Source organism: Arthrobacter sp. ES3-54, assembly GCF_029504395.1.
Taxonomy (GTDB): Bacteria; Actinomycetota; Actinomycetes; order Actinomycetales; family Micrococcaceae; genus Arthrobacter.
The window spans coordinates 1-56321 of record NZ_JAQFIF010000012.1 but is presented as its reverse complement, the minus strand read 5'-3'; the positions used below and the strand labels follow the sequence as shown (position 1 = coordinate 56321).

The window sequence follows — 56321 nt, the reverse complement described above, 5'->3', positions numbered from 1 at the left end:
TCTTCGGTGACGTCCTCCGCGACCAGCAGGTGGGCGGCGGCCAGATCGTGGGCAGCCAGCCAGTCGGCACGCTCGACGGCGGTGCCCAGGTGTGGCCCCACTGGCTGTTCGATCGGGTACGTGATTTCCTCGAAGCGGGAAAGCACCCGCCCGGCGCCGTCGGCGGGCCGCCGCAGCCAGATCATGCCAAAGCCGATTCCGGCCACTTTGCGGGAGGCGAAGTCGTCGAGGTAGGCAGCGTACGAGTCCTGGTACAGCCTGCGGTCGCGGTTTTCCGAGGCGTCCTGCAGCCAGGTCTCGGCATACTGCTCCGGGCCCACCTGCTCGCGCTGGATGAACCAGACGTCGGCGGCCGGACTGGCCCAGCTCTGCGGCCGTTCGGCCCAGTTGGCACCCGCCGTGATCTCCCAGTTGCCCAAGAGCTGGGCCGTTCCGCCCGGGGCAAGGGCAGAGGGCAGCGCGCGGACCAGCGATGACACGATCTGGTCCCCCGGCAGGCCGCCGTCGCGATAGGTGAACTGGTCCGTGGCGGTCTCACCGAGGCTGCGGGGCGTGATGACGAACGGCGGGTTGGACACCACCAGCTCGAATTCCTCCCCCGCGACCGGCTCCAGCAGGGACCCGAGCCTGAGGCTGACGCGGGCGTCGAGGTCGGCCGGGTCCAGGTGCAGCTCGTCGGCGTTGAGCAGAAGGTTGAACCGGGTGAACGCCAGTGCGCGTGCGGAAATGTCCGTGGCGGTCACGTGCTCGGCATGGTGCAGCAGGTGAAAGGTCTGGATGCCGCAGCCGGTGCCGAGATCGAGCGCCCTGGCAACGTGGCGGCGGGCGGTGACCTGGACCAGGGTGGTGGAGGCCTGCCCGATCCCCAGGACGTGGTCGTGGCGGAGGACGCCTGCGCGTTGGTGCGCCGCGAGGTCGCTGGCCACCCAGAGGTCCGCTCCGCCCTCACCGACACCGTCCTCGCCCACGGTCGGGTCCCAGGCGTAGGGCCTCAGGTCCACCTTGGCCTGGATCAGGTCCCCGCCGGACGGCTCCACCAGCCCTAGTTCCAGCAGCCCCGCCGTGCGGATGCTGGGGAGGGCGGCGTCGAGGGTCTGCGCGCGCTGCGGCTCGGAGAGGAGCCAGAGACGCACGACGCCGGCGAGCGCCGCCGTCGCCGGCTCCCCGAGGGAGCGCCCGGTGACGATCAGTGCAGGGATGAGCTGGTCCCGGCCTAGGGCGGAGTGCGCGGCCTCGCCGAGCATCTCCGCAACCCCGTCCACGGTGTAGCCAACGGCTCGCAGGTCCGCGGCCAGGGCCTCGAGGAGGCCGGGAAGGTCGCTCCGCGGGGCGTCCGGAGTGTTGCCTGCTGTGAACGGGGCTGAGGGCGCCCGGTCTGAGGGGGCCTGGGTTGAGCGGTGCTGGGTTGAATGGGAGGTTGCGGCGGGGCCCTGCGCTGAGGAAGTCACCGGACAAGTTTAGTCCCGGGGTTTAGTCCGATGGTTTGGCCTTGGCTTGCCCCCGGCGGTTTGGCGGTCGTTTGTCCCCGGCGGCTTGGCCCCGGGTTTGGTCCCAGGCCGTGCAGGTCCGGCTAGAGCTCGGTCTCCGCGTAGATTTTCAGGGCGTCCCGAACGAAGGCCGCGCCGTCGGCACCGCCGTAGTTCGCAGCGAAACGGGGGTCGGCCACATACATCTCCCCGAGTCCCGTCACGTACCCCTTGATGTCCGGAGCTCCGGCGTCGTTGCCGGCCGCGGGGCCGCCTGCGGCGGGTGACGCCGCCGGGGTGCCGGGGATACCCCGGAGCCATTCGACGTGGCGCCGGGCCAGGTCCTGCGCCTCCGCGCTGTCCGCCGGAACCCCCGACTCCGCAGCGGCCGTCCAGTCGGCGCCGAGCTGCCGGGACTGTTCCGTCCAGGCAGCCTTCTCCTCCGCCCCCATGCCGCGCCACCAAGTGTCCGACTTCGCGTAGGCATCCTTGCCCCACCGCTGCTGAACTTCCTCCTGGTACTTGGTGTGGTCGAAACCGTCGAACATTTCCTCCGCCATGATCTTTCCTCCCGTTTGCAATGCCTCAATGGTGTGCCGGACCGAAGCAATCTGCCGGCCCAGCCTGTCCTCTTCCTGCAGCAGCCACGCCAAGTGCCGGCCCAGTGCATGCTCCGCGTCCGCCTCGTTGCCGAGCACCTCCGCGATCGCCGGCAGCCCGAGCCCCAGATCGCGCAGGAGCAAGATCCGCTGCAGACGGACCAGCGACTCTTGGCCGTAGTACCGGTAGCCGTTGTTGCCCGTGCGGCTTGGCTTGAGCAGGCCGATGTCGTCGTAGTGACGCAACGTCCGGCCGGTAGTGCCGGCCAGTTTCGCGATCTGCTGAACGGACCAGTCCACGCCTCCACCTTTCTGTTCCTTCAGGCCTGTTCCCTCGGGCCTGTTCCCTCGGGCCCGTTCCCTCGGGCGGCCCGTTCCCTCTGGCGGCCCGTTCCCTCTGCCTGCGGGGTGCGTTGCTCCCCCGCCGGCCAGCCGCTGCCCGCCCGTCCCTTGGACTCTAAACTTTGACGCAACGTCAAAGTCAAGGGTCCGCGGGGGAGTGCGCCGGGAAAGTTCCATGCGGCCGGACGGGAGCCCGGGAGACGGTAAGTTTGAGGCATGGTTTTCCCTTCCTCCCACGCCCCGGCCGCCCGGCTGGTCCGGCGGGCGCTCACAGGTGCGGCCGCCGTCGTCGTCGTACTGGCCGCAACGGCATGTTCCCCGGCCGGTTCGATTGAGAGCGCCGACGTCCCGGCGTGGAAGGCGACCGCCCTGCCCTCGGCCCCCGGGACGGTGCTGGAGGATGCCGGTAAGATCCTGAACCGGGATCCGATCGTCAGAACCGCGTCCGGCGTGCCCGCCGGCACCTACACCCTGACGATGACTTGCGAAGGCGGCGGCAAGGCGTTCTTCGCCGTCAGCCTGGACGGCAGCCAACTGGCCGAAGCGGGAGCCGCCTGCAACGGCAGCCGCGAAACCGCCCACATCAAGGTGCCTGTCGCTGGCGAGGTCACGCTCAGCACGTCCAGTGTGGATGCGCCCCTCCTCTACGCCTACCACCTGGCAGCGTCGGAGTAAGACCAGCCGGCAGTCAGGCCACCGGGGTCCAGCCCGGTGCCATCTGATGGGCTTGCCCGAACCGGTCCTTTCGCCTCTGGCGCTTGATCCCGGGCAACCCTAATCTCAGAGTATGCCAACTGTGCCGGCGAGCAGGGCGCCGCGACAGCGCACCCCGGCCGCCGCCGTGGTGCTCTCAGTTGCGGTATTTCTCGGGACGGCTCTGTCTGGCTGCGAGTATGAATACAGCGCCGACCACTGGGACGATGAATCGACCTCCGCTGCCGCCGCGCCGACCACTGACGCCGCCTTGCCCCGGGACCCCCACCTCAACGAGCCGGTGTCCGGCAAGGAGCTGGACGCTTGGGTCCACGAGGTACTGCCCGACGCCGAGGGTCAGGTTTTCCACACGGGTTTTGGGACGCTGGAGGCCGACGAGGAACGGGAAGAGACCACAACCAAGCTGCCCAAGGGTACCTACGCCCTGACCCTGGCCTGCCGGAGCGCCCGCCGGGTGTCCTTTTCCATCGAAAACGGTGAGAACGAACTCGTGGACCTGAGTCTCCGGTGCGGGACGTCCAGGGTGAACGTGGTGCAGTTGGTCTCAGATGCGGCGCTCATGATCAAAGTGGATGCGAACGGACCGGCGAACTATGCATACCGGGTGAGCCGCATCTGAGGGTTTCCGGCCGGCAGAGAAGTCCGGAGAGGGTCCTAGGCAGCACAGCCGTCGGGGCACCGCAGGGTTTCGGGGCTCGCGGCGCACCCGGTGCAGTAGAGCGTGAGCGTCCGGCAGCTCGGATTCGAGCAGTTTTCGAACTTGCTCGTGGGCGCCGCGCAGCGAACGCATTCGCCGATGGTCTTGGCATCCCCGCTGAACTCGAGGTGCATGCGCTTGTCGAACACGTACAGGGAGCCCTCCCACAGGCCCTGGTCCTTGAAGGCCTCGCCATAGCGAACAATGCCGCCGTCGAGCTGGTAGACCTCCTTGAACCCGCGGTTCACCATCAGGCTCGAAAGCACCTCGCAGCGGATGCCTCCCGTGCAGTAGGTGACAACCGGCTTGTCCTTGAGGGCGTCGTATTTGCCCGAGTCGAGTTCCTTGATGAAGTCATGGGTCGTGGCAACGTCGGGGACCACAGCGTCTTTGAACTTGCCGATCTGGGCCTCGAAGCCGTTGCGGCCGTCGAAGAACACGACCTCGTCGCCCTGCTGCTTTTTGGCTTCAATGAGTTCGTGGAGCTCCTCGGGTTTGAGGTGGGTTCCGCCGCCCACCACCCCGCCGGCGTCGACTTTAAGCTCGCCCGGGGCGCCGAAGGATACGATTTCGTCCCGCACCTTCACGCTGAGCCGGGGGAAGTCTGCCGCGCCTCCGTCGGACCACTTCACGTCGATGTCGTGGAATCCCTTGTACTCCCGGGTGGCCTTGACGTATTGCTTCACGGCGTTCAGTTCCCCGCCGACCGTGGCGTTGATGCCGTCCTTGGAGAGGATGATGCGGCCGGTGAGTCCGAGTTTTTCGCAGAGGGCGCGCTGCCAGAGCCGGACGGCGTCCGGGTCAGAGAGCGGCGTAAAGCCGTAAAAGAGCACAATCTTGTTCAAAGCCACGTATTTAAGGGTACTTGCTGGGAAGGAGGGCCGGTCAACAGTCACAATTGGGTACGCACGCGGCCTTCCCCGACCCGGCCACTGTTGCTTGTGGCACTGCTGGAATACGCTCATCACATGAGTCTTGACGCCATGGTTGAAGACACCGCTCACCTGCTGGAAGTCTGGGTTGCCGGATGGGCCGGTTGTCGCGGATATGAGACACGCAGGGAGGGACGGTTCCCTGCGGCCTTTCGCGCGGACACAACCCACGAATGGGAATACTTCGCCTACGATCCCTCCGATTCAGAGTTCGCTGAGCTGGCGGCGAAGACGGCCGAAGTGCCGGCCAGAGTCCTCACGATTCTCACCAACGACGTTGCCAGGTATTCGGTCCTGGGACCGCGGCACGGCCTCCATGTCACCTCGGCTTCCCAGACCATGATGATTGTGGACATGGAGACCCAGGACTCGGAGGACCCCTGGCTTTCGGACGACGACCTCAAGCTGGAGACGTCCCGGACGGACGGCGTCCACCATGCGGTGGTCCGCGGTGGCGAAGAGGTCGCCGCGAGCGGACGCGTGTTTGTGGTGGGACACACCGCCATCTTCGACAACATCGTGACGTCGCCGAGCTACCAGCGGCGGGGGCTGGGCAGCTTCATCATGAAGGCGCTGGCGGCCCAGGCGTTCGAACACGACGTCGATTCCGGACTGCTGCTCGCCTCGCTGGACGGGCAAAAACTCTATTCGCACCTCGGCTGGCGCATGGTGTCCCACGTACTGCTGTTGTCGACGTCGGACGAAGGGTCGGACCTGTCCGTCGGTTGAAGCGCGGCGCGCGGTTACCCCGCCCGGGAGCTGGCGCCCGGGGCAACCTGCCGACCTCTTGGCCGCCCTGGGGGGACCCCCTTTTGCCGTTTGCCGCGCTGACGCCGCAGGCCTGCCGTGCGGGCGATTTGAGGCCGGATGAAAGAATATGTGAGTGAACCCGCATGAGTCCCTGATTCCGTTGCTGGGCCGAGGCCCGGACCCGGAACAGCTGCGCCATGTGCGGACGATCCCGGCCCGCCAGGCCGTCAATTCGCCGTGGCCGGAGTGGTCCCACCCGGATCTCGTGAGCGCCTACGGTTCCCTGGGCATCCACGAGCCCTACCTCCACCAGGTCCAGGCCGCCGAACTGGCCCACGCCGGAGAGCACGTGGTCATTGCCACCGGCACGGCGTCCGGGAAGTCCCTGGCGTATCAGCTGCCGGCCCTGGACGCGATCCACCGTTCCGAGCTCAGGGTCCTGTCCGATCCCGGCAAAATCCACGACGACGGCGCCGTGACCCTCTATCTGTCCCCCACTAAGGCACTGGCCGCCGACCAGCTGGCCGCGATCCGGGCCCTCAAGCTCCCCACCGTCCGGGCCGAAACCTACGATGGCGACACCGATCCCGCTTCCCGGCGTTGGATCCGGGACCACGCGAATTTCATCCTCGCCAACCCTGACATGCTGCACTTCGGTATCCTCCCGAACCATTCGTGGTGGGCCAGGTTCTTCCGGCGCCTCCGCTATGTGATCGTGGATGAGGCCCACAGCTACCGCGGGGTCTTCGGCTCCCATGTGGCAAACCTCATGCGCCGGCTGCGTCGGATCTGCGCCTACTACAGCCCCGGCGGCTCGCATCCCGGACCTGTGTTCATCGCGGCGTCCGCCACGGCGTCTGACCCCGAGCAGTCCTTCGGCCGGCTGATCGGCGCACCCGTGCGTGCCGTATCCGAAGACAGCTCGCCCCACGGGTCCACCACCGTGGCGTTTTGGGAGCCGGCCCTGACGGAGCTCCGGGGCGAAAACGGTGCCAAGGAGCGCCGGACCGCCGTCGCCGAGACCGCCGACCTGCTGGCCAACCTGGTGTCCTCCCGCACCCGGACCATTGCGTTTATCAAGTCCAGGCGTGGGGCAGAGACGATTTCCTCCATCGCCAAGCGCCTCCTCGACGAGGTGGACCCCAGCCTGCCGCAGCGTGTGGCCGCCTACCGCTCGGGCTATCTGCCGGAGGAGCGACGGGCCCTGGAAAAATCGCTGCGCTCAGGTGAACTGCTGGGCGTCTCGAGCACGTCCGCGCTGGAACTGGGTATCGACATTTCCGGTCTCGACGCCGTGCTGGTCGCCGGCTGGCCCGGCACGCGAGCTTCGTTGTTCCAACAGATCGGCCGGGCGGGACGCGCCGGCCAGGACGCGATCGCGGCCTTCGTGGCGAGCGACGACCCGCTGGACACGTACTTGGTAAACCACCCCGAGGCGATTTTCGACGTCTCGGTGGAGGCCACGGTCTTCGATCCCTCCAATCCCTATGTCCTGGGCCCGCACCTGTGCGCCGCCGCTGCGGAACTTCCCCTCGGATTCGCCGAACTGGAGCTCTTCGGAGCGACGTCGGAGAAGCTGCTGGACCGGCTGGTTCTGCAGGGCTACCTGCGCAAACGGCCGGCCGGATGGTTCTGGACCCATCCGCAAAGTGCCGCCGCCATGGTGAACCTCCGCGCAGATGGCGGGGGGCCGGTGAGCATTGTGGATGCCGAGACCGGCTCCCTGCTCGGCACCATGGATTCGCCCCAGACCCATTACCAGGCCCACACCGGCGCCATCTATGTCCACCAGGGCGACAGCTATGTGGTGGAGGACCTGAACGAGGACGATCACTGTGTGATGGTGCGCCGGGCGAACCCCGACTACTACACGACCGCCCGGGACGTGACCCAGATCGAGGTCCTCGAAACGGAACGCACCACCCAGTGGGGCGATGTGGCCGTGCATTTCGGCGACGTGAAAGTGACAACCCAGGTGGTCTCCTTCCAGCGCAAGGCGCTGATTTCGAATGAGATCCTCGGCGAAGAACCCCTGGAACTGGACGCCAGGGACCTGTTTACCAAGGCGGTCTGGTTTGTCGTGGACAACCGCTCGCTGACCGGCGCCGGGCTGATCGAGGCACAGTTCCCCGGAGCCCTGCACGCGGCCGAGCACGCGGCCATCGGCCTCCTGCCGCTCGTGGCTTCCAGTGACCGTTGGGACATCGGCGGAGTGTCCACGGCCATCCACGCCGACACTGGAGTGCCCACCATCTTTGTCTACGACGGCCATCCCGGCGGGGCCGGCTTCGCCGAACGCGGCTATGACAAGGCCAGATTGTGGCTAACCGCCACGCGCGACGCCATCAAGGCCTGCGAATGCGAGTCCGGCTGCCCGTCCTGCGTCCAGTCACCCAAGTGCGGCAACAAGAACAACCCGCTCGACAAGGACGCTGCCGTCACACTGATCGACGTGCTGCTCAAAGACGCCAGCGAACTGATGCAGAGCGGCAACTCCGGCACACTGGCGGCCGCGGCTGTGGCAACGGGAGAGAAGCCTGCCCAGCCGCTCCGAGCCTGAACCGCGTCTCAGCGGCATTCCGGTGGTGCACGGCCGCGGGACGTCGGCGCGCGGCCGTGGGCAGATTCGCGGCTCCCGGCCCTCCGCGCCTGGTCCTCCGCCGTGAAGCGGGCGTCATTCACGGCGGGGACCCGCTCCCGGGCGCAGGGGGCGGTCCCGCTCGGGCCAGCCCTGTGGCCGCCCCGAGGAACGGTCCGGCGCCGAGCTCGGTGCGGACCTGAACTGTGGCGTCCTGCCCTTCAGAACAGGCAACCATCGCGGCGTCGTTCTTCCGCGCGACCTCCCGGGCCACGGCACAGGGCTCGCCGGACGTGATTCCCCGTGCGGCATCCGCGGCAGCCAGCGCCGCGAGGTCGGCAGCTGCCGCAGCCCTCGACGCCGCGATGGCCGATTGGGCCAGAAGCAGCAGCAAGGCCGCCGCCATGATGATCACCAGCCCGAGCCCCAGGGCCAAGACGGTCCCGGAGCCCCGCTCCGAAGGCCGGCAGCGGTGCGGGGCACGGTCAGGAGCCGGACTTCGGGGCCGCGGCCCGTGGGCCCCGGCACGTGTCGGCGACATCAGGTGCCCTGCCCCGGGGAGCGGGAGGCACCATCTAACCGGGGCTGTCGTGCCGCACCGGGGGCCTCAGCACGCGCCCACACACTGGCGCTCAGGACCCACGGAATGAGAGAACCGACTGCCCCGGGGACGCGGCCGGAAACGGTGACCCTGTGCCATTCGCCGTCGAGCGTCACCTCGGCCGCTGCCGTATCGCCGGCGAGCCGGCGGACAATGTCTCCCACTTCGCCGGCCCCGGCTCCCCTGGCCAGTGCGCGGGCACCGCCGCGGGCCGCTTCCTCGACGCGCAGTTGCGTTACTCCGGCCGCCGAACCCGCCAGCAGGAGGGCGAGCAGGAACACGACCGAGGGCAACGCCACGGCGAACTCCGCAGTGACCGCCCCGCGACACTCCGCCGTGGGCGGCGGCTCCCTCCGGCTGCTACTGCCCCAGCCGTGCCAGCCTGCCTTCATGGCAGCGTGAGCGCTGTCCGAATGAGGTTCAGGAGGAAACCGCGGACCTCATCGCTGCGCATGATGAACACGAGGACCCCGGCGAACCCGACGGCGGCCAGCGTTGCTATGGCATATTCGGCGGTGGCCATTCCCGCCTGCGCGGATGGCGGCCTCCTGCGCCCCTGCGGCTGGACGGGGACAACCGAGCTGGCGCCGGGATAGATCTCGTACACCTCGGCAACGCCGCCCTCCCCTGTGTCCTTCCGACTTGCAGCGGGAGTGTCCTGATTTATTGACATCTGCTTTTCCTTCCACGGGACACCGGCAGGATCGCCGGCTGGTTCCACTCTCCCGGCTGGGCTGGTGCGCCGTAAGCCCCGAGGTCCGCCAAGTGGAAAACGTGCCCCTACGCCCGGGGTGTGGAGGAGAACTGCCGGCATCAGGCCGGGAGCAGCCCCAGGAGCACGGGCACGACGCCGAGGCACACAAACGCCGGCAGGGAGCACAGGCCCAGCGGCACAACGAGCTTCACGCCCAGCGCCGCCGCACGCTGCTCGGCAGCCCTGTTGCGTTCGCGGCGAAGCCGGGCGGCCTGGGCATAGAGCAGCGCTGAGGAGGGGGCGCCGGTGAGCGCGGCGAAGCAAAGCCCGTCGCGCAGGGCGAGGAGCTGGGGCGCCCGGGCACCGGAACTGCGCCATGCTGTGTCCCAGTCGGCGCCGATTGCGAGTGCCGACACAACCGGCCGAAGCTGCCGCCCGAGTTCCGGAGGCACAAGGGCGGCGACGAGTTCGAGGGACCGGCCAAGCCCGGCGCCCGCATCCAGCATTGCGCCGATCAATTCCAGCATCATGGCGGTATCCCGCAGACCTGGGAAGCCGTGACGCCCATGCCGTCCGGCGCCGCGGGGCGCCGGACTTCGGGTGGCCGGGTCAGCCGGGTCAGCCGGATCGGCCGGGGCCGGAAATTGGTGCCGGAGCCGCCGGCGGACACGTCCCGGGCGGGCGAGGACCACGACGGCTGCACCGGCAAGGCTCGTTGCCACCACGAATCCGGTCAGTTCGGGCCTCACGGCGGCCGCGGAGTCACGATGGGGCTTCCGCCGCGGCCTGGACTAGCCGTGAGGACCACAACCGGCCGACGGCGGTCAGCGCCACACCTGCCGCCAGCGCCGCGAGGCCCCAGGGGTTCCCCAGCAGTGTCGCCACCGGGTCCACGCCAAGCAGCAGGCCGAGCGCCAGGCCGGACAGCGGGAGCCAGGTCAGTAAACGGACAGTCGCGCGCGGCCCCGCCAGGGCGGTCTGCCGGGCGGCCTCGGCGTCGTCCTCCGTCTCAAGGTGGGCGGCAAAGCGCGCCAGGACATCGGCCAGCGGGCAACCGCTGGCCTCGGCTGTGTCAAAGCATGCGGCGAGCTCGCCCCACACGCGCACGTCCCGACCGGCCAGGACGCCCACCGCCCCCCTGGCTAAGACGACCGTGCCCGCGCCGGCAGACCCGCCGGAGACCTCGCGACGGATGGCCGCGGCCACGGAGGACCCGCGCAGGGCGGCTGCACGCGCGGCCGCAAGGATCCTGAGGGAGTCCGGGCCGAGGACCGTTCCGGAGCCTTCGCGGGCCTGGTCGCGGCCTGCACCGTGCCCCGCCATCTGGCCCGCGGACCGTTCCCGCGCAGCGTCCCCGCCGTACAGGACCCAGAGTTCGTCCCACAGCCGGGCGGGGATGCGCCCTCCCTTCAGCAGCGCGGCCAACTGTTGGACCACGACAGTCATTGGGACGGGCCCAGCACCTGCGGATCCCCTACCGTGCAAGCCACCGAATCGCCGGACTGCTCTAAGCAGGCGGGATCGCGGCTGCCCTTCGGCGGCGGAACTTCCCGTGCCGATGCCTTGCAATGCCCTGCGAGTGCGCTGACCGGCCGCGCGCGAGGAGGGAAATGCCAGCCACACGGCCAGCACCAAAGCGCTGATCAGGAGGATGGTCATCGCAGCGTCCATGCCCCCGCGGGTTCGTGTCCGGATCCCGGCGGGCGCTCTGCCAGCCGCGCTTCCTGCAGCTCGGAGGGACCCGCTCCGGCCAAGCCGGGATCCAGGCCGAGACGGTCCGCCAGCTGCGGCCAGGCCCGGCCGAAGCGGAGCTGGCCTTGTTGGACGTCCAGTGCGCCGGTGACTGTCAGGCCAATGTCGTCGGCCTCCATGATTCCAATGCTCGCGACCTGGCGCCCGGTTTCGGTCCGTTCGACATGTACGACGGCGTCGATCGCACTGGCGACCTGCAGCCGTACGGCGTCCTGGCCCATGCCGGCGAGCGCGCCAAGGGCCGCCAGCCGGGCGGGCACAGCCGCGGCCTCATTCGCGTGGATGGTCCCGCCGCCTCCCGTATGTCCGGTGTTCATGGCCGAGAGCAGCTCGCGGACCTCCGCGCCGCGGCATTCGCCCACCACCAGCCGGTCCGGCCGCATCCTCAGGGCCTGGCGGACCAGTTCGCCGAGGTCCACGGCACCGCCGCCTTCCAGGTTTCCGTGCCGGGATTCCAGCGAGACGACGTGCGGGTGGACCGGATTCAGTTCCGCGGCGTCCTCAATCAGGACGAGTCTCTCCCCGGGGTGGCACAGTCCCAGCAGCGTAGCCAGTAGCGTCGTTTTCCCCGAGCCGGTGGCACCGCTGATGAGGAAGCTCAGCCTGGACGCCACCATGCGTTCGAGCACGGACTGGACCAGGCTCCCGACAGTCCCGGACCCGAACATGCCGTCTCGCCTGAGCTCGGGCATGGTGAAGACCGTGGCCCGGCGGATGCGCACGCTCAGGAGGGTTCCGGCCGTGGAAATGGGCGGCAGCACCGCGTGCACCCGGTAGCCGCCGTCGAGCCGGACGTCGACGCACGGCGAACCGTCATCCAGGCGGCGCCCGCCGGCTGCCACCAGCCTCGCGGCGAGGGCCCGGATCTGCGGCTCCCCGGAAAAGACGACCGGCGCCTTTTCCAGACCACCGCCGCGGTCCAGCCAGACCGAGTCCGGCCCGTTGACAAAGATGTCCGTCACGGCGGGGTCCCGGGTGAGCGGCTGCAGGGGGCCCAGGCCGTTCAGTTCCGCGCTGATGCTCTCCACCGCGGCCAGGGCGCCGGCCGTGCCGAGCAGCCGTCCGCTCGCCTGGACCGCGGCCGCCACCCGCGACGGGGTCACCGGCGTAGCATCTGCCATGACGGACTCGCGCACGGAATCCAGCAGCGTCTGGTCGAGAAATCCCTGCGAGCGCCTGCGGCCCGGCGCCCGCCCGGTGGGCTGTTCGGGTTCGGCGGGTTCCACGGCCGCATGGGCACTCATGAGTCATCTCCGCCGTTCAGGTCAAGGACTCCGGCGCCGAACCGGCGTACGGCGCGCTGCCGGCCGGCTTCCAGAAGGCGGCCGAGTTCCGTTGCTCCTGCCAGACCCTTGATGTCTGGCATGATGCCCTGAAGGGCGAGCCCCACGGAGTCGGCGATCAGCGGCGCATCCAAGGCGGCGCCGGGACCGGCCCGGACCACGAGCGCGGTGTCCACAAGGGGAAGCTCCTGCAGCAGCCACGCCGTGGCGACGGCGGCCCGCAGCCGGGCGGGCGCGACGACGATGATCCGGTCGCATTCGCCGGCGAAGGCCCGTAAAGCCTCCCGTTCCCGGCCCATATCCAGCACGACCAACTCGCAGCCGCGGCGGGCGGCATCGAGAACCGCGGCCACGGTGACCGCGTCCACACCGGCGGCACGATCCCGGGTTCCCGGCCACGACAGGAAGGCGAATCCGCCGGCGACCGGCAGCGCATCGTGCAGCTGGGCAGGGTCGATGCTGCCGCTCACCCCGGCCAGATCCGGCCACCGGAGCCCGGGGGCGTCCTCGGCGGCCAACGACAGTTCCAGACCGCCGCCACAGGGGTCGCCGTCGATCAGGAGCACGCGGATCCCGGTTTCGGCGGCGGCCTGCGCGATCAAGATGGCGGCCGTCGTGGCCCCGGCACCGCCGCAGCCGCCGGTGAGACCCAGAACCAGTCCGCCGGCTTCCGGCGCGCGGGACCGGCTCAGGTATTCCGCCAGCCAGGCGGCCGCGTCCGGCAGCACCGCGACGCGTTCAGCCCCGACTGCGGCGGCCAGATGCCACAGTCCGTCCCCGTCACCCTTGAGGCCGAGCAGCACGGCAGGAGCCCTCCGCCGGGGCGGCAACTCGCGGATGTCGCTGCCCACCAGCACGGCGGCCGCGGCATCCCAGAACGGTGCAGCCTCGGCAACGTCCTGCACCGTCCGCAACTGGCCGCCGGCCGCAGCGACGATGCGTTCCACTTCGCCGCGCAGCACCTCGACCCCGGTGACGAGCAGGGTTTCCGCCGAATCTCCGGGGATCCAGGGCCCCTGCTCCGGCGGAGGCGGCGAGCCTGGACCACGTTGCTGGTGCCTGTTCATGCTGCCACTGTGCCCGGGCGGCGAGCGCAGCGTAACCGCCATCGTGGGCTATGTGGACAAGCACCGCGGCCTTCCTGCCGCCGCGACCAGGAAATGCGCACGGACCACGCCCCGGAGCAGGGCAGAATTGACCCTATGTACCTGCTGCTCGCTGCCCACGCCGACGGCGCGGCGCTGCAGCAACTCACGGCGGACGGCGCCCCCGAACCGTCCAATCCGGAACCCCGGGTTGTCAGCGCCGGCGACCTCGCCGGAGTGGTGCGCGGGCTTGAGGAGCGGCACCCGCGCTGGATCTGGCACCGGACGCAGGACTGGTATCCGGCGCTTCTGGGCGCCGCGGTGGAACTCGAGCGCTGCTACGACCTCACGTTGTGCGGTTCGATCTTGGCCCACTCGGAGTTCACCGCCCACACCGGCTATGCGCAGGCGGCGGAGAAGCTGACGCAGGACGACGAGCTGCAGCAGCCACCGCGGGGCCTGCAGCCCCCTGCCCCGCCGCCGGAACAGGGGGCCCTGTTCGATGCCCCGGCCCCCGGTCAGCGTCCCGGCCAATCCCTTGAGGCTCTTCGCGCCGAGTACGCCGCGCAGCAGGAGGCACTGAGCCAGGCGGGAACGGACTCCAGCACGGCGATCGTCACCGACGCGAGCCGCCGCCAACGGCTGCAGCTGTTGCTCGCAGCAGAATCGGCCGGGGCCATGATCGCCGCCGAAATGCAGCACACCGGTGTCCCGTGGCGGGAGGAACTGCACGAGCAGATTCTCGCGGATCACCTCGGCCCCCGCCCGGCTCCGGGCCGCCGTCCGGCCAAACTCGAATCGCTCACAGCCGAACTGAGGCTGCTGCTGAAGTCGCCGGCGCTGAACCCGGACTCCCCGCAGGAGCTCATGCGCGCCCTGCACCGCAACGGCATCGAAGTGAAGACCACCCGCCAATGGGAGCTGAAGGAATCCAGCCACCCCGCGATCGTGCCGTTGCTGACCTACAAGAAACTGGCCCGTCTGCACGCGGCCAATGGCTGGGCGTGGCTTGATACTTGGGTGAAGGACGGCCGGTTCCAGCCTGAGTACGTGGTGGGCGGCGTGGTGTCGGGCCGGTGGGCGTCCCGGGGCGGCGGGGCGCTGCAAATCCCGCGCCAGGTCCGCGGCGCGGTCCACGCCGATCCAGGCCACAAACTGATCGTTGCCGACGCCTCGCAGCTGGAACCGCGAGTGCTCGTGGCGCTGGCGCAGGATGCCAAAATGGCCGAGGCCGCCCGGGACAAGGACCTCTATGCAGGCATTGCCGCGCAGGGCTTCGGCGGCGACCGGGCAAAAGCCAAGGTGGCCCTCCTCGGAGCCATCTACGGGGCGACGACGGGTGAGTCCGGTCGGCTGATGCCCCAGCTGGCCCGCACGTACCCCCGCGCCGTGGGCTTCGTCGAGCAAGCTGCCCGCGACGGCGAAGCCGGCAGGACCGTCACCTCACGGCTGGGCCGGAGCAGCCCGCCGCCGTCGGACCGCTGGTTGCAGAGCCAGCACTCCACCACCGCGGAAGAACAGCGCCGGGCGGACTCGATCGCCCGCTCGCGCGGCCGCTTCACCCGGAACTTCGTGGTCCAGGGCTCGGCCGCTGATTGGGCGGCGTGCTGGCTCGCTGAATTGCGACGCCGGCTGCGCGCCATGCAATCGGACGGCGCCGCCGTTGGCGAACTGGTGTTCTTCCTCCACGACGAAGTAATGGTGCACTGCCCCGAAAGCGCCGTCGGGGATTGCATCAAGGCGATCGAGGACTCCGCAGCTGCCGCCAAGGAGCTGCTGTTCGGCCGGATTCCGGTGGAATTTCCGGTCAGCGTAGCGGTGGTGGACTCGTACGACAACGCCAAATGAGTGACCGAGGTCACCGCCTGTAACGTACCCGTCGGTAGCGTTGTGTGGGCTCCATCACCGGGCTACCCTCGAGAAGGCCGGCGAATTTCCCGTACGAACCGCCGGCTATTGCAACGAGGCAAGGAAATTGGGGAGGCAGCAGTTTGGCTGGCATTTTTGAGATCGCGCAGGCTGGCGACAAGGCATATTTCTTTAGGTTGACGGCGGCGGATGGCACGGTAGTGGCCGTGTCACCGCTCTTCAGCTCCATCAAAAGCGCGGCGGCGGGCATCAACGCCGTGCGCGAGAACGCCGCGACCGGCCTGATTGTGGACGGTTCCAGTACGCACTCGCGGGCCGCCGCCGGCAGGTCGGGAGGACGGGCGCGCGCTCCCCTGGCGCGCAGCGCCGTGGCTACCGGCTAGCGGACCGGCCGGTGCCCTGAGGGTTCACACGTCAATCGCGTGGAACCGTGCGCGGTCCCACGGAACGGCCCAGCCCAGCTGTTCAAAGAGCTGGTTCAGGATCATCCCGGTAAACCCCCAGACCACCACGCCGTTGACGGTGAAGGCGGGGCTCTGGAACGTTTGGCCGGCCCGGCTGACCGTTGCCATCACCCGGTTGTCCGGGTCCAGCAGATCCCGGACCGGAACACGGAACACCTGGGCGGATTCACCGTAGTCCACCACTCGGACCGGTGACTGGGCGGCCCACCAGGCCAGGACCGGGGTGACCAGGAAATTACCCCGGGGCAGCGCCAGTTCAGGCATCACTCCGAGGACGTCCACGCCCGCAGGGTTCAGTCCGGTCTCCTCTTCAGCCTCGCGAAGGGCAGCGTCGACCACGGATTCACCCGGGTCGATGCCACCGCCTGGAAACGCCACTTGCCCGGGATGGTCCTCCAGGGTTTGGGCCCGCTGCAGCAGCAGCACGTCCAAATCGGCTGGAGCCAGCAGCTTCTCGGACTCGGCTGGATCGTTGCCCAGCGCACCAAAGAGCATGAGCACAGCGGCCCTGCGGACCCGCTCGCCGGGCTCGACGGCGAGTTCCCGCCAGCGCGGATCAGGGGCCGGCGCCGTGCCCGCCTCCACCGCGGCAACGAGGTTAACGAGGTCCTGGCGCGCGGTCACGGCTGCTTCCTCTGCGATTCCATCCGGATTTCCGCGGCCCGGTGCGTCTCGGCCAGCAACCGGGCCAGCAGTGCCTCCTGCCCCGGGGCGAGCTCGTACTTCAGCAGTTTCTTTGCCTTCTCCGGATCGGTTTCCCCCATCCCGTAGCTGGGGCACCAGTTGGCGACGGCGCAGGCGCCGCAGGCCGGCTTGCGGGAGTGGCAGACGCGGCGGCCGTGAAAGACGACGCGGTGCGAGAGCATGGTCCAGTCCTTCGGTTCGAACAGCGCAGCGACGTCGGACTCGATCCGGACCGGGTCATCCGATTCCGTCCAGCCCAAACGACGCGCCAGCCGGCCGAAGTGGGTGTCCACCGTGATGCCCGGAATGCCGAAGGCATTGCCCAGCACGACGTTCGCGGTTTTCCGCCCGACGCCGGGCAGCGTCACCAGGTCCGCCAGCCGGCCCGGCACCTCGCCGTCGTACTCGTCCACAAGCCGGGTGCACAGCGCCAGGAGATTTCTGGCCTTGGCGCGAAAGAAGCCGGTGGGCTTGATGATGGCCTCCAGCTCGGCCGGATCCGCCTCTGCCATCTGCCGCGCATCCGGGTACCGCGCGAACAGCAGGGGCGTGATCTGGTTGACCAGCACGTCCGTGGTCTGTGCGGACAGCACGGTTGCTATCACGAGCTCGAACGGGCTGCGGAAGTCCAGCTCCGCGTGGGCATAGGGGTACTGTTCCGCGAGTTCCCGGTTAATCCGGCGCGCGCGGCGCTTGAGCGCCAGGACAGACTCCCCGGACGCCCGCGCCGCACCGGGCCTGGCGCTCCCGGGGACCGGGGTGCCGGATACCGTGCTGCCGGATTCCGTGGCCACGGGGGTTGGCTAACCGCGTTCGATGTTGCTGAGGTCCCGCAAAACGCCCAACCGGCCGTCGGTGTGCTGGACCAGGAATTCGTTGCCGCGGTCCTCAATGGCAAGGACCCAGCCGCCGGGTTCAATGACGAACGCCGGGGCTCCGGTGCGCGGGTCGACGGCGGTGCGGGGCTGTGCGACGGCGAACCAGAACGCCTCGTGCACAGGGTGGACATCGTCCTCGGCGGGCCGGCTGGCGGGATCCACGGTGGCGCCGATGGGCTCCTGCGGGCGGACCTGCTCGTTGGGCCGGACCTGGGGGTTGACGGTGGTGGGGGCACTGCCGCCGGGGGTTGCCGGAACGTCAGCGGCCTCGGTCTGTTCAGCCGCGGGCGGGGTCTGCGCAGCGGCGGCAGTAGGCGCACCTGCGCCGGCAACGGCACCAGCGGCAGCGGCAGCACCGGCAGCAGCGGCCGGGACGGCGGCGGCCCGGGTCTGTTCAGCGCCGGACGCAGCCGGCTCAGCGAACCGTGCCTCAGCAGCCGGCTCAGCTGACTTCGACGGCGTCGACGCAGCCGACGGCGCTGGGGCAGCCGCGCTGACTGCGGGTACTACGCCGGAAATCTGGGTCGCCGGTGCGCTGGGCGCCGCAGCGCCCGGTGCTGCAACGGATGCCGCTCCAGTTGAAGGCGCCCCCGCCGCCGGCGCGGCCGGTGAGGTAGCCGCCGGCGCAGCCGCCTGGCCGCTGGCTACCGGGCTGCTGGCGGCCGGGCGCTTACCCCAGCCCGCTGCCGCGCCCGATGCTGCCGCGCCGGTTGCTGCGGCACCGGATGCTGCCGCGCCGGTTGCTGCCGCCTTGGATGCACTTCCCGCGGAGTCCTTGGCCGTTTTGGGCTGCTTCGGCGTCTTCGGCGTCTTGGGCGCACGGGGCTTTTGTACCGGGGCAACAGCTTCACGGGCCACGATGTGGGCAGGCGTTTCCTCCCGGCCCAGGAAGTCGCCGGCAAAGAACGGGATCCAGCGGGCCAGGACGGTGGCCGCGAAGAGTCCCAAGGCGCCAAGGAGCGCTATCAGCATGCTGGGCACGAACGCCCCGGCGACAGCCAGGAAGAAGAAGGCCAGCGTGAAAGACGCCACCACGGACGCGAACTGGTCGATCGAAAGGGACCCGATCCGGATCCTGGTCGACGGGCTGAGACGGCGGGCCACGAACAACGCGGTGACAATGAGCGGAAGCACGATGCCCAGGCCCAGGAAGAACAGGCTGCCCAGGTTCCACAAGTTGTATGCGAAAGCAAACATCGGAATCAGCGAGGCAATGAAAAGAAGCAGTGTGGAGCCGAAGACTGTGAGGTCCCGGACAGTGAAGGGGCCGAGGACGGCCTCGTTCTTCTTCGCGGTCTTCTTGTCCACCGTGAAGCGTGGCGCATCCCCGAACCCGGCCGGCCCCGGCTGCGCCGTTCCGCCCTGGCTCTGGGCGGGCGCCCGGAGCTGCCCGTTGTTTTGCTCGTTCATTCCGTATCTCCTTAGCATGGCGGCACCCTGGACAGCGCCGCCTAACGGCAGGCTAAGACAGCACCGCAAGCGGTTCCTGTCGCCTCCATCGGATGTCACAACTTCATCTCAGCCTAGCCAAGTGGATGGCCGATCACTAGCTGACAAGCCGAGGGCGGCCACAGCAGAATTCTCCGACTTTCCGAATCCCGGACGCTTGACTCCCGGACACCGTCCGGCGTCACCAACGAACCACTCGGCGCTTAACAAACACCGCTTACGGCGCTGTTTGTGACGGGGCGCACGTTTGGTCGGACCCGCGTATTAGTGTTTATTCCAGACAGCTCCAGCGGCACTGCCGCGGTCTGCCGCCGCCCGACGTCGCGCATGCGGCCCGGCGCGGAGGCGACGCGCATGGCCGCGCAGCCCGGATCGATGAATGATGAGGTTCACCATGTCCCAGCAGACACCCGGCTCCATGGCCACGCAGACGCCCCACGGCGATGCCTTCGAAAACCTGTCCCAGGAGAACCGCCGTTTCGCGCCGTCGGCCGAGTTCGCGGCGAATGCGGTGGTCACCGCCGGGGAGTACGCCGAGGCCGACGCCGACCGGCCCGCGTTCTGGGCGAAGCAGGCCCGCGAACTGCTGGACTGGTCCAGGGACTTCACCCAGACGCTGGACTGGTCCAACCCGCCGTTCGCGAAGTGGTTTGTCGGCGGGGAGGTCAACGCCGCCTACAACGCCCTGGACCGCCATGTCGAGGCCGGCCACGGGGACCGGGTGGCGATCTACTTCGAGGGCGAGCCGGGCGATACCCGCACGTACACCTACGCACAGCTCACCGAGGAAGTGAAGAAGGCCGCGAACGCCTTCGAGTCCCTGGGCGTGGCCAAGGGCGACCGCGTCGCGGTCTACCTGCCGATGATTCCCGAGGCCGTGATCACCATGCTGGCCTGCGCCAGGATCGGCGCCATCCACTCCGTGGTCTTCGGCGGCTTCTCCGCCGATGCCCTGCGTTCCCGGATTGACGACGCCGAGGCCAAGCTCGTGGTCACGGCCGACGGCACCTACCGCCGCGGCAAGCCCAGCGCCCTGAAGGCCGCGGTCGACGACGCCCTGGCCCGGGCCGGAGACGGGGACGGCCACAGCGTGCAGAACGTGGTGGTCGTCAGGCGCAACGGCCAGGACGTGGACTGGCACGAGGGCAGGGACCACTGGTGGGCGGACACCGTCGGCGCCGCGTCCGCCGAGCACACCGCCGCCGGGCACGACGCCGAGCACCCGCTCTTCATCCTCTACACCTCCGGCACCACCGGAAAGCCCAAGGGCATCCTGCACACCACCGGCGGCTACCTCACCCAGACCGCCTACACGCACCGGGCGGTCTTCGATCTCCACCCGGAGACCGACGTCTACTGGTGCACCGCCGACATCGGCTGGGTCACCGGGCACTCCTACGTCGCCTACGCCCCGCTCATCAACGGAGCGACCCAGGTCATGTACGAAGGCACGCCGGACTCCCCGCACCAGGGCCGCTGGTGGGAGATCGTGGAGAAGTACAAGGTCTCCATCCTCTACACCGCCCCCACCGCGATCCGCACGTTCATGAAGTGGGGCAAGGACATCCCGGCCAAGTCCGACCTCTCCTCGATCCGCGTGCTCGGTTCGGTCGGCGAACCCATCAACCCGGAAGCCTGGATGTGGTACCGCGAGGTCATCGGTTCCAATGCCGGCAAGAACGGCGAACGCAAGGAGAACCCCGCACCGATCGTGGACACCTGGTGGCAGACCGAGACCGGGGCGCAAATGATCGCCCCGCTGCCGGGGGTCACGGCGACCAAGCCCGGCTCGGCCCAGGTCCCGCTGCCCGGCATCGCCGTGGACGTCGTGGACGAGGCCGGCGAATCGGTGCCCAACGGCCACGGCGGCTTCCTGGTGATCCGCGAACCCTGGCCGGCCATGCTGCGCGGGATCTGGGGCGACCCGGAACGGTTCAAGGAAACCTACTGGTCCCGCTTCGAGACCATGTACTTCGCCGGCGACGGCGCCAAAAAGGACGAGGACGGCGATATCTGGCTCCTCGGCCGGGTCGATGACGTGATGAACATTTCCGGGCACCGGCTCTCCACCGCCGAAATCGAGTCCGCACTGGTATCCCACCCCGCGGTCGCGGAAGCCGCCGTCGTCGGAGCCGCGGACGAGACCACCGGCCAGGCCGTCGTCGCCTTCGTGATCCTGCGCGGGGACGCCGTGGACACCGGAGAGGCGATCGTGCAGGAACTCCGCAACCACGTGGGCAAGGAAATCGGTCCGATCGCCAAACCCAAAACCATCCTCGTGGTCCCCGAACTGCCCAAGACCCGGTCCGGGAAGATCATGCGCCGCCTGCTCAAGGACGTCGCGGAAGGCCGCGAGGTCGGCGACGCGACCACCCTGGCCGACAACACCGTCATGACCCAGATCGCACAATCGCTGAAGAAATAGCCGGCGCCGCCCCTTTCGACACGTTTTGCCGACGGCGTTCGGCCGGCGGCGGCGCCTCCCACTCCGGTGGGCCGCGCCGCCGTCGTCGGTCCTGTAGGTCGACGCCGCAGCGGGCAGCCTTTCCTAGCGAACGGTGCGCCGGTAACGAACAGCGCGTGCGGGCCCGCGGCGCGATAGATTTGCAGACATGACTGAAGCCACCCCCGCCAGCGGCGCAGGCCGCGGCACCATTCTGGTACTCAACGGACCGAATTTGAACCTGCTCGGCACCCGCGAGCCGGAAAAATACGGGACGGCGACCCTGGCCGACGTCGAACAGCTCGCCAAGGACGCCGGCGCGGCACACGGCCTGGACGTCGAGTGCTTCCAGTCCAACCACGAGGGTGCCCTGGTGGACGCCATCCACGCCGCACGCGGGAAGGCGGTGGGAATCGTGATCAACGCCGGCGCCTACACGCACACGTCCGTGGCCATCCGGGACGCCATTTCCGCAGTTGCCCTGCCGACGGTCGAGGTGCACATCACCAATGTTCACGCCCGCGAGGCCTTCCGGCACCATTCCTACCTTTCGGACATCAGCAAGGCCGTGATCGCCGGCGCCGGGATCCTGGGCTACCGCTTCGCGGTGGAATACCTCGCCGGACTGCACGCGGACAAGGGCTGAGCATGTCCCCCGCGGGGCCCGCGGCCGCGTCCGGAGACTCGGGCGGGGACTCGGGCGGGGACTCGGGCGGGGACTCGGCCACGGAATCAGCCACGGCGCAGTGGTTCCGGCATTTCGGCACGGTCGATGCCCCCGGTTCCTCCCCGTGCTATGCCGCATGGGCCGTGGGGATCGCCGGTGACGCCGAGCTGATCCGGCGGATCGATCAGTGGCCCCACAACAAGCGGCAGCCGCTGCTGATCCTCGCGGCGGCCCGGTTCCTCGGCGCGCAGGTCAGCCCCTACGGAGACTTCCGGACCTTCCTGGACGACCAGTGGGCCGAAGTCTCGGAAATTGTGCTCTCGCGGTCCACACAGACGAACGAGGCCGGACGCTGCGCCACGCTGTTGCCCTCACTCGCACAGATTTCGGCCGTGGAGGGCCGGCCGCTGGCCCTCATCGAGGTGGGCGCCTCTGCCGGGCTGGCTTTGTTCCCTGACCACTACGGCTACGAGTTTGTCGGCGCACGGGCCGAGGGCTGCGCGGCGAAAGACGCTACCGACGGCGCGGCGGGCGACGCTGCCGACGGCGGCGCGGCAGAAGATGCCGGCGGCGGCGGCGCGGCGGACGGTGCCGGCGGCGGCGGCGCGGCGGACGCGGACCCGGCGGAGGCCTCTGAACCACAGACGACACGGCTGGTTCCGGCCGGCGCCACGCCCGGCACGTTTCCGGTCCTGCGCTGCGTCACCTCGGGCCCGGTGCCGTTGCCGGCGGAGATTGCCCGGGTGGCCTGGCGTGCCGGGATCGATCTCAACCCCCTGGACGTCCGCAACCCGGACGACGTCGCCTGGCTCGAAGCCCTCGTCTGGCCGGAGCAGGAGTTCCGGCTCGAACGGCTGCGCCAGGCGATCGCTATCGCCCAGGAACGCCCGCCGCTGTTAGTGGCAGGCGACCTCAATGAACAGCTCGTGGAACTCGTCGGCCGCGCCCCGGCCGACGCCGCCCTGGTGGTGTTCCACAGCGCCGTGATGGGGTACCTGGATGCCGGCGGCCGCTCTCGGTTCCGGCGCACCATGGCGGATCTTGCGGCGGAGCGGGGCTGCCACTGGCTCTCGAACGAAGGCCACACGGTGATTGCGCAGGCCGACGGGTCCAATGTGGTCCCGGAAATGGATGACGCCCGGCTCCGCGGCCGGTTCCTTTTACTGCAGGACGGCCAGCCAGCGGCCATCACCGGCCCGCACGGGCAGAGCCTGGAGTGGCTTTAGCCGCGGCGGTGGCATGAACGTGCCAGTTCGGCTATTTCTTGATGCACTGTCCGGACGAGACGGCACTGCCAAGACCCGGCGCTTGGGCCGCCACCGGGCCGAGGTCAGCCATGGTGATCGCAAATCCGAGTGAGGACTCCGAGGTGGCCTTGGCAAAGACCACCCCCGCGACCTGCCCGTCCATGGTCAGGAGCGGGCCGCCGGAGTTGCCCGGCTGCACGTCACCGGCCAGCCGGTACACGTCCTCGGATGACGCATTTTTGCCGTAGATGTCTGGGACCAGCACGGTGGCGATGTCCTGCACCGTGGCCGGTTTGGACTGGAAGGGCCCGCCGTGCGGATAACCGGCGAAGGCCGCGGCGCTGCCGGACGGCAGGTCAGCAGCCAGCGCGAGGGGTTCCGAGCGCAGGCCATCCACCGCCACAACGGCGAGGTCGTGCTGGGAGTCAAAGTAGACGACGCGCCCGGGCAGTGCGCGGCCGCCGGGCGTTTCCACCACCGGCTCGTCGACTCCCGCGACCACGTGGGCGTTGGTCACCACCCGCCCCGGGGCGACCACAAAGCCGGTTCCGGTCTGGTTCTGGCCACACTGGTAGGCGGTTCCGGCGATCTTGAGTACAGACGTGGCAGCCTTGTTCAGCGCCGGCGTGTCCGTGCTGGTGTTCGGTATGGCAACGGGCTGGCTCTGGCCGAAGCCGTCCAGCAGGGTGGGGATGCCGTCGCCGATCACGGCAGAGCGCAGCTGCGCCATCGAAGCCTTAACCGGCGTGGGCGTCACGCCGTCGATGAACCTGATGACCTTGGACTCCGCGAGCTGCTCGGACACGAACGGCACGCCCAGGGCCCCGATGCTGAATGCCAGCATCGACATCACGAGTGCGGACACCACCACGTTCACGCCCCCGCCCACGAGACGGTCCACTGCGCGCAGGGGGCTGAACGGGACCACGCTGCGGATTTGCCGCCCGATCATGGTGCCGAGGCCGTTCCCCACGATCATGAGCAGGACGGCGGTGGCAACGATTGCCGTCAGGCGCCAGCCGCTGTCCTCCACCAGGCCGCTGACGATGGGAACGGAGACGAAGGCGGCGACGGCGCCGGCAGCGAATCCCGCGATGCCGCCCAGCGTCACAAGGAAGCCGTTGCGAAGACCGTGGATCAGGTAGGACAAGAGCGCCACAACCAACGCCACGTCCAAAATGGTCAAGCCAAACACCGGGGCTCCTTACAGACAGTTCAGCGACGATTGTACCGGTGTAAGCTGAACGTTTGCCGACCGGCCGTTAGCCTGCGCAGGGATCTGCGCGGACTTCCCGAGCCGTGCGCATTCGGCCCCTTCGGGCGTTTCAGTGCCAACTACGTCACAGAAGCTCCAAAATTCTGAAAGAATGGCTGAAGCGCCCCAGCCGACACAGCTAGTCAGGAGATTTCATGGATATCGAGGTATTGCGCCGCGCCCCCCTTTTCGCCACGCTCGACGACGAGGCGTTCCGTCTGCTGACGGACGAACTTACCGAGGTGGACCTTTCACGCGGCGCCTCGGTATTCCGGGAAGGCGATCAGGGTGACCAGCTTTACTTCATCGTCTCCGGCAAGGTGAAGCTCGGCCGCACGTCGCCGGACGGCCGAGAGTCACTGCTGGCCATCCTCGGCCCGGGCGAACTTTTCGGCGAAATGGCGCTGTTTGACCCCAGCCCCCGAACGGCCACGGCAACTGCGGTTTCCGAGACGCGCCTCGCCGGACTGAAGAACGAGAGCCTCAACGCGCTGCTGCGCACCCGTCCGGAGGTTTCGGCCCAACTGCTGCAGGCATTGGCACGCCGCCTGCGCCGCACGAACGACTCCCTCTCCGACCTCGTCTTCTCCGACGTCCCGGGCCGCGTGGCCAAGGCACTGCTGGATCTGGCCGACCGCTTCGGCCGCCCGGCGACCGACGGCGTCTTGGTCGCCCACGAACTGACGCAGGAAGAGCTTGCCCAGCTGGTCGGCGCCTCCCGCGAAACGGTCAACAAGGCTCTCGCTGAATTCGTGCAGCGCGGCTGGCTGCGCTTGGAAGCCCGCGCCGTCGTCATTCTCGACATGCAGCGTCTGCGCCAGCGTTCCCGCTAGGGATCCCCAGCAGCAACCAAGAAGGCCGGCCCCGGGAACGGGACCGGCCTTCTGTCGTTTTTGCTCGGCACCTCCGCCTGCTTGTCCGCGGGACATGCCCAGCTCCGGCAGCGAGGACTGGACTTAATGCCACTATGTCCAACGGCCCGGGCCAACGGAGGGCATGTCCCGGGCCGGCACGCGTCAAGAACGGACATGTCCAGCCCCGCAGAAAAGACCTAGCGCTCCCGCTGGGGTTCGCCGGCAATCGTCTTGGCCGCTTCGACTTCGAGCATGAGCCGGCCTTCCTCATCGACGAGCTTCGGCTGGTAGACGTGGGCCTTGCGCTTGTAGCTGAGGTAGGCGATGCAGCCGTTGGCCTTGGCCATCTTCTCGAGCATGATCTCCGAGCCGGGCACCAGGAGTTCGCCCAGGGTTCGGCCGACGGTGTTCTCCTCGCCCACCTCGTCGCCAAGCACGGTGCTGTCCCGCTCGTCCACGACTTTCCGGCAGCACACCCAGCGGCCCCACACGCCCTTGCTGGCCAGCAGCGAGGGCTGCTGGTTCACGGGCACGGTGGCGGCGAAATACCGGGTGTTGAACCGGCGGTGCGCAAAATCGGGGCTGAGCCAGTTCACCAGGGGCTTGAGCAGGTCCGTGCGCAGCGAGAGCCCACGCTTGGCGAGCAGGTCGGTGAAGGATTTCTCCTGCTCCGCCACGGCTTCGCGGGCGCGCATCCAGTCGGCGCTGGAGGTCAGCTCCACCGTGGTGGACAGGTCGGGGCCGGCCAGCAGGATGCCGGTCTCCTCAAACAGCTCCCGGATGGCGCCGACGACGTGGCGGCGTGCCAGCCCGACGTCGGACGTTCCCATCTGCTCGGCCCAGTGCTGGGGTGAGGGGCCAAGCCAGCCGACGGCGTCGTCGTCGGTCGCTTCCAGCGATCCGCCGGGGAAGGCGAGGACACCGAGCGGGGAGGACCCCGTCCGGTAACCGAGCCAGGTTTCCAGGCCTGTGGGCGAGTCCCGTAGGAGGATCACCGAGGAGGCCAGGCGGGGGGCACGGGGCGTCCGCTCACCGTGTTCAATCCAGCTCCGGGCTGCTCCCTCGAGATCGGGGGGCAGAACAAACAGGCGACGCGCTAACTGAGGCAACGAAGTGACCGGCCTTCTAGGCGAATTCGGCGATCAGTTCGACTTCGACGGGCGAGTCGAGCGGCAGGACGGATACCCCGACGGCGGAACGTGCGTGCTGGCCGGCGTCGCCGAGGACCTGGCCCAGCAGCTCCGAGGCGCCGTTGATGACGCCAGGCTGGCCGGTAAAGGAAGGGTCGGAGGAAACAAATCCGACAACCTTGACGATCCGCGTGATGCGGTCGAGGTCGCCGATCACGCTCTTGACGGCGGCCAGGGCGTTCACGGCGCAGACGGCAGCGTAGGCCTTCGCGTCCTCCGGGGACACGGTGGATTCATCGGCGGCGCCCGCTGCGCCGGCGGACACCTTGCCGGTGGCCTCGAGCTTGCCGTTGATGAACGGCAGCTGCCCGGAGGTGTAGACGTGGTTGCCGGAAATGACGGCCGGAACATACGCCGCGACCGGGGCCGCGACGTCAGGGAGCGTCAGACCCAGCTCTGCCAGGCGTTGTTCGACGGCGGACGACGCGCCGGTGGCCGTCGCGGCAGAGGTGTTTTCGGAGACGTTGTCCGGGCCCGCCGGCGTGGCCGGCATGGCTTCTGAGGGGGTGCTCATGGCTACTGCTTCTCCCGCTTCAGGTAGGCAACCAGGCCGTTTCCGTCAGGGCCAGGAACAACCTGGACGAGCTCCCAGCCGTCCTCGCCCCACTGGTCCAGGATCTGTTTCGTGGCGTGGATAATGAGCGGAATCGTGGCGTACTCCCATTTGGTCATGACATAAAGCCTAGTCGTTGCCGGTAAAGTGGAAAACATGGCGACTGGCAAGAACCCTTTATTTGACACGGCCACCACCCTCGGAAAGATCTTTCTTTTCCTGGGCGTGAGCGCTATTTGCGGCGTCCTGGTGGCGGGCCTCCTGGTCCCCGCGGCGGCTGTTTCAGGCAGCGCGGCGAGCGGTTCGATCCAGTTCTTCGACACGCTTCCAGCAGAGCTGAAGGTCGATCCGCCGAGCCAGTCGACCACGATCCTGGCCTCCGACGGCAGCGTGATCGCCAACCTCTACGCGGAGAACCGCACCCGGGTGTCGCTGGACCAGATGTCCCCGCACATCAAGGACGCGATCATCGCCATCGAGGACAGCCGCTTCTACGAGCACGGCGGCGTGGACACCACCGGCATCCTGCGTGCCCTAGTGAGCACGGCCCGCGGCAACAAGCAGGGTGCGTCCACCATTACGCAGCAGTACGTGAACAACGTCATCAACTCCTCGCTGGAGGCCGAAGGCAAGGGCGACGAGGTCCTCCTCAATGGCGTTAACAAGGGCGTCGGGGACAAGCTCCGTGAAATGAAGCTGGCCATCGCGCTGGAGAAGAAGTTCACCAAGGAGCAGATCCTTGAGGGCTACCTGAACATCGTGTTCTTCAACCGGGACGCCTACGGCATCGAAGCCGCATCCAAGTTCTTCTTCAGCACCACGGCCAAGAATCTGACCGTGCCGCAGGCGGCGCTGCTGGCCGGCGTCGTGAACAGCCCTTCCTACTACGACCCGATCACCAATCCGGAGAACGCCAAGGTCCGCCGCGACCTCGTGCTCCATGCGATGCTGACCCAGGGCAAGATCAAGCAGGCCGAGTACGACGCAGCGGTCGCGACGCCGGTGACGACTAAGGTCACCCAGCCCCGGCAGGGCTGTGCCTACTCGAAGACGGCTCCGTATTTCTGCGACTACGTGCTCCACCTGCTCCTGAACAACCCGGCCTACGGGGCCGACGCCGCCGAGCGTGAACGGAAGATATTCCGCGGCGGACTGACCATCAAGACCACGCTGGATCCGAAGGCCCAGGCCGTGGCCCAGGCCCAGGTTGACGGGTCAGCCGGGGCGAACCCGGACAAGTGGGGCGCCTCCCTGGTGTCGGTACAGCCGGCCTCCGGCAAGATCGTCTCCATGGCCCAAAACACCGTGTGGTTCCCGGCGGCCGGCAAGTTCGACCAGACGCAGAACTTCAACGTGGACGTCCAGGACGCCAAGGGAAATGACCTCAACGGTCTCGGCGGCTTCCAGCCCGGCTCCACGATGAAGCCCTTCACGTTCGCGGAGTGGCTCAATGAGGGCAATTCGATGAGCACGCGGCTCAACGGCGCCGTGCGCCGATACTCTCCCGGCTTCCCGTGGAAGAACACCTGCCCCGCGCCGACCGACGGAATCTACGACAACAACGTCCCCGGCAGCTTTGACCTACAGAACGCTGACGAGAACCACTACAAGTACATGTCGGTCCTTGACGGCCTGGCGAATTCAATCAACACGATCACCTTCGCTACTGCCGCCCAAGTTGACCTCTGCGGGATCCAGAAGATCGTGGACGCCGTCGGCATTCACGGCGGCCTGCCGAGCAAGGACAACCCCAACCCGCCAGTGCCGATGACCACCCTCGGCAACCTCATCGGGTCGACTCAGACGGCACCGCTGACCATGGCCAGCGCGTTTGCCACCTTCGCCAACGACGGCAAGTACTGCGAACCGATCGCCATCGATTCTGTGACGGACGCAACTGGCGCCCAACTGCCGGCCCAAACACCCAGCTGCCGGGATGCCGTCAAGCCTGAGGTGGCCCACGGCGTCGCGTACGCCATGCAGGAAGTACTTAACCGCGGCTCGGGCTCGCTAATCCAGCCCCGGATTTCGACCCGGACCAGCTTCCCCATCGCGGCCAAGACCGGAACGAACGACACCAATAGCTCGACGTGGGTGGCCGGCTACACCAAGGGCCTTGCGACGGCCACATGGTTTGGCGATCCCCTGGGCGACCAGAAGCGGGCGGGCCAGAATGTCACGGTCAACGGCAACTTCTACAAGGGCATCGACGGCTACATGATCGCCGGGCCGCAGTTCTCGAACTACATGGCCCAGATTGCGCCGGCCTACGGCACGGATCCGTTCCCGGCTCCGCCGTCGGACATGCTGTACACCCCGGCGCCGGTGGCCCCGCCGCGGGACACCACCCCGGTGGAGCGGAGCACCGCTCCGGCCGCGGAACCGTCCACGGAACCGTCGGCCGAGCCGAAGCCGGAACCCACGAAGTCGTCCGGCAAGAAGTAGCCGATGAGCTGGGGAAACCATCTGGCAAGCCGCGTTCGAAGCATCGGACGCGGCTTTGCCGTGACCGCCGCGGTCGGGACGGCGGCTGGGGCTGCCGCCGCCGGCTATGGGCTGTGGGAGAAGAACCAGTTCGTGCTTAGGGAGGAGACCCTTCCCATCCTGCCGGCCGGGTTCGGCCCGTTCCGGGTCCTGCACCTCTCCGACATCCACTTCGTACCGGGCCAGCACCGGAAGGCCCGGTGGCTGTCGTCGCTGGCGGAGTTGAGGCCGGATCTCGTGGTGAATACGGGCGATAACCTCAGCCATGCCAACGGCGTTGACCCCCTCGTGGCGGCCCTGCGTCCCCTGCTGGAGTTCCCTGGCGTGTTTGTCCCCGGCTCGAACGACTACTTCGGCCCGAGCTTCAGGAACCCCGCTTCGTATTTGCGCGGCCCCTCGGCCCAGCGCGAAGAACCGGAGAAACTCGACTGGCCCCGGCTGAGGTCCGAGTTCGGCATGTCGGGCTGGGTGGAACTGACCAACCGCTGCCAGTCCCTGGTGCTGAAGGGCATGCGCTTTGATTTCTCCGGCGTCGACGATCCCCACCTGCGCCTCGAACGGTATGCGGGCTGGCCGCGCGGCACCAAGGGCCGGGACGCCGACCCGCATGTGCGCATCGCCGTGGCGCACGCTCCTTACCAGCGCGTCCTCGACCACTTCACCGAAGCCGGCGCCGACCTCCTCCTGGCCGGCCACACCCACGGCGGACAGATCTGTGTCCCGGGATACGGGGCACTTGTCACCAACTGCGACCTTCCCGCCTGGCGGGCCCGGGGCCTGCACACGTGGGAAAGCAATGGCAGCACGACCCCGGTGAACGTCTCGGGAGGCATCGGCACCTCCCGCTTCGCCCCGGTCCGCATCGCCTGCCGGCCCGAGGCCGTCCTGCTCACGCTGACCTCCCGCGCCTAGCCTGCCCGCATCTCAACTTGCCCGCCCTCCGGCCTGACGGGTGGACATGCTCTCCCCTCGCGCCCCCCGCCGCGGGACATGCCCTCCCGTCGCCGCAAGCGTTGGGCATAAACCCACAATGCCCACCCGCCGCGGCTAAAAATGGACATGTCCTCCCAGGGTTGGCGCCGAGACCGGACATGTCCACCGAGGGTTGGCGCCAAGACCGGACATGTCCACCGAGGTTGCGGCACGACTGGACATGTCCCCCTTGGACCAATGCCAAAACCGGACATGCCCCGCGGGCACGCGCCCCCGCCGCCCGGACACCATTGCGGATCGTAATGACTGGGCGAGATGCTGGGAGCGCTGGGCAACGTGTGAATCCGGTCACTCGATGGCCTAGGGTAGTTGCTACAGGAAACTACATTCAACGGTGCTATCTATGCACGGGCGTCTTAAGAAGCAGGCATGGCCAAGCAGAGTTCATTTTTCACCTCCATCAGCCGTCTCTACCCGCACGTCAGGCCAATCCTGCCCCGGCTGGTCATGGGCCTGCTCTGCGCACTGCTGGCCAGTGTCATGGCGCTGGCCATCCCCCAGGTGCTGCGCGTGCTGGTCAACGAATCCCTGGAGCCCGGCGGCAGCGTGGAAGCCGTCTGGGGCGCCTCGGTCCTCATCTTGGTCCTCGGGATCGCCGAGGCAGGCCTCGTGGCCCTGCGCCGGCAGTTCGTCATCAATCCGGCCACCACGGTCGAGACCCGGATGCGGGTCTCCCTCTACGGGCACCTTCAGGACCTCACCGTCTCCTTCCATGACCGCTGGGGCTCCGGGCAGCTGCTCTCCCGGGCCATGACGGACCTGAACTTCCTGCGCCGCTGGATGGCCTTCGGCGCCATCATGCTGGTGGTCACCACGCTCACCGTGGTGATCGGTGTCGCGGTGATGTTCTCCATGAGCTGGCAGCTGGCCCTGATCTTCCTGGCCGCCGCCGTGCCGATCATGATTTACGGATTCCGCTTCCGCACCCGGTTCAGCAAGGTGGCCCGCCGCAGCCAGGACCAGGCCGGGGACCTCGCCACGACGGTCGAGGAATCCGTCCACGGCATCCGCGTCCTGAAGGCCTTCGGCCGCAGCCGGGAGGCGCTGGAGAACTTCAACGAACAAGCCGAGGAACTCCGGCAGACGGAGATCGCCAAGGCCAAGCACCTGGCCACCTTCAGCCTGGTGGTGACGCTCCTGCCCGAACTCGCGCTCGGCGCCGGCCTCGTCGTCGGCATCCTGCTGGCCTCCACGGATCAGCTCTCCATCGGGTCCCTCGTGGCCTTCTTCGCCACCGCCGCCGTGGTTGCCGCGCCGGTCGAGTTCTGCGGCATGCTGCTGGCGATGGCCCTCACCGCGAAGTCCGCGGTGGACCGGCACTTTGAAGTCATGGACGCGCAGAACACGATCACCAGCCCGGACCAGCCCCGCCGGCCAGCCAGCCCCAAGGGCGCCCTCAGCTTCCGCAATGCCTCGTTCGCATACGAGGACGCCCCGGACAAACCGATCCTCAAGAACATCACGCTGGACATCCGGCCCGGCGAAACCATGGCCCTCGTGGGCATCACGGGCGGCGGCAAGAGCGCGCTGCTGCAGCTGGTCCCCCGCCTCTACGACGTCACCGGCGGCTCCATCACCATCGACGGCGTGGACCTGCGTGAGTTCGGCGTCGAGGAGCTGCGCACGGTGGTCGCCGTGGCGTTCGAAGACACCACGCTGTTCTCCAGCTCCGTCCGGGACAACGTCCTGCTCGGCGCGCCCGACGCCGGATCGGCGGAAGGCCGCGACGCGGCCCTGGAGGAAGCCCTCGACGTCGCCCAGGCCCACTTCGCCTATTCCCTACCGCACGGCGTGGACACCCTGATCGGCGAGGAGGGCCTCAGCCTCTCCGGCGGCCAGCGCCAGCGCATCGCCCTGGCCCGCGCCATCGCCGCGAAACCGGCCGTGCTGGTTCTGGACGACCCGCTCTCGGCGCTGGACGTGAACACCGAAGTACTCGTCGAGGCCAGGCTGCGCCAGGTCCTCGCGCACACCACCACGCTGATCGTGGCCCACCGGCCCTCCACGGTGGCACTGGCCGACCGGGTGGCCCTGCTCGAGGACGGCCGGATCGCCGCCGTCGGAACGCACGCGGAACTGCTCGCCCAGAACAGCCACTACCGCTACGTGATCGCCAGCCTCGACGCGGAACCGCGGGACCTGGATTCAGAATTGTCCGCCCTCGAGGACCAGTCCGAGGAGATTTCCCGATGAGCAGCGCAACGTTCGGCACCGCCAACGAGGACAACGCCCACCTCAGCAGGAACGAGAGCAAGGCCGTCCGGCGGCGCTCCCTGACCCTTCTGGGCTCCCTGATCCGCCCCGTCCGGGCCCGTTTCTGGCTCACGATCGGCGCCGTCGTCCTGTCCCAGGCAGCCCGCGTGGCCGGGCCGGCGCTGATAGCCTTCGGGATCGACCACGCCCTGCCGGCCGTGCGCGCCGGCGACAACCTTCCCCTGGTGTTCGCCGGCGTCGCCTACCTTGCCGCGGCTGTCGTTGCGGCCGGCCTGACGGCCCTGTACGTGACCTCGACGGCGCAGCTCAGCCAGGCGATGCTGCTGGACCTCCGCGTCCGGGTCTTCCGCCACACGCAGCGGCTGAGCCTGGAATTCCACGAGAAATACACTTCCGGCCGCATCATCGCCCGGCAGACCTCGGACCTGGAGGCCCTGCGCGAACTCCTGGATTCCGGCGTGAGCTCGCTGGCCTCGGGCATGCTGTTCATGGCGTTTACGGCCGTGACGGTGTTCGCCCTGGACTGGCGCAGCGGGGTGCTGGTGCTGGCCGCGGGTGTGCCGATGTATTTCCTGGCCCGCTGGTACCAGAAGCACTCACAGATCGCCTTCCGCGAATCCCGGGTGGTCTCGGCCCGGCTGATCGTGCACTTCGTGGAGACCATGACCGGCATCCGGGCCGTGAAGGCGTTCCGGAAGGAACGCGAGAATGCTGCGCGCTACGCCGACCTGTCGGAGGACTACCGGCGCGCGACCGTCCGCTCCATCAACCTCAACGGCATCTTCCAGCCCGGGCTGGTCCTGATCGGGAACGTGTGCGTGGCCCTCGTGCTGCTCACGGGCGGATTCCGGGTCCTCAGCGGCGACCTCGAGGTCGGTGTGCTCCTGGCCCTGATCCTGTCCACCAAGCGCTTCTTCCAGCCGGTGGACCAGATGGCGATGTTCTATAACTCGTTCCAAAGTGCCCAGGCGGCGCTGGAAAAGGTCTCCGGGCTGCTCGAGGAAGTTCCCACCGTGCGGCCGCCGAAGACACCCGTGGCCCTGCCCCACGCGCGGGGCAGCATCGATTTCAACGGCGTCGAATTCCGCTACGGCGACGGCCCGGTGGTCATCCCGCGGCTGGACCTGCACATCCCCGCGGGCCAGACGGTCGCGCTGGTCGGGCAGACCGGCGCCGGCAAGTCCACCCTCGCGAAGCTGATCGCCCGCTTCTACGACGTCTCCGACGGGTCCCTGACCCTCGACGGCGTGGACTTGCGCCAGCTGACCACCGAGGACCTGCGCCGGAACGTTGTCATGGTCACCCAGGAGGCCTTCCTGTTCAGCGGTTCCGTGGCGGACAACATAGCCCTGGGCAGGCCCGAAGCCACGCGCGAGGAGATCGAGGAAGCGGCCAGGGCAGTGGGGGCGCACGCCTTCATCACGGAACTCCCGGACGGCTACGACACCGACGTCAACAAGCGCGGCGGCCGCGTCTCCGCCGGCCAGCGCCAGCTGATCAGCTTCGCCCGGGCCTTTCTGGCCCGCCCGGCCGTCCTGATCCTGGACGAGGCAACGTCCTCGCTGGACATCCCGTCGGAGCGCATGGTCCAGCAGGGCCTCGCGGGGCTCCTGCAGGGCACCCGGGACGCCGGGACGCGGGAGGACGCCACAGATGCGGCCTCCGGCCCTGACGCCGCGCCCGGCGCCGGGCGGACAGCGCTGATCATTGCCCACCGGCTCTCCACCGTGGAGACGGCCGACCGGGTCCTGGTGGTGCACGACGGGCGCGTCGTCGAGGACGGCACCCCGGCGCAGCTGATCGGCGACGGCGGCGCGTTCGCCCGGCTCCACGGCGCCTGGAAAGACTCGCTCGTCTGAACAGCCCCTGCTGAGACCGGCCGGGCCGGGCCGGGCCGGCGCCGCGGCTGCGTCGACGCCCCGCCGTCGCCCCACCGCCGTCGTCCCCGCCGTCGTCCCCAGGCCGCCGCCCCCGGGCCCGATTTCACATCCGGGGCCTTGATCGGATACTCTTGTGAAGTTGCTTTTGAAGCAGCGGATCGGGATGTGGCGCAGCTTGGTAGCGCGCGTCGTTCGGGACGACGAGGTCGCAGGTTCAAATCCTGTCATCCCGACCACAGATAAAAGAGGGCCCTCCACGCGGAGGGTCCTCTTTTGCGTTTCCTGCACTATTTAGTGTTGTGCAGCGGTTTTGCAGGGCCATAGTCTTTTGCGGCGCCGGTGATCCTCCGGCTGCGGGGACGTTGCCCGGACACGGCGCAACCCCGGGAGAAATCTCCCGGGGTTGCGCCGTTAAATCGGGACTGCCAAATCGGGGCTGTTACATCGGGTCGGGCCAGTTGCCGACGTTCAGCGAGTGGGTCATCGGGTCGGGCCAGTTGCCCACCGCCTGGGCCGCTCGCATGGGGTCGGGCCAGTTGCCGACGGCGGCAACGTCTGAGACATCGGTCAGTGAAGCGGCGGACAGCACGGCCGGGGCCGCGGCGGAGAATGCCAGTGCGCCCGCCAGCACGGCGCCGGCTGCAATCTTCTTCAACATAGAGTTCCTCAATATGGGTTGGGGTCCTTAACCAAGTCAGCACTACCCTTGTTGACACACATTGTAAAATGGTTTCCACAGAGACTGTCAAGCATTTAGTACAAAGAATGTCCGGAATTAGGAGGTATCCGTGGGGAACGGATTTGGGGAGAAGCTCCGCGCGGAACGGCTCGAACGGGGCCTGACGCAGGCGGAGCTGGGCCGTGACCTGTACTCCCCCAGCTACATCTCTCTGCTGGAAACCGGACGGCGCGAGCCGACGGCCGATGTCATCGAAGAGCTTGCCCGCCGGCTTGAACTGGCCCCCAAGGCGCTCGAGGCCTGGAGCCAGCCGGTGTCCGTCAGCGACGCCGAATACGTGCTCGCGGGGCTGTATGCCCGGCAGGCCTGGGACCTTCGGGACTACCCCGTGGCCGCCACCCACGCCGCCGCCGCCGCCAAGATCGCCCTGGAGGCGAAAAACACCAGCGCGTGGTGGAACATGACCTACATGCAGGCCGAGTGCCTGATCAAGCAGGGCCTTTGGCAGGAGTGCAAGGACGTGGTCCAGAACCTTCTGGAGCACCCCATGGCCGCGGAGTCGGCCGGGCTCGGGGTCCGGGCCGAACAGATGCTCGCGGCAGCCTCGCAGGGGCAGGGCCAGCTGACCGCCGCCGTCGAGCATGCGCAGGAAGCGGTCCGGCTCTGCGCGGAACTGCCCAAGGGCTCCACCATGATCATCGGCGCCCTCCGCGCCCTCATCGGCGCGCTGGCCGAGAGCGGCCGCCTGGACGAGGCCTGGGAGTACTGCCAGGCCATGAATGAGCAGATGGACGACCACTCCATGTCCCAGCTCGCCGGCGAGGTGGCCTGGGTGATCGGCAACGTGGCCTTCATGCGCCACGACTACCCCGAGGGAATCAAATACCACGAGCGGGCCGGTCGGCTGCTCTCCCCGGCCAATGACATCGACCTGTGGGCCCGGTTCAACAAGGCCTCCGCCGCCGTCCGCCTCTCCTCGGGAATCGTCGAACCCGAGACCCTGTCATCGATCGAACGCGCCGAACTGGCCCTCTCGATCGTCGGCGGCAACAAGACGGACCAGCTGGAAGTGGCTTTCATCCGGGCCCGCTGGCTCTACCTCACCGGCGACATCGTGGCAGCCGTCCAGAAGCTGCGCGAGATCCATGCCGAGCGGGAGGCGCTGGCCCGGCACACGGCAGGCGAGGTCTCCCTGCTGCTGGGCAAGGCCCTCAAGGCTGCCGGGGAGTCCGCGGAGGCGCTGGTGTACCTCGAGGAAGCCCAGAAGGAGTTCAGCGCGGCGGGCGCCTCGGACCGGGTCCAGCAGGCCCTCGACGCCGTGCTCGAGATCAAGCTGGCCCAGCGGCGGGCCGAGGCCGCTTCCGCGGAAGCGTAGCCCCGGCCCGGCCGGGCTAGGCCCGGCTAGGCGAACGTCCGGCCGGTGAGCTTCTCGTAGGCCTCCACGTAGCGGCTGCGCGTGCGCGCCACGACGTCGGCCGGAAGGGCGGGCGGGGGCGTGTCGGAGGCCTTGTCCCAGCCCGATTCGGGCGAGGTCAGCCAGTCGCGGACATACTGCTTGTCGTAGGACGGCTGGGCCCGCCCGGGCTGGTAGGTGGCCGCATCCCAAAAGCGTGACGAATCCGGGGTCAGCACCTCATCGCCCAGGGTGATGGCGCCGGTGGCGGCGTCGAGGCCGAATTCCACCTTAGTGTCGGCCAGGATGATGCCGCGGCCGCGCGCGATTTCCTCGGCCTTGGTGTAGATCTCCAGGGTCAGCCGGCTCAGCTCTGCCGCGACGTCCGCACCAACGAGGCCCACGACGGCGTCGTAAGTGATGTTCTCATCGTGCTCGCCCACTTCGGCCTTCGCCGACGGCGTGAAGATGGCGTCCTGCAGCCGCGATCCGTCAACCAGGCCGGCGGGCAGCGGGATGCTGCACACGGTGCCCGACGCACGGTACTCCAGGAGCCCCGAGCCGGTGAGGTAGCCGCGCGCGATGCATTCGACCGGGAACATGTCCAGTTTCTTGCAGATCATCGCCCGGCCCTCGACGGCGGCCGGGACACCGCCGTCGACCGTGGACGCGAGGACGTGGTGCGCGACGCCGAGCTGTTCGAACCACCACAGGCTCAGCTGGGTCAGGATGCGGCCCTTGTCCGGGATCTCGCTGGCCAGCACGTGGTCGTAGGCGCTGATGCGGTCGCTGGCCACCACCAGGACGCAGTCCTGGCCGAAGCGTTCGGTGAAGGCCGGGTCCGCGGGGATGTAGAGGTCGCGGACCTTGCCGGAGTAGACGTGCTGCCAGCCGGGCAGGTCCAGCGTCGCGGTGTCCAGTCCGCCCTTGGGTTGGGTCTCGGTCTGGGTCTCAGGTGTGGTGCCGGGAATCGGCGCTGCGGATTCTGTCACGTTCACGCCTTCGCTTTCGACGCGGCCGGGGTTCCCGGCGCCGCTACGCGGATTTGCCCGCGGGCGGCCTTGCCGCCGATGTCGGTGCGGAACTGGCTGCCGTCCAGCTGGACGAGCTCGACGCCGTCGTACGCCCGTTCCCGGGCCTCCACGAGGTCCGTGCCCAGCGCCACGACGGCCAGGACGCGGCCGCCGGCGGACACCACCTTGCCTTCGCCGTCGAGCTTGGTACCGGCGTGGATCACGTGGACGCCGTCCAGGGCGTCGACCTTCTTCAGGCCCCGGATGCGGTCGCCTGTGCGCGGGGTATCCGGGTAGTTCTCTGCGGCGACGACGACGGCGACCGCGGTGTCCTTGGTCCAGCGCAGCGGCTGCACCTTGTCCAGTTCGCCCTTGGCGCCGGCCATGAGCAGCCCGCCAAGGGGCGTCTTGAGCCGGGCGAGGACGGCCTGGGTTTCGGGATCGCCGAACCGGACGTTGAATTCGATGACCCGCGTGCCGCGTGAGGTCAGGGCGAGGCCGACGAAGAGGACGCCGACGAACGGCGTGCCGCGGTGGGCCATCTGGTTGACCGTGGGCTGGGCGACGCGGTCGATCACTTCCTGGACAAGGCCTTCGGGGGCCCATTCCAAGGGCGTGTAGGCTCCCATGCCGCCGGTGTTGGGGCCTTCGTCGTTGTCGAAGATGCGCTTGAAGTCCTGCGCCGGGGACAGGGCCACGGTGTTGCTGCCGTCGCAGAGGACGAAGACCGAGACCTCGGGCCCGTCGAGGAACTCCTCGATCACGACGGCGCCGCCGGCGTCGAAGCAGCTCTGGGCGTGGGCGAGGGCCTCGTCCCGGTTGTTGGTGACGACGACGCCCTTGCCGGCGGCGAGCCCGTCGTCCTTGACGACATAGGGGGCGCCGAACGTGTCCAGCGCGTCAGCAGCTTCCTCGGCGGTGCCGGCCACCCGGGCCATTGCCGTGGGGACGCCGGCCTCGGCCATGACTTCCTTGGCGAAGGCCTTGGACGCTTCCAGCTGGGCTGCAGCCTTGCTGGGGCCGAAGACCGGAATGCCGGCGGTGCGGACGGCGTCGGACACACCGGCGGCGAGGGGCGCCTCCGGGCCGACCACCACCAGGTCCACGGTGAGCTTGACGGCCAGCGCGGCGACGGCGTCGGGATCGTTCGCGTCGATCGCATATGTGGGGACCAGCGCGCTGATCCCGGCGTTGCCCGGGGCCGCGTGGACCTCGGAAACGTTGGGGTCGGCGAGCAAGGATCGGACAATGGCGTGTTCGCGGCCGCCGGGGCCGATGACAAGTACCTTCACAGTCTCCAAGCGTACGGGGTGCACCCCGCAGGCTCCTAAGCTGTGTCGGCCGCCGGACATGCTCAACCTTCGCGGCGGCGCAGGCCAGGGCGCCGGGGAAACCGTGGGACATGCCCATTCTTGGGCCCGGCCACTGGACACAATGCCACCATGTCCATCCCCGGGCACCAAGGCTGGACATGTCCCCCTGAGGCCCATGAGCATGTCCATTCTTGGGTACCAGCGCGGGGCATGTCCCGCGGGGACCCATGAGCATGTCCACTCGCCAGACAATCCGCCGGCCGCGCGGCTACGAATGGCCTGTATGAACAAGCCCAGCATGAAGCCCAGCAAGCGGTCCCGCGGCGCCACAGCCCTGGCCGCGGTGGCCGGAGTGGCCGCCGCCGCCGTCGTCCTGTCCGTCGCGGAACTGATCGGGGCGTTCTTTACCGCGCGGGCCACGCCCCTGATTGCGCTGGGCTCGACGTTCATCGACTTCACGCCGCCGTGGATGAAGGACTTTGCGATAGCCACGTTTGGCACCAACGACAAGGCCGCCCTGTTCGTCGGGATGGCCGTCACGATCCTGCTGCTCGCGTGCGTGCTCGGCATCGTGGCCTACCGGAAGTGGGCCCTGGGTGTGGCCGGTGTGGTGCTGATGGGCGCCGTGATCGTCGGCAGCGTGGTGACCCGGGCCAGCGTCAAACCGGTCGACGCCATTCCCTCCCTGATCGGCACCCTGGCAGGTCTGGTGGTGCTGCGGCTCCTGATCACCAGGCTGTGGCGGATGCAGGAATGGCCGGACCAGGAGGCCGATCTCGCCGCGAAGGAACCCGACCGCCCGGCGACCACCCGGCGCGCATTCTTTGCCGCCGCCGGCATCACCGCGGCCGCCTCGGGCATTGCCGCCACCGGCGGGCGCCTGCTGAGCGCCGCCAGGAGCAACGTGGCTGCGGCCCGCGAATCGCTGAAGCTGCCCGCACCCGCCAAGGCAGCCGCCGCTGTCCCGGCCGGTGTCCAGTCCAAGGCGCCCGGCGTCACGCCGTGGCTGACCCCGAACAAGGACTTTTACCGGATCGACACGGCCCTGAGTGTGCCGGAGATCAACGCCCAGGACTGGGAGCTGCGCATCCACGGCCTTGTAGAACAGGAAGTCCGGCTCACCTTCCAGGATCTGCTCGACGCCCAGCTCATCGAATCCCATGTGTCCCTGACCTGCGTGTCCAACCCGGTGGGCGGCAACCTGGCCGGCAACGCCAAATGGCTGGGCATGCCCATCCGCGACGCCCTGAAGCTGGCCCGCCCCAAGCAGGGCGCGGACATGGTGCTCTCCACCTCGATTGACGGCTTCAGCGCCTCCACCCCCCTGGAGGTCCTCCAGGACGACCGCGACGCCATGCTGGCGATCGGCATGAACGGCGAGGCCCTCCCGCTCGAACACGGCTACCCGGTGCGGATGGTGGTTCCCGGGCTCTACGGCTTCGTCTCCGCCACCAAGTGGGTGGTGGACCTCGAGGTAACCCGGTTCGCCGACAGCAAGGCGTACTGGACCCAGCGCGGCTGGTCCGAACGCGGCCCGATCAAGACCATGGCCCGCGTGGAGGTGCCCAAGTCCTTCGCCAAGGTCCCCGCCGGAAAGGTCGCAATCGGCGGCACCGCGTGGGCCCAGACCCGCGGGATCACCAAGGTCGAGGTGCAGGTCGACAGCGGCCCGTGGACCGAGACAGTGCTCTCCGATGAGGCGTCCCTCATCACCTGGCGGCAGTGGTCCCTCAACTGGGAGGCCACGCCGGGGCCGCACTACATCAAGGTCCGCGCCACGGACGGCACCGGCGAGGTCCAGACGGACAAGCGGGCGGATCCGGTCCCGGACGGTGCCTCCGGCTGGCAGTCAGTGATGGTAACCGTGGAATAACCGGGGTATCAGCACCGGGCACCATAGACTTGCTGCATGGCTTTGAACCCGCATGCAACCTTCACAGTCGACTCCGCCGTCGAACTGGCAGTCATCGAACGCAGCGGCTTCGTGGAGTCCCGCCACATCGGCTCGGCTGTTGTGCTGGCCGCGGATGGAACCGTGGTTGTCGAACTCGGCGACATTAACGCCCCCATCCTCGCCCGGTCCACGCTCAAACCGTTGCAGGCCCTGGCATCGATGCAGTCCGGAGTGCCCCTGCGGGGCGCCCAGGTGGCCATCGCATGCGGCAGCCACGTCGGATCCCTGGACCATATGGATGTGGTGGAGGGCATGCTCAAGGCGGCCGGGGCCAAGGAAGACCAGCTGCAGTGCCCGGCCGACTGGCCCCAAGATGAGACCGCCCGGAACTGGCTGGTCCAGACTGAGCGCGGCAAGTCCAGGCTTGCGTTCAACTGCTCGGGCAAGCACGCCGCGTTCCTTTGGGCGTGCACGGAAAACGGCTGGGACAAGAACAGCTATCTCGAACCCAACCACCCGCTCCAGCAGCGCATCCGCTCCGTGATCGAGGAGTACTGCGGCGAACACATCGCCCACCTGGGCATCGACGGCTGCGGCGCGCCGGTTGCTGCCGTGTCCCTGACGGGGCTGGCCCGGGCCTACTCGAAGCTGGCCAAGGCTCCGGGCGACAAGAATTCGAACGCGCGGGCTGCCACGATTGCCACGTCCATGCTGGACTACCCGTGGGCCGTCCAGGGGCGCGGACAGGCCAACACGATCGTCATGGACGAACTCGGCATCCTGGCCAAGATCGGCGCCGAGGGCGTGCTGGTCATGGCCACCCGCCAGGGCGTCTCGGTTGCCATCAAGATGCTCGACGGCAACATCCGGGCCACCACCTTGGTCGGGCTGACGCTCCTGGCGGCCTCCGGCGCCGTCGAAATCCCTGAGGTGTCCAGCGTCCTAGACAAGGTGGTGGACCCCGTCCTGGGCGGGGGACGCCCGGTGGGCAAGATCCGGCTCGGGCGGGCCGTCGCGGCTCTGCTGGACTAGGGCTGGAGGCAGGAAAGTGGCTGTATCGCGCCGTCGAATCGCCGTGGACGAGGGCCGCGCGGCGCTCGCCGCATGGCAGGACGCCACCGCGCCTGCGCCGGGAACCAAAGCAACCGGCGCCGGGGGAACCAGCGCCGGCGGAACCAGCCCCGTGCCGCGCACCACCATCGCGACGGCGGTGCGCTACTCCCTGGAGGAAGTCAGCGCGCGGGCGCCCGGCAACTCCGTGGAAGTGCGCGTCCCGCCGTTCGGCGTCACGCAGTGCGTGGAGGGCCCGCGGCATACGCGCGGCACCCCGCCGAATGTCATTGAGTGCGACGCCGCCACCTGGCTGGCGATGGTCAGCGGGCGTTTGAGCTGGGCAGACGCCGTCGCGGCCGGCCAGGTTGCGGCCTCGGGACTGCGCGCGGACCTGTCCGCCCTCCTGCCCCTCTGATGACGCCCCTCTAGCCGGGCCCCGCGGGCCGGCCCCTACCAGCCGGTCCGGGCCCTCAGCCGCGCCCGATGTACGGCATGCCCGCGGCCGTGACCACGAGGGAACCCACGTTGGCCGACGCCGGCATCCCGGCCATCAGCAGCACGGCCCGGGCGGCGTCCTGCACCGCAAATGTCGGTTCGGCCCGCAGGCTGCCGTCCGCCTGGGCTGCCCCGGAGCCGACGCCGATTTCCTCCATGAGATCCGTGGCGGCATTGCCGATGTCGATTTGTCCGCAGGTGATGCCGAACCCGCGCCCGTCCAGGTCAATGCTCTTGGTCAGCCCCGTGATCGCGTGCTTGGTCACTGTGTAGGCCACGGTCCGCGGCCGGGGCGAATGCGCCGCGATCGAACCGTTGTTGATGATTCTTCCGCCCTGGGGCGACTGGGCCTTCATGGCCCGGACGGCGGCCGCGGCGCAAAGGAGGGATCCTGTGAGGTTTACGGCTACGGTCGCGTCCCAGTCCTCCATGGTGATCTCGTCCACCGAGGCAGCGGGGCCGAACACGCCGGCGTTGTTGAAGAGCACGTCAACCCGTTCCCACTGGCCCAGCGCCGCGGCGAAGAGCCGCTCGACGTCGTCGGGGACGGTGACATCGCACGGGACCGCGAGCGCCTGGCGGTGGCCGGCCGCGGTCTCACGGAGCGGCTCTTCCCGCCGCCCCGCCAGGACCACCCGGTAGCCCTCGGCCAGCATGAGGCGGGCCACCGCACGGCCGATGCCGGAACCGGCTCCGGTGACGACGGCGACCCTTCCGGGGGTGTGGTGCTGGCTCATGGGGTCCTCCTCGACCATTACGCGGCTGCCCGGCCAGCGTACCGCCGAGACGGCACATCACGGCAGTGTTTCGCGCCCGGACCGCCGCGAACTGTCTTCTCGGGAGGCGGCGGGGCGGACATTTTGGGGGCGTGCCCCCTAGCGGGCGTCGCCGCTGCGGTCCCGGGCCTGCCGACCCGTGCGGTAGCCGGACCAGAACGCCAGCACCAGCAACCCGACGCCGATCAGCGCGGACCCGGCCCAGGCGCTGGCCCCCATGAACATGAGCCCCTGCGGTAGGACGGGCCCCATGGCCAGCGGAGCGTACGCGAACCAGCCAAAGTCCTCCTGCGGCACCGGCTGGGCGAGAAAGACCAAACCTGCGAGCAACATGGCCGCGGCAACAAGCGGCACTGCCACGCGGCCGAGCAGACTATTCCGGGCACGGCCGGAACCTCGATTCCCCCGCTGATCCATGGCCATACTGTACCGCTCGGCGCGTGATTCTCGGCTGGGGCAACGGCCGCGCGGAGAGTCAGTGGCGGGCCCGTGCCCTCTTTCCCGCTGCCAGAGAGCCCCCCGTTGCGGACGTTGAGCGTCCGGCACCGCCGAGCCGCCCCCTGATCACCCGGGCGGACGAGCCGGGCATGGCGGACCGGCCGTCGGCGCTGCGGTCCCTGATCAGGCCGGTTCCGGCGATCTCCCTCGCCTGGGCCACCCCCGCCACTGCCGCCTTCTTGGTCGGAAACGTCACTGAAACTGCCATCAGTTGTCCTGCCCCGTCCACCATCCGAATGCGGTAGCCGCCGTCGGGCGCGTCCACGAGCTCAAAATACCCCGCCATTGCACACTCCTCGTTCCCTCGTATCCCCCGCCGGGATGTTAGTAAGTGTACTTACTTAACTGTGGAGGGAAAGTGCTGAAGGTCCCGCCTACCGCCCACGGGCGGCCGACGGCGGGCGCGGATTACCGGCGCGGCGCGGGCGCGGGCCACGGGGACACCTCACGGGCGGCCCTGGCGGCCGCGGATTACCGGCGCGGCGCGGGGCGCGGGCGGGGCGATCGGCCGGGCCGGGGCGGCGTCCCGGCCGCGCCGGGCGGCGGGGTATCGCTGCGGCGGATGCCATCTTCATGCAGTTCCAGCGCGCTCATCACCAGGGCGAAGTGGCTGAAGGCCTGCGGCGTGTTGCCCAGCTGCCGGCCGGCGTCGACGCCCCACTCCTCGCTGAGGAGTCCGACATCGTTGCGCAGCGCCAGCAGGCGCTCGAACAGTTCCCCGGCCTCGTGGCGCCGGCCCGCCCCGATCAGGGCCTCCACCAGCCAGAAGGAGCATGCCAGGAACACCCCTTCCTCACCGGGAAGCCCGTCATCGCTCTGCGCCGGCAGGTAGCGGCGCAGGAAGCCGTCATGCGTCAACTCGCGCTGGACGGCGTCGATGGTTCCGATGATGCGAGGATCATCTGGCGCCAGGAACCCCACCCGGGGCAGCAGCAGGAGGCTCGCGTCCAGCTCGGGCCGCCCGTAGGACTGCACGAACGTGTTGCGTTCGGCGTCGAACCCGTTGGCCATGACCTCGGCGTGGATGGTGTCACGCAGCTCCTCCCAGCGGTCCGCCGGGCCGATCAGGCCGAAGTCCCTTACCCCCTTGACCATGCGGTCCGCCGCCACCCATGCCATCACCTTGGAGTGCGTGAAATGGCGTTGCGGGCCGCGCATTTCCCACAGCCCGTTATCCGGCTGGCTCCAGGCTGTCTCGAGATGTTCCATGAGGGCCACTTGGACGTCCCAGGCGTCGTCAGTGTGCTTGAGGAGCGAGTTCCGGGTCAGGGACAGGCAATCGAGCACCTCGCCCCAGACGTCGAGCTGCAACTGGCCGGCCGCGCCGTTCCCGGTCCGCACCGGGGCCGAGTTTTCATAGCCCTTCAGCCACGGCAGTTCGAGCTCCGGCAGCCGGCGTTCACCGTGGAGCCCGTACATGATCTGCAGATCCGCCGGGTCCCCGGCGACGGCGCGGAGCAGCCAGTCGCGCCACGCGCCGGCCTCCTCCGTGTAGCCGGCGGCCAGCAAAGCCTGCAAGGTCAGGGTGGCGTCGCGCAGCCAGCAGAAGCGGTAGTCCCAGTTCCGGGTGCCACCGATCTCCTCCGGCAGGGACGTCGTTACGGCGGCAACGATGCCGCCGGTGGGGGCGAAGGTCAAGGCTTTGAGCGTGATCAGCGAGCGCTGGACCGCGTCACGGTGCGGCCCGGTGATTCTGCACTTCGCCGACCAGCCGAGCCAGAACTCCTCGGTGGACGCCAGGACCGCCTCCGGGTTCACGGAGCGCGGCCGGCGGAGGTGGCTGGGGCTCCAGGTCAGCACGAAGGGCACGCGCTCCCCGGCCGTGACCGTGAAGTCGCTGACGGTGTGCATCCGCTCGCCGCGCAGGGGCGCCTCGGTCACCAGATAGGCGGCGTCGGGCCCGGCGACGGCGTGGATTCCGCGCTCGTCGTGGCGGACCCACGGCACAATATGGCCGTAGTCGAACCGGAGGGCCAGTTCGCCGCGCATCCGCACCGTGCCGCGGACACCGACCACGATCCGCACGATGTCCGCCACTTCGTCGCGGGGCGGCATGAAGTCAATGATCCGGACCTTGCCTTCGGGCAGGTCCCACTCGGTTTCCAGGATCAGCGTGCCCTTGCGGTAGCGGCGGCGCGTGCATTCGCCGCCGGCTGCCGGCGCCAACAGCCACCGGCCGGCCGCGGGGGTATCGAGGAGCGCGCTGAAACAGGCTGGTGAGTCGAAGCGTGGCAGGCACAGCCAGTCGATGGAACCTTCAGTGCTGATCAGGGCCGCGGTATGCAGATCCCCGACCATTGCGTAATCCTCGATGCGTACCATGACACTTACAGTGCCACACCGCCGTCGCACCCGGCACGGTGACGGCGCACGGGAGGCGGCGCACGGGACGCCCGGAGGACGGCACGCGGGACTGGCCGGAGAACGAGGATCCATCATTGGGGGAAGGGGACGGGCATGGCAGAGCACGAAGCCGCTGTGCGGATCGGCACGTCCGGCTGGAGCTATGACCACTGGGACGGGGTCCTCTATCCGCCGGGCCTGCCGGCCCGGGACAGGCTGGCGCACTACGCGGCCCGCTTCGACACCGTGGAACTGAATGCCAGCTTCTACCGCTGGCCGAAAGAGGGATCGTTCGCCAGCTGGCGCCGCCGCCTGCCCGACGGTTTCGCCCTGTCCGTCAAGGCGCCCCGTGGCCTGACGCACGCCAAGAAGCTGTACGCCCCGGAGGTCTGGGCGGACCGGATCACCCGGTGCTGGCACGAACTCGGCGACAAGCGGGCCGTGCTGCTCGTCCAGCTGCCCCCGGGCTTAGCGCGGGATGACGCCCGGCTGGACTACTTCCTGGCGGCGCTCCCCGAGTGGATCCGCGTCTGTGTGGAGTTCCGCCACCCAAGCTGGGACGACGATTCCGTGTACGCCCTGCTGGAACGTCACGGCGCGGCTTACTGCATCATGAGCGGCGCCGGGCTCCCGTGCGTCCTGCGCGCCACCGCGCCGTTCGTCTACATCCGGCTGCACGGCCCGGACCACGACTTCCTGTACGGCGGATCCTATTCCGATGACGACCTGCGCTGGTGGGCGGACCGGATCCGCGAGTGGCAGGCCAGCGGGAAAGACGTCTACGCATATTTCAACAACGACGGCGGCGGCAACGCCGTCCGCAACGCCGCCACACTGCGCGGGCTGCTGGGTGAGCCGGCACACTGGTAACCCGGCGTCACGGGGGCAACCACACCCGAGCCCGCCGGCACTGCCCGAGCCCGGCTCTGTGGGAGAGTGGAGGCATGGAATTGGCGTCGCAACCAGCGCAGCAGCTGCCCGTATCCGGCAACAGGGCCTTCCGGCTCGCCCATTGGGTGTCGGACACGGTGAACGGGGTTCGCCTCAAGACGGCCCGGAGTTGGAAGTTCATCCCGCAGACCGTCGCCTATCAGGGCTACGGGTCGACAGAGTGGGTCAGGCTGCTTGGCCGCGTGGTCCTCACCAGCAGGCCTGCTCCCGGCAGCAAGGCGGAGCGGCTGGCCCTGAACGGCAACCAGAACGTCCGCGGCTGGCGCGCCTTCACGAGTGTCCCGGTCCAGTTCACCGAAGTGGAGATCCAGATCGGCGGCGTCACCACGCGCGTGCACACCGACCGCGGCGGCCTGGTGGACACCCTGGTGCACGTGGCCCTGACCCCGGGCTGGCATACGGCCGTGCTGCGGGCCGAAGGAACGGAACCGGTCGAAGCCAGGATTTTCGTGATCTCCCCTGACACCAAGCTGGGCATTGTCTCGGACATTGACGACACCATCATGGTCACGGCCCTCCCCCGGCCTTTCCTAGCACTGTGGAACACCTTCGTCCTGAACGAACGCGCCCGGATGGCGACGCCGGGCATGGCCGTCCTGATGGATCGGCTCAAGGTGGAGCACCCGGAGGCGCCGGTGATCTACCTGTCCACCGGGCCGTGGAACGCGGCTCCCACCCTGGCCCGCTTCATCGCCCGGAACCTCTACCCCTCGGGCGCCCTGCTGCTCACGGACTGGGGGCTGACCCACGACCGCTGGTTCCGCAGCGGCCAGGAACACAAACGGCGGAACCTTGAACTGCTGGCCCAGGAGTTCCCGAAAATGCGCTGGCTGCTGTTCGGCGACAACGGCCAGCACGATGAAGAGATCTACTCCGGCTTCGCGCAGGAGCACCCGGACCGGGTCGCCGCGATCGGCATCCGGCAGCTCTCGGCCAGCGAGGCCGTCTTCGCCGGCGGCCACTCCGACACCGGAGACCACTCGGAATCATCCGTCCCGTGGCTCTATTCGCCCGACGGCGCCGGACTCGCGAAGGGCCTACAGGACCTGGATCTGCTCTGAGTTGAAGCTGGTTTAGGTTGAAGCTGCCTTAGGGACGTCAGCCCGCCGGGCTGGGCTCTCCGACGTCGGCAACTCCGCCGTTCTGTCCGTCGGCGTCCTGCTGTCCGGCGGCGGGGGCTCCGTCCTGCTGTCCGCCTGCCGGTTGCGCGGCGGGCGCCGCGTTCCGGGCCGCAAGTACCTCCTGGAGCCAGTAGTAGGAGGCCTTCGGTGTGCGGACCTGGGTGTCGAAATCGACGTGCACCAGACCGAACGGCTGCTTGTAGCCGGCGGACCATTCGAAGTTATCCATGAAGGACCACACATAGTAGCCGCGAAGGTCCACGGCCTCGGCCGCACCGCCGGGACGGGTCGCTTCCAGGGCCGTGCCGATGTGGTCCGCGAGGTAACGCAGGCGCCGTTCATCCGGAACCATCCGGCGGTCCGACCCGACACACTGGACCACCACGTCCTCGAAGCTGGCCCCGCCCTCGGTGATGTAGACCGGAGGCAGATCCGGGTAGCGGTCGGCCAGCTCAGCCAGGGCGACGGACATGTATTCGGGCTTGACCGGCCAGCCGTAGGCCGTGGTCTCGGTGTCCGGGAACGGCGCGATGTGAAAGGGCGCACCGGGTGTCCCGCTGAGGTCATCCCCCATGGCCTCGGCCATGCCGGGCGGCACGGCCCCCTCACCCGGGCCCGCCCCGACGCGGGTGGGCATGTAATAGTTCAGGCCATAGAAATCCAGGGGCTGGGAGATCAGCTCCATGTCTTCGCTGGAGGGGCTGAAAGACGACGAAAAGAACGTGGCGGCCCGAATGACATCCGGGTACTTGCCGAGCAGCACGGGATCGGCGTAGAGCCGGTTTTGCGCCACATCCATGAGTCCGGCGCTGACCGCGTCCAGCGGGTTGGCGGTGGCGGGGACCATCGGTGAGTACACGTTGGTGATGCCAATTTCTCCCTGCACCTTGGCGGCACGCAGCGCCTGGAGCGCCAGGCCGTGGCCGAGCAACTGGTGGTGCACGCTGGGGAGGGACTTGAGCATGAGCGCCTCACCGGGCGCATGCATGCCCAGGGCGTAGCCGTTGGTGGTGACTGTGGCGGGCTCGTTGACAGTCACCCAGCGGGTAACCCGGTCCCCGAAAGCGGCTGCGGCAATGGCGGCGAAGTCCCCCAGCCGGTAGGCCGTATCCCGGTTCATCCAGCCGCCGGCCTCATCCAGGGGCAGCGGGGTGTCCCAGTGGTAGAGCGTGGCCATGGGGGAAATGCCGTTGGCGAGCAACAGGTCGATCAGCCGGGCGTAGAAGTCCAGTCCGGCGGGGTTCACGGGCCCGCTGCCGCCGGGCTGGATCCTGGACCATGACAACGAAAACCGGTACGAGTCGATCCCCAGGGCCTTCATCAGTGCCACGTCCTCTGGCATCCGGTGGTAGTGGTCGCAGGAGACTGCAGGGCTATGGTCCTCCACGATCGACCCCGGTTTCGCGGCGAAGACATCCCATCCGGAGGGACCGCGGCCGTCTTCATCGAGCGCCCCCTCAATCTGGAAGGCAGACGTAGCCACGCCCAGGGTGAAGCCGGGCGGAAGAAGGGAAGCCAGATCCTTGGCGGAAGCGTTCATCGACGGGACCTCTATGTAGTTTCAGGAGTTGGTTGACTGATCTTAGGCTTCCCCCGGGGGCGGGCGCCACGACGCGCCCGGTTTGACGGGCGCGGCGCCATTGGCCAGTGTTGACCCGTGCACGTTAAAACTGAACATGGCGTCAACCGCCGGCCGGCCTCGGCGCCGCCCAGCCCCCGCCGGCAGGCAGCGGCTCTCCTCTGCTTCCTCGCGGTTTCCCACGGGGTGTCCTTCCTGGCGTCGCTGGTCATCATCGAGAACGCTGGCGGTTGGTACGCCGCGGCGGACAAGGCTCCGTGGACTCCGCCCGGCTGGGCCTTCGGAGCGGTCTGGACGGTCCTATATACGGCCATGGCGGTGGCGGCGTGGCTGGTCTGGCGGCAGGGAGCGGGACTTCCCTCCGGGCGCAGCCGAGGCGCCATGACCGTCTACGGCATCCTGCTGCTCTTGAACCTCGCCTGGGCGCCCCTGTTCTTCGGCATTTACCCCATGGTCGGCTCGGCCGCCCTCTGGCTGGCCCTCCTGGTCATCACAGCCCATGCCGTGGCCGCCGGTGCCACAGTGGTCCGGTTCGGCCTCATCAGCCGGGCCGCGGGCCTGCTCATGCTGCCGTACGTCTCCTGGGTCGTGTTCTCACTTAGCCTGAACGCCTACGCCGCCGCCAGCAACTGAAGCCCCAACGCCGTCCCGTCACGGCCCGGGTTCCCAGCGCACGGGGAGCACGCGCACAAGGGGATCCCGACGTCGGATGATCCGCACCGGGATGTCGCGGCCGCCGAGGCCGTTCTGGTGATTCTGCCCGCCCTGGTGGTTCTGGCCGCTCTGGTGGCTCTGGCCGTCCTGGTGGTTCCGGCCGTTCTGGTGATTGAACGTGCTGCCTTGGACGTCGGCCCGCCAGCCGCCGGCGTCGTACTCCGCCCGGGTCCTGGCGTCCCGCAGCACGGCGAAAGCGTGCAGAATCGCGCCCGCGTCGGTGCCGTCGGGAAGCTCGGTCTCCAACTTGCGAATGTCCGGATGGTGCCTGTCGGGATGGTGCCGGCGCATCAGCGCCCGGAAGGCGCGGCCAATCTCCTGCCGACTCGCCTCCGGCGAGACGTGCAACAGCGCATAGTAGCCGCGGGGATCAGGGTTCCTGCCGGGCATGGTTCGGCCTCCGCTGGATGCAGCCGGAGCCGGCGCGGTGCTTCGAGCGCCGCGCCGGCTCCGGGGACTACTTATCGATCTCCTGCAGTTTGTCCTGCGAACGGGTGACTTCAATCTTCCGCGGCTTGGCCGCCTCCGCCACCGGGATGCGCAGCGTCAGGACGCCGTCGGCGTAGTCCGCCTTCACGTTCTCCGTGTCCAGGGTGTCACCGAGGATCAGCTGGCGGCTGAACACGCCACGGGGGCGCTCCGAGACCGTCAGTTCCACGTTGGGCTGCACCGGATCCCGCCGTTCCGCCCGGACCGTCAGGACATTGCGCTCGATGTCGAGCCCGATCGAGTCGACATTGACCCCCGGAAGATCGAACGCGACGACGAATACGCCGTCCTCCTGCCATGCGTCCATGGGCATGGCCGCTGGGCGCGCCACAGTCCCGAACACCTGCTGGGCGAGCCGGTCAAAGTCACGGAACGGGTCCGTCCGAATCAACATCATTTCCCACTCCTTCAGCGCGAGTTGATCTGCATTCCTTCCATAACCCACCACGATTTTTCTGTGGTGGTGGGTATAGATTTTTTATAGCACCAGTGAAACACTGATGCAAGGGAATTACCGGAACGGGAGGAAAACCATGGCGGACCGCGGCGCGGGTTCCGGCCTGTACGCCATCTCCGTGGTGGCGCAGCTGGTGGGCACGGGACAGCAGAATATCCGGCTCTACGAGCGCCGGGGGCTCCTCGCGCCGGACCGCACTGCCGGTGGCACCCGGCAGTACAGCGACGCAGACCTCGTGGTGCTGCGGCGGATTAGCCAGCTCCTGGCGGAGGGCCTCAACCTGGCCGGCGTGGCCAAGGTGATGGAACTGGAGGCAGCTAACGCCCGGCTGCGGGCCGAGCTCAAGCGGGCCCGCGCCCGCTGACGGCGCTCAGTCCTGGCCGGCGTCGGCGGTGGACAGCGTTCCAGTGATCTGTTCGCCCGGAATCCGGGCCGTCCGCCAGGTGTCCAGCGCAATGACCGCACCCAGGACCACGAGCGAGATCGAGAAGGCGCCCAGGGCGTCGGTCAGCCAGTGGTAGCCGAGGTAGAGGCGGCTGATGGCTGCGAAGAACATGCCGATCACCGCCACAATGAAGGCGACGACGGCGGTCTTGGGGTTCTTGCGGCGCGAAAAGACCAAGTACGTGGTGACCAGCAGGAAGTCGCACGCGCCCAGGACATGGCCGGACGGAAACGAGAACGTGGTATCGGCGCCGAAGAGCATGAGGTCCACCGGCGGCCGGTGGCGTTCCACGATGCGGCCGATGACCTGCGCCAGGATCACTCCGGTCAGCATGGCGCCGGCCAGGAGCATCGGGCGCCAGGCGTGCTTGGCAAGCAAACCCCAGGCCACAGTCACGATAAGGACGATGATCGGCAGGCCGATGGGGCCGAAGACGATCGCCAGAATGATCATGATCGTGGTGGCAGGTTCCCCCCGCAGGGTCAAGAGCCACACCCGCACGGGTTCGTCCGCCCCCGAGATGCCGCCGTGCTGGAGGACGCTGGCCAGGATTACCACAAACAGTGCGGCGCCCGTGATCATCAGGACGACGGCAATCCGGTAGAGATTCCGGCGCGCCGTCGCGGTCATGTACCGCTCCTCCACGACGAACTTTTCGTGGAAGGTCCGCCACCGGCCCTGCGGTTTGCCTGTTTGAGCCTCTGCCATGTCGCCCTGCCGCCTTTGCGCCGTGTTGTGGATAGTCCCAACTGACGATTATCCCCTCTTATGTGCGCAATGGGAGGCAAATGGCCAGCCGGGACCTTCTGCGCCGGGGGCTGGCGAGCCGCCGGCCTGCGTAACCTTTCGCCCAGACGGGGCAGGATCTTGCTGTGAGCTGCTTCACACTGTAGCCTCCAACACAACTTGTGATGCTTATTAAGCAACTCTTTCGGAAATCAATGATGAGCTGGATGGAGAACAACAATGGTCGAGGAACAGCCTGCCGGTGCCCGCACGGTGCGGAGCCGCGGAAAGGTCACCGAGGTGGAGACCTACGGCATTGAACGGATACCGGAGAAGGACCGCAATGCGAGCGCCTTTGACCTGTTCAGGGTTTCGTTCGGCGGGGCCAACACCTTTGCCACGGCCTTCCTGGGCGCATTTCCGATCCTGTTTGGCCTGTCCTTCTGGCAGGGGCTCGCCGCGACGGTGACGGGCCTGGTGGTCGGCGCCGTCCTGCTGGCACCCATGGCCGTCTTTGGTCCCACGAACGGGACCAACAACGCGGTGTCTTCCTCCGCCCACCTGGGCGTGCACGGCCGAGTGGTCGGATCATTCCTGTCCTTGCTGACTGCATTGGCATTTTTCTCCATCTCGGTCTGGAGTTCCGGCGATGCCCTGGTGGGCGGCCTGAACCGGCTGGTTGGCCTGCCGCAGGACATGGGCTCGTTCGCCGTCGCCTACGGCCTCTTTGGTGGACTCGTCCTGGTTGTCTGTGTCTACGGGTTCAAGTTCATGCTGCTGGTGAACAAGATTGCCGTCACGGCGGCCACCCTGCTGTTCGTTGTAGGCTTCATCGCCTTCGCGGGCGACTTCAACCTGAACTTTGCGGGCACCTTCGGGACCGGATTCGACGGCGTCGGCATGGCAGGATTCATTCCGGCCTTCATCGGCGCAGCCCTGATCGTCATGTCCAACCCCATCTCCTTCGGCGCGTTCCTGGGCGACTGGGCGCGATACATCCCCACCGCCACACCGAAGCGCCGGGTCATGGGTGCGGCGCTGCTGGCCCAGCTGGCAACGCTTATTCCGTTCGTCTTTGGCCTGGCCACGGCGTCCATCATCGCCACCAAGGCGCCGGAATTCATGGACCCGGCGGCGCCGAACTACGTTGGCGGCCTGCTTGCGGTTTCCCCGGCCTGGTATTTCGTGCCGCTTTGCGCCATAGCCCTGATCGGCGGCATGTCCACCGGGGCGTCCTCGCTGTACGGCACCGGTCTTGACTTCAGCAGCGTCTTTCCGAGATTCAACCGGGTCCAGGCCACCCTCTTCATCGGGGTCCTGGCGATCGCATTCATCTTCGCCGGCCGTTTCGCCTTCAACCTCGTTCAGAGCATCTCCACGTTCGCCACCCTGATCGTGACCTGCACCGCGCCGTGGATGGTGGTCATGATCATCGGCTTCATCACCCGCCGCGGCTGGTACGACGCCGATGCCCTCCAGGTGTTCAACCGGCGCCAGAGTGGCGGACGGTACTGGTTCAACCACGGCTGGAACCTGCGCGGCATGACCGCCTGGCTGGTCAGCGCCGCGGCAGGGCTGAGTTTGGTGAACATGCCCGGCCAGTTCCAAGGGCCCCTGGGCAACCTGGCGGGCGGCGTGGACATCAGCCTGCCGGCATCGCTGGCGCTTGCGGCTGTCCTCTACCTCGGGCTGCTGTGGATCTTCCCGGAGCCGCGCGGGGTGTTCCCCGCCGCCGGGCCGCGCTGGATCCCCTCCAAGGACACGGCGGTGCCGCCGGTTAGGGATGCAGCTGGCAATGCCGTACCGGCCGTAACACAGGAGGCTGCTGCGCCGGGCTTGCCCGGCGACCGGGATCCCGAGCTGGTGGGCCAGCCGTGACGTGGTTCGATCTCAGCGTTCCGCTCCGCACCGGAATGCCTGTCTACCCCGGAGACCCAGAAGTCCGGATCGCATCGGCGCTGACCGTGGAGGCCGACGGCGCCAATGTGCTCTCCCTCGCGCTGGGCTCCCATTCGGGCACCCACGCCGACGCACCCCTGCATGTGGGTGACGGCTGGGCGGCCCTGGACGAACTGCCGCTGTCCCGCTTCGGGGGGATCGCCGAAATTGTGGACGTCCGGGGGGTGGCCCGCGGCGGCGCCATCACCACCGCCCAGTTGGCAGGGATCGCCCCGGCCGGCTCCCCCGGGGATCCTGAAAATCCCGGGGATCCAGCGAAAATCCTGCTGCTGCACACCGGCTGCGCCGCGGCCTGGGGAACCGACGAGTACCTCAAGCACCCGTGGCTCGAGCCTGCTGCGGCGCAACTGATCGTGGACCGCGGCTACCGCGCCATAGGCCTGGATGCCCTCAGCGTGGATCCCAGCTTCGCCGGCGCCTGGGACGGCACCCCGGCGGGGGGCGGCTTCCCCGCCCACGCCATCCTTGCCGGAAACGGCTGCATCATCGTGGAAAACCTCACCGGGCTGGAGCAGGTCCAGAGGGCGAGGGACGCAGGAGCCGACGTCGAGGTCTTCCTCTTTCCGCTCAATATCCCCGGGGCCGACGGCGCCCCGATCCGGGCCGTGGCCAGGCCGCTGCCCGTTCCGGAGCTGCGGCCGACGGTACTGCAGCAAACAAAGCAGCAGCCGACAATACTGCAGTCGACGGCGCCCGGCGCGCTCAGCCGGGAAGAGGTGCAGGAGGCAGCGGACCGCTTGGTCGCCGCCTTCGCGGCCACGGACACCGAGGCCTACTTTGCAGCCTTCAGCCCCCAGGCGACATTCATCTTCCACCCGGAAGCCCAGAGCCTTGGTTCGCGGTCCGCCTACCGGACCCTTTGGGACAGCTGGCTCGCCAGCGGCTGGCGGGTGCTGGACTGCCGGAGCAGCGAGCAGGATATCCAGCTCCTAGGGGCTACCGCGGTGTTTTCGCACCGCGTGGCCACGACAGTCCAGATTGACCGGGAAGGTGGCCGCGATACAAGCGATGAGCGGGAGACCATCATCTTCTCCCGGGCCTTGGACGGCAGCATCGTCTGCGTCCACGAGCATCTCTCGGCCTGCCCGGTAGATGTCTAGGGCCCAAGGTCCCCGATCGAAAGGAACCGCAGGTCAACGGCACCCGGTCCGCCGGAACCGTAATTCCGGACCAAAAGTTGCTCCTGGAGGGATTTGACGCGTCAATAAATATGACGTTACTGTTCCTGAATCCATTGGGGCCGACTAGAAGTACTCCAAGAAAGACAGAGCGATGACCACTACTACCGAGTTCATTGAGATCCAAGTCGACAACCGGCACGTCCTCGACGAACGACTCAACGACGCCGTCCGCGGGCTGCAGCAGCTCGCCATGACCACGGGGACGCACGGCATTCTGCTCACGCGGCACAAGCCGGGCCACTACACTGCGGCCCTCTCCGACCAGGTCCCCTTCGGCATGACCCGCGAGCTCGTTCACTAGCCACCGGTAAACCGGACGCTGAGTGCCGGACTTCAAAAAGCCAGGTCCCGGGCGGCAGAGCATCGACTCGCCGCCCGGGACCTTTTTGGCGTTTCAGGGACAGTTACCGGTCATGGTCTGGTTACCAGTCATGGACGGTTCCGTCCACGAGGCGGTTGTAGGGCAGGTAGGCCTGCTGGTAGGGGAACGCGGCGGCGGCTTCTTCGTTGAATTCGACGCCGATGCCGGCCGCCTCGCCCGGGTGCAGGTAGCCGTCCACGAACGTCATGGACTGCTCGAAGACCTCGTTGGTCGCATCCGAGTGCTGCATGTATTCCTGGATCC

Annotated in this window: 53 protein-coding genes, 1 tRNA gene and 1 pseudogene (1 of these 55 running past the window's edge); 26 read left to right on the top strand and 29 right to left on the bottom strand. The window is 68.3% G+C overall.

Annotated elements, in window-relative coordinates; genetic code table 11:
- On the bottom strand, positions 1–1244 hold the 5' portion of the coding sequence (locus tag M2428_RS17635) for a methyltransferase (RefSeq protein WP_277527298.1). 262 nt of this gene lie to the left of the window's left edge; 1244 of the gene's 1506 nt are visible here — the first part of the coding sequence; it begins with the start codon at positions 1242–1244; its stop codon lies off the left edge, out of view.
- A gap of 326 nt (positions 1245–1570) precedes the next feature.
- Positions 1571–2365: a MerR family transcriptional regulator gene (locus M2428_RS17630; protein WP_277527258.1), complete on the bottom strand. Its 795-nt coding sequence runs from the start codon at positions 2363–2365 to the stop codon at positions 1571–1573.
- A gap of 258 nt (positions 2366–2623) precedes the next feature.
- Here M2428_RS17630 and M2428_RS17625 point away from each other — a divergent pair, with 258 nt between their 5' ends.
- Both M2428_RS17625 and M2428_RS17620 read left to right on the top strand, forming a co-directional pair.
- Complete coding sequence (locus M2428_RS17625; RefSeq protein ID WP_277527257.1) at positions 2624–3082, top strand: hypothetical protein; 459 nt, start codon at positions 2624–2626, stop codon at positions 3080–3082.
- Between the two features lie 112 nt (positions 3083–3194).
- Positions 3195–3740, top strand: a complete 546-nt coding sequence (locus M2428_RS17620; protein ID WP_277527256.1) for a DUF6023 family protein — start codon at positions 3195–3197, stop codon at positions 3738–3740.
- A 35-nt stretch (positions 3741–3775) separates the two neighbouring features.
- Here M2428_RS17620 and M2428_RS17615 read toward each other — a convergent pair whose 3' ends face one another.
- Positions 3776–4669: a rhodanese-related sulfurtransferase gene (locus M2428_RS17615; protein ID WP_277527255.1), complete on the bottom strand. Its 894-nt coding sequence runs from the start codon at positions 4667–4669 to the stop codon at positions 3776–3778.
- Between the two features lie 117 nt (positions 4670–4786).
- Between M2428_RS17615 and M2428_RS17610 the strand changes: the two genes are divergently transcribed.
- Positions 4787–5479 carry a GNAT family N-acetyltransferase gene (locus M2428_RS17610; RefSeq protein WP_277527254.1) on the top strand — a complete coding sequence of 231 codons (693 nt, stop codon included), beginning with the start codon at positions 4787–4789 and terminating at the stop codon, positions 5477–5479.
- A 154-nt stretch (positions 5480–5633) separates the two neighbouring features.
- Positions 5634–8060, top strand: a complete 2427-nt coding sequence (locus M2428_RS17605) for a DEAD/DEAH box helicase (RefSeq protein ID WP_277527253.1) — start codon at positions 5634–5636, stop codon at positions 8058–8060.
- Between the two features lie 118 nt (positions 8061–8178).
- Here the strand turns inward: M2428_RS17605 and M2428_RS17600 are convergent, their stop codons facing one another.
- From M2428_RS17600 to ssd, 7 genes are all read right to left on the bottom strand, one after another.
- Entirely contained in the window at positions 8179–8619 is a 441-nt protein-coding gene (locus M2428_RS17600) for an Rv3654c family TadE-like protein (RefSeq protein ID WP_346780758.1), read from the bottom strand.
- Positions 8619–8978: a TadE family type IV pilus minor pilin gene (locus M2428_RS17595; RefSeq protein ID WP_277527252.1), complete on the bottom strand. Its 360-nt coding sequence runs from the start codon at positions 8976–8978 to the stop codon at positions 8619–8621. The genes M2428_RS17600 and M2428_RS17595 overlap by 1 nt, the downstream gene beginning before the upstream one ends.
- An 89-nt stretch (positions 8979–9067) precedes the next feature.
- Positions 9068–9352 (bottom strand): DUF4244 domain-containing protein, encoded by a 285-nt coding sequence (locus M2428_RS17590; protein WP_277527251.1) that lies wholly within the window; start codon positions 9350–9352, stop codon positions 9068–9070.
- A gap of 140 nt (positions 9353–9492) precedes the next feature.
- Positions 9493–10122 carry a type II secretion system F family protein gene (locus M2428_RS17585; protein WP_277527250.1) on the bottom strand — a complete coding sequence of 210 codons (630 nt, stop codon included), beginning with the start codon at positions 10120–10122 and terminating at the stop codon, positions 9493–9495.
- Between the two features lie 13 nt (positions 10123–10135).
- Entirely contained in the window at positions 10136–10819 is a 684-nt protein-coding gene (locus tag M2428_RS17580; RefSeq protein ID WP_346780757.1) for a hypothetical protein, read from the bottom strand.
- A gap of 209 nt (positions 10820–11028) precedes the next feature.
- Entirely contained in the window at positions 11029–12369 is a 1341-nt protein-coding gene (locus M2428_RS17575; RefSeq protein WP_277527248.1) for a TadA family conjugal transfer-associated ATPase, read from the bottom strand.
- Positions 12366–13475, bottom strand: a complete 1110-nt coding sequence (gene ssd / locus M2428_RS17570) for a septum site-determining protein Ssd (protein WP_277527247.1) — start codon at positions 13473–13475, stop codon at positions 12366–12368. Before ssd ends, M2428_RS17575 begins: the two co-directional genes overlap by 4 nt.
- Before the next feature lie 135 nt (positions 13476–13610).
- On the opposite strand from ssd, the gene M2428_RS17565 reads away from it, so the two are divergent.
- On the top strand, positions 13611–15341 hold the full coding sequence (locus tag M2428_RS17565; RefSeq protein ID WP_277527246.1) for a bifunctional 3'-5' exonuclease/DNA polymerase: 1731 nt from the start codon (positions 13611–13613) through the stop codon (positions 15339–15341).
- A gap of 143 nt (positions 15342–15484) precedes the next feature.
- The gene (locus M2428_RS17560) at positions 15485–15745 is read left to right on the top strand and encodes a YegP family protein (RefSeq protein WP_346780756.1); all 261 of its coding nucleotides are present in this window, start codon (positions 15485–15487) and stop codon (positions 15743–15745) included.
- Positions 15746–15769: 24 nt separating this feature from the next.
- Here M2428_RS17560 and M2428_RS17555 read toward each other — a convergent pair whose 3' ends face one another.
- From M2428_RS17555 to M2428_RS17545, 3 genes are all read right to left on the bottom strand, one after another.
- Positions 15770–16450 (bottom strand): CoA pyrophosphatase, encoded by a 681-nt coding sequence (locus M2428_RS17555; RefSeq protein WP_277527245.1) that lies wholly within the window; start codon positions 16448–16450, stop codon positions 15770–15772.
- Entirely contained in the window at positions 16447–17214 is a 768-nt protein-coding gene (gene nth, locus M2428_RS17550; RefSeq protein ID WP_277527297.1) for an endonuclease III, read from the bottom strand. The genes M2428_RS17555 and nth overlap by 4 nt, the downstream gene beginning before the upstream one ends.
- Before the next feature lie 99 nt (positions 17215–17313).
- Positions 17314–18798, bottom strand: coding sequence for a hypothetical protein (locus M2428_RS17545; RefSeq protein ID WP_277527244.1), 1485 nt, complete (start codon positions 18796–18798; stop codon positions 17314–17316).
- A gap of 433 nt (positions 18799–19231) precedes the next feature.
- On the opposite strand from M2428_RS17545, the gene acs reads away from it, so the two are divergent.
- The 3 genes from acs (at position 19232) to M2428_RS17530 (ending at position 23173) form a co-directional block, all read left to right on the top strand.
- Positions 19232–21262, top strand: coding sequence for an acetate--CoA ligase (gene acs, locus M2428_RS17540; RefSeq protein ID WP_277527243.1), 2031 nt, complete (start codon positions 19232–19234; stop codon positions 21260–21262).
- Positions 21263–21449: 187 nt separating this feature from the next.
- Positions 21450–21926: a type II 3-dehydroquinate dehydratase gene (gene aroQ / locus M2428_RS17535; protein ID WP_277527242.1), complete on the top strand. Its 477-nt coding sequence runs from the start codon at positions 21450–21452 to the stop codon at positions 21924–21926.
- Positions 21927–21928: 2 nt separating this feature from the next.
- Positions 21929–23173 (top strand): DUF2332 domain-containing protein, encoded by a 1245-nt coding sequence (locus M2428_RS17530; RefSeq protein ID WP_277527241.1) that lies wholly within the window; start codon positions 21929–21931, stop codon positions 23171–23173.
- A 31-nt stretch (positions 23174–23204) separates the two neighbouring features.
- Here the strand turns inward: M2428_RS17530 and M2428_RS17525 are convergent, their stop codons facing one another.
- Entirely contained in the window at positions 23205–24389 is a 1185-nt protein-coding gene (locus M2428_RS17525; RefSeq protein WP_277527240.1) for a MarP family serine protease, read from the bottom strand.
- A 215-nt stretch (positions 24390–24604) separates the two neighbouring features.
- Here M2428_RS17525 and M2428_RS17520 point away from each other — a divergent pair, with 215 nt between their 5' ends.
- On the top strand, positions 24605–25282 hold the full coding sequence (locus M2428_RS17520) for a Crp/Fnr family transcriptional regulator (RefSeq protein WP_011693220.1): 678 nt from the start codon (positions 24605–24607) through the stop codon (positions 25280–25282).
- A 218-nt stretch (positions 25283–25500) separates the two neighbouring features.
- Here the strand turns inward: M2428_RS17520 and M2428_RS17515 are convergent, their stop codons facing one another.
- From M2428_RS17515 to M2428_RS17505, 3 genes are read right to left on the bottom strand one after another with little or no spacing between them, the layout of a single operon-like run.
- A complete protein-coding gene (locus M2428_RS17515) occupies positions 25501–26412 on the bottom strand; it encodes an NUDIX hydrolase (RefSeq protein ID WP_277527239.1) in 912 nt (303 codons plus the stop codon).
- Between the two features lie 16 nt (positions 26413–26428).
- Positions 26429–27007, bottom strand: a complete 579-nt coding sequence (locus tag M2428_RS17510) for a RidA family protein (protein ID WP_277527238.1) — start codon at positions 27005–27007, stop codon at positions 26429–26431.
- Positions 27008–27009: 2 nt separating this feature from the next.
- On the bottom strand, positions 27010–27165 hold the full coding sequence (locus tag M2428_RS17505) for a DUF4177 domain-containing protein (protein ID WP_009359196.1): 156 nt from the start codon (positions 27163–27165) through the stop codon (positions 27010–27012).
- Positions 27166–27202: 37 nt separating this feature from the next.
- On the opposite strand from M2428_RS17505, the gene M2428_RS17500 reads away from it, so the two are divergent.
- From M2428_RS17500 to M2428_RS17480, 5 genes are all read left to right on the top strand, one after another.
- Positions 27203–29491, top strand: coding sequence for a transglycosylase domain-containing protein (locus tag M2428_RS17500; protein WP_277527237.1), 2289 nt, complete (start codon positions 27203–27205; stop codon positions 29489–29491).
- Between the two features lie 3 nt (positions 29492–29494).
- Entirely contained in the window at positions 29495–30442 is a 948-nt protein-coding gene (locus tag M2428_RS17495) for a metallophosphoesterase (protein ID WP_277527236.1), read from the top strand.
- Between the two features lie 450 nt (positions 30443–30892).
- Complete coding sequence (locus tag M2428_RS17490; RefSeq protein WP_277527235.1) at positions 30893–32716, top strand: ABC transporter ATP-binding protein; 1824 nt, start codon at positions 30893–30895, stop codon at positions 32714–32716.
- Positions 32713–34596: an ABC transporter ATP-binding protein gene (locus tag M2428_RS17485; protein WP_277527234.1), complete on the top strand. Its 1884-nt coding sequence runs from the start codon at positions 32713–32715 to the stop codon at positions 34594–34596. Before M2428_RS17490 ends, M2428_RS17485 begins: the two co-directional genes overlap by 4 nt.
- A gap of 180 nt (positions 34597–34776) precedes the next feature.
- Positions 34777–34853: transfer RNA gene (locus M2428_RS17480), tRNA-Pro, on the top strand.
- A 203-nt stretch (positions 34854–35056) separates the two neighbouring features.
- Here the strand turns inward: M2428_RS17480 and M2428_RS17475 are convergent.
- Positions 35057–35275 (bottom strand): hypothetical protein, encoded by a 219-nt coding sequence (locus M2428_RS17475; RefSeq protein ID WP_229995200.1) that lies wholly within the window; start codon positions 35273–35275, stop codon positions 35057–35059.
- Positions 35276–35405: 130 nt separating this feature from the next.
- Here M2428_RS17475 and M2428_RS17470 point away from each other — a divergent pair, with 130 nt between their 5' ends.
- Complete coding sequence (locus M2428_RS17470; RefSeq protein ID WP_277527233.1) at positions 35406–36671, top strand: helix-turn-helix transcriptional regulator; 1266 nt, start codon at positions 35406–35408, stop codon at positions 36669–36671.
- A 26-nt stretch (positions 36672–36697) separates the two neighbouring features.
- Here the strand turns inward: M2428_RS17470 and M2428_RS17465 are convergent, their stop codons facing one another.
- Entirely contained in the window at positions 36698–37609 is a 912-nt protein-coding gene (locus M2428_RS17465; protein WP_277527296.1) for a phosphoribosylaminoimidazolesuccinocarboxamide synthase, read from the bottom strand.
- 74 nt (positions 37610–37683) lie between these two features.
- Complete coding sequence (purD, locus tag M2428_RS17460; protein WP_277527232.1) at positions 37684–38994, bottom strand: phosphoribosylamine--glycine ligase; 1311 nt, start codon at positions 38992–38994, stop codon at positions 37684–37686.
- 304 nt (positions 38995–39298) lie between these two features.
- Here purD and M2428_RS17455 point away from each other — a divergent pair, with 304 nt between their 5' ends.
- The 3 genes from M2428_RS17455 to M2428_RS17445 are packed head-to-tail and all read left to right on the top strand — an operon-like array spanning position 39299 to position 42377.
- On the top strand, positions 39299–40888 hold the full coding sequence (locus M2428_RS17455; protein ID WP_277527231.1) for a molybdopterin-dependent oxidoreductase: 1590 nt from the start codon (positions 39299–39301) through the stop codon (positions 40886–40888).
- 36 nt (positions 40889–40924) lie between these two features.
- Positions 40925–41941, top strand: a complete 1017-nt coding sequence (locus M2428_RS17450) for an asparaginase (protein WP_277527230.1) — start codon at positions 40925–40927, stop codon at positions 41939–41941.
- Between the two features lie 16 nt (positions 41942–41957).
- On the top strand, positions 41958–42377 hold the full coding sequence (locus tag M2428_RS17445) for a sterol carrier family protein (protein ID WP_277527229.1): 420 nt from the start codon (positions 41958–41960) through the stop codon (positions 42375–42377).
- A gap of 55 nt (positions 42378–42432) precedes the next feature.
- Here M2428_RS17445 and M2428_RS17440 read toward each other — a convergent pair whose 3' ends face one another.
- The 4 genes from M2428_RS17440 to M2428_RS17425 all read right to left on the bottom strand — a co-directional run bounded on the left by M2428_RS17440 (position 42433) and on the right by M2428_RS17425 (position 46053).
- Positions 42433–43194, bottom strand: a complete 762-nt coding sequence (locus tag M2428_RS17440; RefSeq protein ID WP_277527228.1) for an SDR family oxidoreductase — start codon at positions 43192–43194, stop codon at positions 42433–42435.
- A 138-nt stretch (positions 43195–43332) separates the two neighbouring features.
- Complete coding sequence (locus M2428_RS17435; RefSeq protein WP_277527227.1) at positions 43333–43650, bottom strand: hypothetical protein; 318 nt, start codon at positions 43648–43650, stop codon at positions 43333–43335.
- 58 nt (positions 43651–43708) lie between these two features.
- Entirely contained in the window at positions 43709–44017 is a 309-nt protein-coding gene (locus M2428_RS17430) for a DUF1508 domain-containing protein (protein WP_277527226.1), read from the bottom strand.
- Positions 44018–44202: 185 nt separating this feature from the next.
- Positions 44203–46053 (bottom strand): glycoside hydrolase family 15 protein, encoded by a 1851-nt coding sequence (locus M2428_RS17425; RefSeq protein WP_277527225.1) that lies wholly within the window; start codon positions 46051–46053, stop codon positions 44203–44205.
- A 135-nt stretch (positions 46054–46188) separates the two neighbouring features.
- On the opposite strand from M2428_RS17425, the gene M2428_RS17420 reads away from it, so the two are divergent.
- Together M2428_RS17420 and M2428_RS17415 are read left to right on the top strand one after the other, a co-directional pair.
- The gene (locus M2428_RS17420; protein ID WP_277527224.1) at positions 46189–46944 is read left to right on the top strand and encodes a DUF72 domain-containing protein; all 756 of its coding nucleotides are present in this window, start codon (positions 46189–46191) and stop codon (positions 46942–46944) included.
- A gap of 74 nt (positions 46945–47018) precedes the next feature.
- Positions 47019–48086 carry a phosphatase domain-containing protein gene (locus M2428_RS17415; RefSeq protein ID WP_277527223.1) on the top strand — a complete coding sequence of 356 codons (1068 nt, stop codon included), beginning with the start codon at positions 47019–47021 and terminating at the stop codon, positions 48084–48086.
- A 37-nt stretch (positions 48087–48123) separates the two neighbouring features.
- Here M2428_RS17415 and M2428_RS17410 read toward each other — a convergent pair whose 3' ends face one another.
- A complete protein-coding gene (locus M2428_RS17410; protein ID WP_277527222.1) occupies positions 48124–49686 on the bottom strand; it encodes a GH1 family beta-glucosidase in 1563 nt (520 codons plus the stop codon).
- A gap of 117 nt (positions 49687–49803) precedes the next feature.
- Here M2428_RS17410 and M2428_RS17405 point away from each other — a divergent pair, with 117 nt between their 5' ends.
- On the top strand, positions 49804–50358 hold the full coding sequence (locus tag M2428_RS17405; RefSeq protein WP_277527221.1) for a TspO/MBR family protein: 555 nt from the start codon (positions 49804–49806) through the stop codon (positions 50356–50358).
- An 18-nt stretch (positions 50359–50376) separates the two neighbouring features.
- On the opposite strand, the gene M2428_RS17400 is transcribed toward M2428_RS17405, so the two are convergent.
- The gene (locus tag M2428_RS17400) at positions 50377–50829 is read right to left on the bottom strand and encodes a J domain-containing protein (RefSeq protein WP_277527220.1); all 453 of its coding nucleotides are present in this window, start codon (positions 50827–50829) and stop codon (positions 50377–50379) included.
- Positions 50830–50896: 67 nt separating this feature from the next.
- Entirely contained in the window at positions 50897–51325 is a 429-nt protein-coding gene (locus M2428_RS17395) for an Hsp20/alpha crystallin family protein (protein WP_277527219.1), read from the bottom strand.
- A 136-nt stretch (positions 51326–51461) separates the two neighbouring features.
- Between M2428_RS17395 and M2428_RS17390 the strand changes: the two genes are divergently transcribed.
- Positions 51462–51749, top strand: coding sequence for a MerR family transcriptional regulator (locus M2428_RS17390; protein WP_277527218.1), 288 nt, complete (start codon positions 51462–51464; stop codon positions 51747–51749).
- Positions 51750–51755: 6 nt separating this feature from the next.
- Here M2428_RS17390 and M2428_RS17385 read toward each other — a convergent pair whose 3' ends face one another.
- Positions 51756–52538, bottom strand: a complete 783-nt coding sequence (locus M2428_RS17385; RefSeq protein ID WP_277527217.1) for a phosphatase PAP2 family protein — start codon at positions 52536–52538, stop codon at positions 51756–51758.
- A gap of 258 nt (positions 52539–52796) precedes the next feature.
- Between M2428_RS17385 and M2428_RS17380 the strand changes: the two genes are divergently transcribed.
- From M2428_RS17380 to M2428_RS17370, 3 genes are all read left to right on the top strand, one after another.
- On the top strand, positions 52797–54434 hold the full coding sequence (locus tag M2428_RS17380) for a cytosine permease (protein WP_277527216.1): 1638 nt from the start codon (positions 52797–52799) through the stop codon (positions 54432–54434).
- Positions 54431–55615 carry a cyclase family protein gene (locus M2428_RS17375; RefSeq protein WP_277527215.1) on the top strand — a complete coding sequence of 395 codons (1185 nt, stop codon included), beginning with the start codon at positions 54431–54433 and terminating at the stop codon, positions 55613–55615. Before M2428_RS17380 ends, M2428_RS17375 begins: the two co-directional genes overlap by 4 nt.
- Before the next feature lie 172 nt (positions 55616–55787).
- Positions 55788–55997, top strand: coding sequence for a hypothetical protein (locus tag M2428_RS17370; protein ID WP_277527214.1), 210 nt, complete (start codon positions 55788–55790; stop codon positions 55995–55997).
- Between the two features lie 121 nt (positions 55998–56118).
- Here M2428_RS17370 and M2428_RS17365 read toward each other — a convergent pair.
- A pseudogene (locus tag M2428_RS17365) lies at positions 56119–56321 on the bottom strand (bifunctional D-altronate/D-mannonate dehydratase); the annotation flags it as partial.

Excerpts from the sequence above, each read along its gene's own strand:
- M2428_RS17490 (WP_277527235.1), top strand. The coding sequence starts at position 30,893 with ATGGCCAAGCAGAGTTCATTTTTCACCTCCATCAGCCGTCTCTACCCG.
- M2428_RS17530 (WP_277527241.1), top strand. The coding sequence starts at position 21,929 with ATGTCCCCCGCGGGGCCCGCGGCCGCGTCCGGAGACTCGGGCGGGGAC.
- M2428_RS17370 (WP_277527214.1), top strand. The coding sequence starts at position 55,788 with ATGACCACTACTACCGAGTTCATTGAGATCCAAGTCGACAACCGGCAC.
- M2428_RS17380 (WP_277527216.1), top strand. The coding sequence starts at position 52,797 with ATGGTCGAGGAACAGCCTGCCGGTGCCCGCACGGTGCGGAGCCGCGGA.
- M2428_RS17395 (WP_277527219.1), bottom strand. The coding sequence starts at position 51,325 with ATGATGTTGATTCGGACGGACCCGTTCCGTGACTTTGACCGGCTCGCC.
- M2428_RS17430 (WP_277527226.1), bottom strand. The coding sequence starts at position 44,017 with ATGGCGGGGTATTTTGAGCTCGTGGACGCGCCCGACGGCGGCTACCGC.
- M2428_RS17400 (WP_277527220.1), bottom strand. The coding sequence starts at position 50,829 with ATGCCCGGCAGGAACCCTGATCCCCGCGGCTACTATGCGCTGTTGCAC.
- M2428_RS17410 (WP_277527222.1), bottom strand. The coding sequence starts at position 49,686 with ATGAACGCTTCCGCCAAGGATCTGGCTTCCCTTCTTCCGCCCGGCTTC.
- M2428_RS17565 (WP_277527246.1), top strand. The coding sequence starts at position 13,611 with ATGTACCTGCTGCTCGCTGCCCACGCCGACGGCGCGGCGCTGCAGCAA.
- M2428_RS17390 (WP_277527218.1), top strand. The coding sequence starts at position 51,462 with ATGGCGGACCGCGGCGCGGGTTCCGGCCTGTACGCCATCTCCGTGGTG.
- ssd (WP_277527247.1), bottom strand. The coding sequence starts at position 13,475 with ATGAACAGGCACCAGCAACGTGGTCCAGGCTCGCCGCCTCCGCCGGAG.
- M2428_RS17455 (WP_277527231.1), top strand. The coding sequence starts at position 39,299 with ATGAACAAGCCCAGCATGAAGCCCAGCAAGCGGTCCCGCGGCGCCACA.
- M2428_RS17475 (WP_229995200.1), bottom strand. The coding sequence starts at position 35,275 with ATGTTGAAGAAGATTGCAGCCGGCGCCGTGCTGGCGGGCGCACTGGCA.
- M2428_RS17425 (WP_277527225.1), bottom strand. The coding sequence starts at position 46,053 with ATGGTACGCATCGAGGATTACGCAATGGTCGGGGATCTGCATACCGCG.
- M2428_RS17500 (WP_277527237.1), top strand. The coding sequence starts at position 27,203 with ATGGCGACTGGCAAGAACCCTTTATTTGACACGGCCACCACCCTCGGA.
- M2428_RS17420 (WP_277527224.1), top strand. The coding sequence starts at position 46,189 with ATGGCAGAGCACGAAGCCGCTGTGCGGATCGGCACGTCCGGCTGGAGC.
- acs (WP_277527243.1), top strand. The coding sequence starts at position 19,232 with ATGTCCCAGCAGACACCCGGCTCCATGGCCACGCAGACGCCCCACGGC.
- M2428_RS17590 (WP_277527251.1), bottom strand. The coding sequence starts at position 9,352 with ATGTCAATAAATCAGGACACTCCCGCTGCAAGTCGGAAGGACACAGGG.
- M2428_RS17520 (WP_011693220.1), top strand. The coding sequence starts at position 24,605 with ATGGATATCGAGGTATTGCGCCGCGCCCCCCTTTTCGCCACGCTCGAC.
- M2428_RS17385 (WP_277527217.1), bottom strand. The coding sequence starts at position 52,538 with ATGGCAGAGGCTCAAACAGGCAAACCGCAGGGCCGGTGGCGGACCTTC.
- M2428_RS17510 (WP_277527238.1), bottom strand. The coding sequence starts at position 27,007 with ATGAGCACCCCCTCAGAAGCCATGCCGGCCACGCCGGCGGGCCCGGAC.
- M2428_RS17505 (WP_009359196.1), bottom strand. The coding sequence starts at position 27,165 with ATGACCAAATGGGAGTACGCCACGATTCCGCTCATTATCCACGCCACG.
- M2428_RS17415 (WP_277527223.1), top strand. The coding sequence starts at position 47,019 with ATGGAATTGGCGTCGCAACCAGCGCAGCAGCTGCCCGTATCCGGCAAC.
- M2428_RS17435 (WP_277527227.1), bottom strand. The coding sequence starts at position 43,650 with ATGGATCAGCGGGGGAATCGAGGTTCCGGCCGTGCCCGGAATAGTCTG.
- M2428_RS17575 (WP_277527248.1), bottom strand. The coding sequence starts at position 12,369 with ATGAGTGCCCATGCGGCCGTGGAACCCGCCGAACCCGAACAGCCCACC.
- M2428_RS17610 (WP_277527254.1), top strand. The coding sequence starts at position 4,787 with ATGAGTCTTGACGCCATGGTTGAAGACACCGCTCACCTGCTGGAAGTC.
- M2428_RS17620 (WP_277527256.1), top strand. The coding sequence starts at position 3,195 with ATGCCAACTGTGCCGGCGAGCAGGGCGCCGCGACAGCGCACCCCGGCC.
- M2428_RS17600 (WP_346780758.1), bottom strand. The coding sequence starts at position 8,619 with ATGTCGCCGACACGTGCCGGGGCCCACGGGCCGCGGCCCCGAAGTCCG.
- aroQ (WP_277527242.1), top strand. The coding sequence starts at position 21,450 with ATGACTGAAGCCACCCCCGCCAGCGGCGCAGGCCGCGGCACCATTCTG.
- M2428_RS17545 (WP_277527244.1), bottom strand. The coding sequence starts at position 18,798 with ATGAACGAGCAAAACAACGGGCAGCTCCGGGCGCCCGCCCAGAGCCAG.
- M2428_RS17450 (WP_277527230.1), top strand. The coding sequence starts at position 40,925 with ATGGCTTTGAACCCGCATGCAACCTTCACAGTCGACTCCGCCGTCGAA.
- M2428_RS17495 (WP_277527236.1), top strand. The coding sequence starts at position 29,495 with ATGAGCTGGGGAAACCATCTGGCAAGCCGCGTTCGAAGCATCGGACGC.
- M2428_RS17625 (WP_277527257.1), top strand. The coding sequence starts at position 2,624 with ATGGTTTTCCCTTCCTCCCACGCCCCGGCCGCCCGGCTGGTCCGGCGG.
- M2428_RS17580 (WP_346780757.1), bottom strand. The coding sequence starts at position 10,819 with ATGACTGTCGTGGTCCAACAGTTGGCCGCGCTGCTGAAGGGAGGGCGC.
- M2428_RS17440 (WP_277527228.1), bottom strand. The coding sequence starts at position 43,194 with ATGAGCCAGCACCACACCCCCGGAAGGGTCGCCGTCGTCACCGGAGCC.
- M2428_RS17485 (WP_277527234.1), top strand. The coding sequence starts at position 32,713 with ATGAGCAGCGCAACGTTCGGCACCGCCAACGAGGACAACGCCCACCTC.